The sequence below is a fragment of the Leptolyngbya iicbica LK genome (assembly GCF_004212215.1).
GTDB lineage: Bacteria > Cyanobacteriota > Cyanobacteriia > Phormidesmidales > Phormidesmidaceae > Halomicronema > Halomicronema iicbica.
In genome coordinates this window covers 1-55,401 of record NZ_QVFV01000009.1, presented here as the reverse complement: position 1 = coordinate 55,401, position 55,401 = coordinate 1, and the positions used below count along the sequence as shown (strand labels likewise).

General features: G+C 54.2%; 59 protein-coding genes (1 of these 59 only partly in view). 28 read left to right on the top strand and 31 right to left on the bottom strand.

The window, feature by feature from the left end; translation table 11 throughout:
• On the top strand, positions 1-1,294 hold the 3' portion of the coding sequence (serA, locus tag DYY88_RS21620) for a phosphoglycerate dehydrogenase (protein ID WP_039729164.1). 290 nt of this gene lie to the left of the window's left edge; 1,294 of the gene's 1,584 nt are visible here — the last part of the coding sequence; its start codon lies beyond the left edge, outside the window; its stop codon occupies positions 1,292-1,294.
• Between the two features lie 32 nt (positions 1,295-1,326).
• Entirely contained in the window at positions 1,327-2,223 is an 897-nt protein-coding gene (gene prmA / locus DYY88_RS21615) for a 50S ribosomal protein L11 methyltransferase (RefSeq protein WP_242517655.1), read from the top strand.
• A gap of 380 nt (positions 2,224-2,603) precedes the next feature.
• Here prmA and rsgA read toward each other — a convergent pair whose 3' ends face one another.
• The gene (rsgA, locus tag DYY88_RS21610; RefSeq protein ID WP_039729165.1) at positions 2,604-3,677 is read right to left on the bottom strand and encodes a ribosome small subunit-dependent GTPase A; all 1,074 of its coding nucleotides are present in this window, start codon (positions 3,675-3,677) and stop codon (positions 2,604-2,606) included.
• A 282-nt stretch (positions 3,678-3,959) separates the two neighbouring features.
• Here rsgA and DYY88_RS21605 point away from each other — a divergent pair, with 282 nt between their 5' ends.
• A complete protein-coding gene (locus DYY88_RS21605) occupies positions 3,960-4,085 on the top strand; it encodes a 50S ribosomal protein L11 methyltransferase (RefSeq protein ID WP_367889318.1) in 126 nt (41 codons plus the stop codon).
• Positions 4,086-4,149: 64 nt separating this feature from the next.
• Here the strand turns inward: DYY88_RS21605 and DYY88_RS21600 are convergent, their stop codons facing one another.
• The 3 genes from DYY88_RS21600 to DYY88_RS21590 form a co-directional block, all read right to left on the bottom strand.
• A complete protein-coding gene (locus DYY88_RS21600; RefSeq protein ID WP_052288669.1) occupies positions 4,150-5,661 on the bottom strand; it encodes a tetratricopeptide repeat protein in 1,512 nt (503 codons plus the stop codon).
• Positions 5,651-7,000 (bottom strand): AAA family ATPase, encoded by a 1,350-nt coding sequence (locus DYY88_RS21595; protein ID WP_044148836.1) that lies wholly within the window; start codon positions 6,998-7,000, stop codon positions 5,651-5,653. The genes DYY88_RS21600 and DYY88_RS21595 overlap by 11 nt, the downstream gene beginning before the upstream one ends.
• 247 nt (positions 7,001-7,247) lie before the next feature.
• A complete protein-coding gene (locus DYY88_RS21590; RefSeq protein ID WP_044148837.1) occupies positions 7,248-7,904 on the bottom strand; it encodes a TetR/AcrR family transcriptional regulator in 657 nt (218 codons plus the stop codon).
• A gap of 533 nt (positions 7,905-8,437) precedes the next feature.
• Between DYY88_RS21590 and DYY88_RS21585 the strand changes: the two genes are divergently transcribed.
• Positions 8,438-8,881, top strand: coding sequence for an Hsp20/alpha crystallin family protein (locus DYY88_RS21585; protein WP_039729167.1), 444 nt, complete (start codon positions 8,438-8,440; stop codon positions 8,879-8,881).
• 299 nt (positions 8,882-9,180) lie between these two features.
• On the opposite strand, the gene DYY88_RS21580 is transcribed toward DYY88_RS21585, so the two are convergent.
• Positions 9,181-10,053, bottom strand: a complete 873-nt coding sequence (locus DYY88_RS21580; protein ID WP_084607183.1) for a helix-turn-helix domain-containing protein — start codon at positions 10,051-10,053, stop codon at positions 9,181-9,183.
• Between the two features lie 222 nt (positions 10,054-10,275).
• Here DYY88_RS21580 and DYY88_RS21575 point away from each other — a divergent pair, with 222 nt between their 5' ends.
• The 3 genes from DYY88_RS21575 (at position 10,276) to DYY88_RS21565 (ending at position 12,188) form a co-directional block, all read left to right on the top strand.
• On the top strand, positions 10,276-10,905 hold the full coding sequence (locus tag DYY88_RS21575; RefSeq protein ID WP_039729168.1) for an NAD(P)-dependent oxidoreductase: 630 nt from the start codon (positions 10,276-10,278) through the stop codon (positions 10,903-10,905).
• Positions 10,906-11,025: 120 nt separating this feature from the next.
• Entirely contained in the window at positions 11,026-11,529 is a 504-nt protein-coding gene (locus DYY88_RS21570; protein WP_039729169.1) for an anthrone oxygenase family protein, read from the top strand.
• A gap of 164 nt (positions 11,530-11,693) precedes the next feature.
• Positions 11,694-12,188, top strand: a complete 495-nt coding sequence (locus DYY88_RS21565) for an anthrone oxygenase family protein (protein WP_039729170.1) — start codon at positions 11,694-11,696, stop codon at positions 12,186-12,188.
• Positions 12,189-12,240: 52 nt separating this feature from the next.
• On the opposite strand, the gene DYY88_RS21560 is transcribed toward DYY88_RS21565, so the two are convergent.
• Together DYY88_RS21560 and DYY88_RS21555 are read right to left on the bottom strand one after the other, a co-directional pair.
• Positions 12,241-12,657, bottom strand: a complete 417-nt coding sequence (locus DYY88_RS21560) for a PIN domain-containing protein (protein ID WP_039729171.1) — start codon at positions 12,655-12,657, stop codon at positions 12,241-12,243.
• Complete coding sequence (locus tag DYY88_RS21555) at positions 12,654-12,920, bottom strand: hypothetical protein (protein ID WP_052288670.1); 267 nt, start codon at positions 12,918-12,920, stop codon at positions 12,654-12,656. Before DYY88_RS21555 ends, DYY88_RS21560 begins: the two co-directional genes overlap by 4 nt.
• A 468-nt stretch (positions 12,921-13,388) precedes the next feature.
• Here DYY88_RS21555 and gnd point away from each other — a divergent pair, with 468 nt between their 5' ends.
• The 3 genes from gnd (at position 13,389) to DYY88_RS21540 (ending at position 15,459) form a co-directional block, all read left to right on the top strand.
• Positions 13,389-14,870, top strand: a complete 1,482-nt coding sequence (gene gnd, locus DYY88_RS21550) for an NADP-dependent phosphogluconate dehydrogenase (protein WP_039729172.1) — start codon at positions 13,389-13,391, stop codon at positions 14,868-14,870.
• Between the two features lie 93 nt (positions 14,871-14,963).
• On the top strand, positions 14,964-15,248 hold the full coding sequence (locus tag DYY88_RS21545; protein ID WP_039729173.1) for a DUF3288 family protein: 285 nt from the start codon (positions 14,964-14,966) through the stop codon (positions 15,246-15,248).
• Between the two features lie 28 nt (positions 15,249-15,276).
• Positions 15,277-15,459, top strand: coding sequence for a DUF8622 domain-containing protein (locus DYY88_RS21540; RefSeq protein ID WP_072041365.1), 183 nt, complete (start codon positions 15,277-15,279; stop codon positions 15,457-15,459).
• A 68-nt stretch (positions 15,460-15,527) separates the two neighbouring features.
• Here DYY88_RS21540 and DYY88_RS21535 read toward each other — a convergent pair whose 3' ends face one another.
• The 12 genes from DYY88_RS21535 to psb27 form a co-directional block, all read right to left on the bottom strand.
• On the bottom strand, positions 15,528-16,784 hold the full coding sequence (locus DYY88_RS21535) for a metallophosphoesterase family protein (protein WP_039729174.1): 1,257 nt from the start codon (positions 16,782-16,784) through the stop codon (positions 15,528-15,530).
• A gap of 96 nt (positions 16,785-16,880) precedes the next feature.
• Positions 16,881-17,981 carry a peptide chain release factor 1 gene (gene prfA / locus DYY88_RS21530; protein WP_039729176.1) on the bottom strand — a complete coding sequence of 367 codons (1,101 nt, stop codon included), beginning with the start codon at positions 17,979-17,981 and terminating at the stop codon, positions 16,881-16,883.
• A gap of 64 nt (positions 17,982-18,045) precedes the next feature.
• Positions 18,046-18,294, bottom strand: coding sequence for a 50S ribosomal protein L31 (gene rpmE, locus DYY88_RS21525; RefSeq protein ID WP_039729177.1), 249 nt, complete (start codon positions 18,292-18,294; stop codon positions 18,046-18,048).
• Between the two features lie 65 nt (positions 18,295-18,359).
• Complete coding sequence (gene rpsI, locus DYY88_RS21520) at positions 18,360-18,773, bottom strand: 30S ribosomal protein S9 (RefSeq protein WP_039729178.1); 414 nt, start codon at positions 18,771-18,773, stop codon at positions 18,360-18,362.
• Positions 18,773-19,228 carry a 50S ribosomal protein L13 gene (gene rplM, locus DYY88_RS21515; RefSeq protein ID WP_039729179.1) on the bottom strand — a complete coding sequence of 152 codons (456 nt, stop codon included), beginning with the start codon at positions 19,226-19,228 and terminating at the stop codon, positions 18,773-18,775. Before rplM ends, rpsI begins: the two co-directional genes overlap by 1 nt.
• Before the next feature lie 55 nt (positions 19,229-19,283).
• Positions 19,284-20,168: a tRNA pseudouridine(38-40) synthase TruA gene (gene truA, locus DYY88_RS21510; protein WP_044148838.1), complete on the bottom strand. Its 885-nt coding sequence runs from the start codon at positions 20,166-20,168 to the stop codon at positions 19,284-19,286.
• Between the two features lie 19 nt (positions 20,169-20,187).
• Positions 20,188-20,562, bottom strand: coding sequence for a 50S ribosomal protein L17 (rplQ, locus tag DYY88_RS21505; RefSeq protein WP_437438594.1), 375 nt, complete (start codon positions 20,560-20,562; stop codon positions 20,188-20,190).
• Between the two features lie 75 nt (positions 20,563-20,637).
• A complete protein-coding gene (locus tag DYY88_RS21500) occupies positions 20,638-21,585 on the bottom strand; it encodes a DNA-directed RNA polymerase subunit alpha (RefSeq protein WP_039729180.1) in 948 nt (315 codons plus the stop codon).
• Between the two features lie 49 nt (positions 21,586-21,634).
• The gene (gene rpsK, locus DYY88_RS21495) at positions 21,635-22,027 is read right to left on the bottom strand and encodes a 30S ribosomal protein S11 (RefSeq protein ID WP_039729181.1); all 393 of its coding nucleotides are present in this window, start codon (positions 22,025-22,027) and stop codon (positions 21,635-21,637) included.
• Between the two features lie 96 nt (positions 22,028-22,123).
• Positions 22,124-22,504, bottom strand: coding sequence for a 30S ribosomal protein S13 (rpsM, locus tag DYY88_RS21490; RefSeq protein ID WP_039729182.1), 381 nt, complete (start codon positions 22,502-22,504; stop codon positions 22,124-22,126).
• 129 nt (positions 22,505-22,633) lie between these two features.
• On the bottom strand, positions 22,634-22,747 hold the full coding sequence (gene rpmJ / locus DYY88_RS21485; RefSeq protein WP_072041366.1) for a 50S ribosomal protein L36: 114 nt from the start codon (positions 22,745-22,747) through the stop codon (positions 22,634-22,636).
• Between the two features lie 323 nt (positions 22,748-23,070).
• The gene (psb27, locus tag DYY88_RS21480; protein WP_242517654.1) at positions 23,071-23,463 is read right to left on the bottom strand and encodes a photosystem II protein Psb27; all 393 of its coding nucleotides are present in this window, start codon (positions 23,461-23,463) and stop codon (positions 23,071-23,073) included.
• Positions 23,464-23,862: 399 nt separating this feature from the next.
• Between psb27 and DYY88_RS21475 the strand changes: the two genes are divergently transcribed.
• Both DYY88_RS21475 and DYY88_RS21470 read left to right on the top strand, forming a co-directional pair.
• A complete protein-coding gene (locus tag DYY88_RS21475) occupies positions 23,863-24,387 on the top strand; it encodes a hypothetical protein (RefSeq protein WP_039729184.1) in 525 nt (174 codons plus the stop codon).
• Positions 24,388-24,439: 52 nt separating this feature from the next.
• Positions 24,440-24,802, top strand: coding sequence for a Lin0512 family protein (locus tag DYY88_RS21470; protein ID WP_039729185.1), 363 nt, complete (start codon positions 24,440-24,442; stop codon positions 24,800-24,802).
• Between the two features lie 52 nt (positions 24,803-24,854).
• Here the strand turns inward: DYY88_RS21470 and DYY88_RS21465 are convergent, their stop codons facing one another.
• Positions 24,855-26,444: a glucose-6-phosphate isomerase gene (locus DYY88_RS21465; protein ID WP_039729186.1), complete on the bottom strand. Its 1,590-nt coding sequence runs from the start codon at positions 26,442-26,444 to the stop codon at positions 24,855-24,857.
• A 343-nt stretch (positions 26,445-26,787) separates the two neighbouring features.
• On the opposite strand from DYY88_RS21465, the gene fbp reads away from it, so the two are divergent.
• From fbp to opcA, 3 genes are all read left to right on the top strand, one after another.
• On the top strand, positions 26,788-27,843 hold the full coding sequence (gene fbp, locus DYY88_RS21460) for a class 1 fructose-bisphosphatase (RefSeq protein WP_039729187.1): 1,056 nt from the start codon (positions 26,788-26,790) through the stop codon (positions 27,841-27,843).
• Between the two features lie 126 nt (positions 27,844-27,969).
• Entirely contained in the window at positions 27,970-29,499 is a 1,530-nt protein-coding gene (gene zwf, locus DYY88_RS21455; protein WP_039729188.1) for a glucose-6-phosphate dehydrogenase, read from the top strand.
• Positions 29,500-29,642: 143 nt separating this feature from the next.
• The gene (opcA, locus tag DYY88_RS21450) at positions 29,643-30,983 is read left to right on the top strand and encodes a glucose-6-phosphate dehydrogenase assembly protein OpcA (protein WP_039729190.1); all 1,341 of its coding nucleotides are present in this window, start codon (positions 29,643-29,645) and stop codon (positions 30,981-30,983) included.
• A gap of 67 nt (positions 30,984-31,050) precedes the next feature.
• Here opcA and DYY88_RS21445 read toward each other — a convergent pair whose 3' ends face one another.
• Positions 31,051-32,661 carry an ATP-dependent DNA ligase gene (locus DYY88_RS21445; RefSeq protein WP_039729191.1) on the bottom strand — a complete coding sequence of 537 codons (1,611 nt, stop codon included), beginning with the start codon at positions 32,659-32,661 and terminating at the stop codon, positions 31,051-31,053.
• A gap of 197 nt (positions 32,662-32,858) precedes the next feature.
• On the opposite strand from DYY88_RS21445, the gene DYY88_RS21440 reads away from it, so the two are divergent.
• Complete coding sequence (locus DYY88_RS21440; RefSeq protein WP_039729192.1) at positions 32,859-34,298, top strand: carotenoid oxygenase family protein; 1,440 nt, start codon at positions 32,859-32,861, stop codon at positions 34,296-34,298.
• Here the strand turns inward: DYY88_RS21440 and DYY88_RS24570 are convergent.
• Both DYY88_RS24570 and DYY88_RS21430 read right to left on the bottom strand, forming a co-directional pair.
• Entirely contained in the window at positions 34,295-34,708 is a 414-nt protein-coding gene (locus tag DYY88_RS24570) for a hypothetical protein (RefSeq protein WP_039729193.1), read from the bottom strand. The genes DYY88_RS21440 and DYY88_RS24570 overlap by 4 nt on opposite strands.
• A gap of 572 nt (positions 34,709-35,280) precedes the next feature.
• Positions 35,281-35,988 (bottom strand): E3 ubiquitin ligase family protein, encoded by a 708-nt coding sequence (locus DYY88_RS21430; RefSeq protein ID WP_039729195.1) that lies wholly within the window; start codon positions 35,986-35,988, stop codon positions 35,281-35,283.
• A 56-nt stretch (positions 35,989-36,044) separates the two neighbouring features.
• Here DYY88_RS21430 and DYY88_RS24360 point away from each other — a divergent pair, with 56 nt between their 5' ends.
• Entirely contained in the window at positions 36,045-36,194 is a 150-nt protein-coding gene (locus tag DYY88_RS24360) for a hypothetical protein (protein WP_160299615.1), read from the top strand.
• Positions 36,195-36,207: 13 nt separating this feature from the next.
• Here DYY88_RS24360 and DYY88_RS21425 read toward each other — a convergent pair whose 3' ends face one another.
• The 3 genes from DYY88_RS21425 to DYY88_RS21415 form a co-directional block, all read right to left on the bottom strand.
• Entirely contained in the window at positions 36,208-37,059 is an 852-nt protein-coding gene (locus DYY88_RS21425) for a PEP-CTERM sorting domain-containing protein (protein ID WP_052288671.1), read from the bottom strand.
• A 242-nt stretch (positions 37,060-37,301) separates the two neighbouring features.
• A complete protein-coding gene (locus DYY88_RS21420; protein WP_052288672.1) occupies positions 37,302-37,880 on the bottom strand; it encodes a PEP-CTERM sorting domain-containing protein in 579 nt (192 codons plus the stop codon).
• A gap of 442 nt (positions 37,881-38,322) precedes the next feature.
• Positions 38,323-38,880, bottom strand: coding sequence for a PadR family transcriptional regulator (locus DYY88_RS21415; RefSeq protein ID WP_039729196.1), 558 nt, complete (start codon positions 38,878-38,880; stop codon positions 38,323-38,325).
• A gap of 424 nt (positions 38,881-39,304) precedes the next feature.
• Here DYY88_RS21415 and DYY88_RS24355 point away from each other — a divergent pair, with 424 nt between their 5' ends.
• A complete protein-coding gene (locus tag DYY88_RS24355; protein ID WP_165390137.1) occupies positions 39,305-39,556 on the top strand; it encodes a hypothetical protein in 252 nt (83 codons plus the stop codon).
• Complete coding sequence (locus DYY88_RS21410; RefSeq protein ID WP_039729197.1) at positions 39,553-41,004, top strand: cache domain-containing protein; 1,452 nt, start codon at positions 39,553-39,555, stop codon at positions 41,002-41,004. Before DYY88_RS24355 ends, DYY88_RS21410 begins: the two co-directional genes overlap by 4 nt.
• A gap of 146 nt (positions 41,005-41,150) precedes the next feature.
• Here the strand turns inward: DYY88_RS21410 and DYY88_RS21405 are convergent, their stop codons facing one another.
• The 3 genes from DYY88_RS21405 to arsS form a co-directional block, all read right to left on the bottom strand.
• The gene (locus DYY88_RS21405) at positions 41,151-41,807 is read right to left on the bottom strand and encodes a TVP38/TMEM64 family protein (protein ID WP_039729198.1); all 657 of its coding nucleotides are present in this window, start codon (positions 41,805-41,807) and stop codon (positions 41,151-41,153) included.
• Positions 41,808-41,922: 115 nt separating this feature from the next.
• Complete coding sequence (locus tag DYY88_RS21400) at positions 41,923-42,654, bottom strand: TVP38/TMEM64 family protein (protein WP_130199553.1); 732 nt, start codon at positions 42,652-42,654, stop codon at positions 41,923-41,925.
• Between the two features lie 172 nt (positions 42,655-42,826).
• A complete protein-coding gene (gene arsS / locus DYY88_RS21395; protein WP_039729200.1) occupies positions 42,827-43,840 on the bottom strand; it encodes an arsenosugar biosynthesis radical SAM (seleno)protein ArsS in 1,014 nt (337 codons plus the stop codon).
• A gap of 449 nt (positions 43,841-44,289) precedes the next feature.
• Between arsS and DYY88_RS21390 the strand changes: the two genes are divergently transcribed.
• From DYY88_RS21390 to DYY88_RS21370, 5 genes are all read left to right on the top strand, one after another.
• Positions 44,290-45,735 (top strand): sensor histidine kinase, encoded by a 1,446-nt coding sequence (locus tag DYY88_RS21390; RefSeq protein ID WP_044148839.1) that lies wholly within the window; start codon positions 44,290-44,292, stop codon positions 45,733-45,735.
• A gap of 4 nt (positions 45,736-45,739) precedes the next feature.
• Positions 45,740-46,414: a response regulator transcription factor gene (locus tag DYY88_RS21385; protein WP_039729201.1), complete on the top strand. Its 675-nt coding sequence runs from the start codon at positions 45,740-45,742 to the stop codon at positions 46,412-46,414.
• Positions 46,415-46,551: 137 nt separating this feature from the next.
• The gene (locus DYY88_RS21380) at positions 46,552-47,106 is read left to right on the top strand and encodes a Uma2 family endonuclease (protein WP_039730499.1); all 555 of its coding nucleotides are present in this window, start codon (positions 46,552-46,554) and stop codon (positions 47,104-47,106) included.
• Positions 47,107-47,237: 131 nt separating this feature from the next.
• Positions 47,238-49,112: a DUF3352 domain-containing protein gene (locus DYY88_RS21375; protein WP_039729202.1), complete on the top strand. Its 1,875-nt coding sequence runs from the start codon at positions 47,238-47,240 to the stop codon at positions 49,110-49,112.
• A 134-nt stretch (positions 49,113-49,246) separates the two neighbouring features.
• On the top strand, positions 49,247-50,356 hold the full coding sequence (locus DYY88_RS21370; protein WP_039729203.1) for an S-(hydroxymethyl)glutathione dehydrogenase/class III alcohol dehydrogenase: 1,110 nt from the start codon (positions 49,247-49,249) through the stop codon (positions 50,354-50,356).
• 313 nt (positions 50,357-50,669) lie between these two features.
• On the opposite strand, the gene DYY88_RS21365 is transcribed toward DYY88_RS21370, so the two are convergent.
• The gene (locus DYY88_RS21365) at positions 50,670-51,311 is read right to left on the bottom strand and encodes a LysE/ArgO family amino acid transporter (RefSeq protein ID WP_039729204.1); all 642 of its coding nucleotides are present in this window, start codon (positions 51,309-51,311) and stop codon (positions 50,670-50,672) included.
• Positions 51,312-51,450: 139 nt separating this feature from the next.
• Positions 51,451-51,921, bottom strand: coding sequence for an Lrp/AsnC family transcriptional regulator (locus DYY88_RS21360; RefSeq protein WP_039730500.1), 471 nt, complete (start codon positions 51,919-51,921; stop codon positions 51,451-51,453).
• Positions 51,922-52,272: 351 nt separating this feature from the next.
• Between DYY88_RS21360 and hemJ the strand changes: the two genes are divergently transcribed.
• The 4 genes from hemJ to DYY88_RS25155 all read left to right on the top strand — a co-directional run bounded on the left by hemJ (position 52,273) and on the right by DYY88_RS25155 (position 55,276).
• Positions 52,273-52,878 (top strand): protoporphyrinogen oxidase HemJ, encoded by a 606-nt coding sequence (gene hemJ / locus DYY88_RS21355; RefSeq protein WP_044148840.1) that lies wholly within the window; start codon positions 52,273-52,275, stop codon positions 52,876-52,878.
• A 130-nt stretch (positions 52,879-53,008) separates the two neighbouring features.
• The gene (locus DYY88_RS21350) at positions 53,009-54,073 is read left to right on the top strand and encodes a ligand-binding sensor domain-containing protein (RefSeq protein WP_084607185.1); all 1,065 of its coding nucleotides are present in this window, start codon (positions 53,009-53,011) and stop codon (positions 54,071-54,073) included.
• A 105-nt stretch (positions 54,074-54,178) separates the two neighbouring features.
• Entirely contained in the window at positions 54,179-54,664 is a 486-nt protein-coding gene (locus DYY88_RS21345; RefSeq protein ID WP_039729205.1) for a rhodanese-like domain-containing protein, read from the top strand.
• A 432-nt stretch (positions 54,665-55,096) separates the two neighbouring features.
• Positions 55,097-55,276: a hypothetical protein gene (locus tag DYY88_RS25155; RefSeq protein ID WP_039729206.1), complete on the top strand. Its 180-nt coding sequence runs from the start codon at positions 55,097-55,099 to the stop codon at positions 55,274-55,276.
• Positions 55,277-55,401: the final 125 nt, after the last annotated feature.

Below are 55,401 nucleotides of genomic sequence, written 5' to 3'. Positions count from 1 at the left end.
CATCGCCGCCGCAGAACATGCCCTGGCGATGATGCTGTCCCTGTCGCGCTACATCCCCGTCGCGGATCAGTCGGTTAAAGCGGGCGAGTGGAATCGCAAAGCTTTTACAGGCGTCGAAGTGTATAAAAAGACCCTGGGCGTCGTGGGTCTGGGCAAAATCGGTTCCCACGTGGCGACCGTGGCGCGGGCGTTGGGCATGAAGCTGCTGGCCTATGACCCGTTTATCTCGGCGGATCGGGCCGAAAAACTGGGCTGTCGGCTGGTCGAACTGGATTTGCTGTTCCGCGAGGCTGACTACATCACCCTGCACCTGCCCAAAACCCCCGAAACAGCGAACCTGATCAACGCCAAGACCCTGGCCACCATGAAGCCCACCACCCGCATTATCAACTGTGCGCGGGGCGGCATTATCGACGAGGTAGCGTTGGCCGATGCCCTGAGCAAAGACGTGATTGCCGGAGCCGCCTTGGACGTGTACGCGGAAGAACCCCTGGGGCCGGATTCGCCGTTGCGATCGCTCGACCGCAAAGCCATCTTGACTCCGCACCTCGGCGCTTCGACCGAAGAAGCCCAGATCAACGTCGCCACCGATGTCGCCGAACAAATTCGCGATGTGCTGCTGGGCTTGCCTGCTAAATCAGCGGTGAACATCCCCGGTCTACGAGCCGACGTGATGGAGCAAATGCGCCCCTATCTGCAACTGGCAGAAACCCTGGGCAACCTGGTGGGCCAACTGGCGGGCGGTCGCATCGAGTCGCTGAATGTGCAAATGCAGGGCGAACTGGCACAAAAAGATAGCCAGCCCGTCGTCATTGCGGCGCTGAAAGGCTTACTCTCCCACGCCTTGCAAGAGCGAGTGAACTACGTCAACGCCAACATTGAGGCCAAAGAGCGGGGCATTCACGTCATCGAAACCCGCGACACCGACGTAAAAGGCTACACCAGCTCCCTGCGCCTGACCGCTGTCGGCTCCCTGGGCGAGCATTCCGTCAGTGGCGTCTTGTTGGGGGGCAGCGAGATTCGCGTTACTGATATCGACGAATTCCCCATCAACGTGCCGCCGACCAAGCACATGCTGTTTACCCTGCACCGCGACATGCCGGGCATCATCGGCAAAATTGGCTCGCTGTTGGGCAGTTTCAACGTCAACATTGCCAGTATGCAGGTGGGCCGCAAAATTGTGCGGGGCGATGCGGTGATGGTGCTGAGTATCGATGATCCCCTGCCAGAGGGTATCTTAGATGAGATTACAAAGGTGCCCGGCATTCGGGATGCTTATACCGTGAGCCTTTAGATCGCATCTGCTCTGCACGCGAGAGAGAATCCATGACCTTGGTCAATAGCTGGTGGGAAGTTCAGGTTTTGTGCGACCCCGCGTTGGAAGATACCGTCTTTTGGCGGTTTGAAACCTTTGGGGGGCACGGCACTGCCAGCCAGCGGCGGACTCACTTTCGGCAGATTCAGGCGTATTTTCCGCAGGATGAGTTTGAGCTGCTGGACTTGGCGGCCCTGGCGTTGCGCATCAAGCAAGACGCGATTTGTTCACAGCTGGCCATTCCCCAAACGACCTGGCGGCTGATTGACGAAGAAGACTGGTCGAAAAGCTGGAAAGATCACTGGTCGCCCCAGGAGATCGGCGATCGCCTGATCATCAATCCCGCCTGGATGGATAAGCCCGAGGGCAGCGATCGCCTGATCCTGCAACTCGATCCGGGGGCGGCGTTCGGCACAGGCACCCACCCCACCACCCAACTCTGCCTGGAATCGTTGGAAATGCGCGTCGACTCCGACACCCCCGACGTGACGGTAGCGGATATTGGCTGCGGCTCTGGCATTCTCTCTATTGCGGCGCTGCTGCTGGGCGCCAAGCACGCCTACGCCGTCGATCTGGATGCCCTGGCGGTGCGCGCCACCCAAGAAAATGCGGCCCTCAATGGATTCACCGCTCCTCAAATCGAGGTTCAACAGGGCAGTCTCGATACCCTGATGAAGACCCTGGAAAAACCCGTCGACGGCATTCTCTGCAATATTCTGGCAGAGGTGATTGTCGATCTGATCCCGCAGCTCAGCGAAATCGCCCATCCCCAGAGCTGGGGCATTCTCAGCGGCATTTTGCTGGAGCAGTCGAAGCTGGTGGCCGACACGCTGGAGCAGCATGGCTGGGTCGTCGCCACCCTGTGGCGGCGCAAAGAGTGGTGCTGTTTAAATATTCGCCGCTCATAGGGGCAAACGGCGTATCTATTTAGCATCAGGCTGCTACTGATCCCCCTAAATTCCCCTTAACAAGATATTCTGAGCCCCCTTGGCAAGGGGGCAGCGACAGCGGAGGATCTCAATCCCCACTAAGGAATGGGAACTTAATTAAGTGTGAACAGCCGTCTCGGCTGTTCAAGTGCAGGCAAAAGGCTACCGAAAAAACTTAGGTTTTATAAAATCCTGATTCCTAAACAGATACCGAACGGCCTTCGCCCCTACATGTGGGGGTATTGTAAACAGGCGTTGGGATGAAAGGCGATCGCGACTGTAAGCGCGCAATTTGACGATGGTATTGACCCCTTAATCATCATTGCCGATCGCCTTGCTCCGACCGATATTGCTCGCCCCTACGACAGAGGCTGCTGTCGTTGCCGCATGGTTTTCGTGATCTGTTTCCAGCGGCGCTTGGTGTTTTGGTGAGCATGTCCCTCACGACGCTGTTCGATCCATTGCTGCTCACGCTGAAGCTTTTGATAGCTTTGTAGGCGCTGAGCGGTCAGTTGCCCCGCCGCGATCGCCGCTTGCACAGCACAACCGGGTTCTTGGTCATGCTGACAATCGCGGAACTTGCAATCAGCGGCCAGTGCCTCAATGTCGGCAAAGGTTTCTGACAAGCCGGCACCCACCTGCCAAAGCTGCAGCTCTCGCATGCCCGGTGTGTCAATCAATAAAGCCCCGGACGGTAGGCGGATGAGTTGCCGATGGGTGGTGGTATGACGGCCACGGCTATCGTCAGCCCTGACAGCTTGAGTGCTTTGTTGGGCATCACCCAGCAGATAGTTGGTCAAGGTCGATTTGCCCACCCCCGATGAACCAATGAGGGCAACGGTTTTGCCCGGTTGCAAATAGGGATCGAGCTGTGACAGCCCCCGCCCGAGTTCGGCACTAACGGCATGAATGGGCACCCCAATCGCGATCGCCGCCACCTGGGCGATCGTTGCGGCCACATCCGTGCAGACATCGACCTTATTCAACACAATGACGGGACTCGCCCCACTATCCCAAGCGGTGACCAAATACCGCTCAATGCGCCGCAGGTTAAAGTCGCCGTCCAATCCCGACATCAGGAAAACCGTATCCACATTGGCAGCCACAACCTGACCCGCCGTTGTCGTACCCGCGACCTTGCGGACAAACTGACTCGTCCGGGGCAACACTTGGTGAATGGTGGCGGTATTTTGTGTGGCATGGGGTTCTACAACCACCCAGTCACCCACCGCAGGCAACATTAATGGGTCAACCGTACGGTGCTGCAACTGCCCCGTTATTTGCGCCGGGTATGCGACGGTGCCGGTGTGAACCCGATAGGCGCCCCGTTGCTCCGCAATGACGCGAGCGGCCACCCAAGCAGCTTGCTCAAAACTTGCAAACGCAAGCGCACTGGTGCTGTTGGCGCACCAGCCAAACTGTTCTAAATTCAATGCTTTGTCCTCTAAGAAACCAATTGCTAGGCAAGGTCCTTAAGGAACTCGAAACTATCGAGAGTGAAGCAGCAGCTTCTGACCTTGCCGATTAAATCAAGAGTTGCGTAGCGTTGATTACCGACTCAGCCATAAAACACCTTCCCGACTAAATTCAAGGATTATTTGTAGTATAACGAGTTCACACGGTGGCAATCTGGCGGATGTGTGATTGCACCAAAATCTTAATGGTTGGTTGGAAAGCTTACCGCGTACTACTCATCCTGCAACTGGATCTAGGGTATTCTTAGCAGTATTTTGCTAAAGCAGTCGGAGCTAGTAACGGACACGCTAGAGCAGCATGGTTGGGTGGTGGCGACGCTGTGGCGACGGCAGGAGTGGTGCTGCCTCAACATCCGCCGCTCTTAGGTCTCATCTAGCTTCAGCCAGGGAAATCCGACCTCACCGCTCCAGTTCTGGACTTCGACGTGGTTTAGCTCACTGCCTGGTTACCAAACCAACCTTGAAACCAAGACGTTAGCCTCCTTAAAGGCGATCTCAGCTTTTTAAGAGCAATCTGACGGTTGTCCTGAGCAAGTTCATAATCCGGCCTAATTTCTAGCGCTTTATCATAGCTAGCGATCGCGTCCTCATAGCGCCCTAAGTCATCGAGGGCAATGCCGCGGTTGTACCACGCTTCGTGGTAGTCAGGTTTAATCTCGACGGCGCGCTCATAGCTGGCAACGGCCTCTTCGTAGCGCCTTAAGTTATAGAGGGCAAGACCGCGGCCGTACCACGAGTGGTAATTATCTGGTTCGATGTCGACGGTGCGCTCATAGCTGGCAATGGCCTCTTCATAGCGCCTTAAGTTATAGAGAGCAAGACCGCGGCCGTACCACGCATAGTGATTATCTGGTTCGATGTCAACGGCGCGCTCATAGCTGGCAATGGCCTCTTCGTAGCGCCTTAAGTTGTAGAGGGCAAGGCTGCGGCCGTACCACGCGTAATGATTATCTGGTTCGATGTCGGCGGTGCGCTCATAGCTGGCAATGGCCTCCTCGTAGCGCCCTAAATTATGGAGGGCAAGACCGCAGTTATACCAAGTTTCGTGATAGTCGGGTTTTATCTTGACGGCGCACTCATAGCTGGCAATGGCCTCCTCATAGCGCCTGAGTTTGTAAAGAACGTTGCCTTGTAGATATAAGCTTTCGGCTTCGCAGACAGGAACATGACTCGCCTTGTCCCAGCTTACCCAGCCGCTGCGGCTATCCTGATTCTCAAACTGAATGAGGCCTAAGTCATACAACAACCGAAACTGCTGGTCGCTCTGGATAGTGGGATTATCCAGCAAATCTTTAATTTCCAAAGCCCGCTGAATCCGTTCGCCCGCTGAGAGATTCTTAATTTGGCTCGGGTCTTCGAGACGACAGTCTTCCACCTGCTGCTTCAGGGTGGCGTCGTCATCTTGCAGCTCAAACACGCCCGATCGCCAATCAAAAAAGTCCGGTGCCCGGCGCTTCAGGTACTTCACCAAAAACAGCGGCACTAGAAACACAAAACATACAGGCAGCTCATTGCGAAAGCGATCTCGCTGCTGGTTCAGATTCCGCAAAATGGGCGGTACGTCTTTCCAGCTATAGTTCTGAATCTCCGCTTTCGTCCAGCCGCTTTGTCGCTTGGTTTCCTCATAATCCAGCAGCGAGTGCTCCATGCCCTGCACAAACACCACATCCGCCGGATGCTCCGCCACAAATGCAGCCGCAAACCCAAAAAAGTCCCCATCTTTTAGCGGCTCCCTCAGCGTCAACTCTGCACAGCGCTTCTGTGGTAAATCTTGTTTCAATTCGTCAATCAGCTGGCGGCCCTGACTCGGCGAGCAGCGCACAAACAAAATGCCAAAGCCCTCTTGCCGCCGCAACGCCCGCAGCAGCGCCCCATACTCCGCGTCAGCGTCGTAGTCCGGCAGTTCCGACAGGTCGAGTTGGTCTAGCGGGTCAATCGCCATGGGACTCATCCTCCTGCGCGGCTTGATGTTGCTCCACCGCGTTCACAAACGGTTCCAGTTTTTGAATCAGCGGATGCACGTCGTGCCAGCGCACGATCCGCAAATCATCATCAGCCTCTTCCACCAGGCGATATTCCAACACGCAGCGGTTAAACAGCAGTTCGCGATAGTCGTCATCATTGGGAATGCGCTTCGTCTGAGCCACCTCCGCCAGCTTCGCCCAGTCCACCTCATCCACCGCATTGCGATAGTCTTCGCGCCCCTTGGCAACAGCCCGCAACATCGCCTGCCGCCGGATGGGCAACTCATCCGTCCAGTTCAGCGCGGTTTGCACCAACTGCATCAGCTCTCGCATGTGCCCCCCACTGATCAAGCACAAGCTGTCGAGTACGGTCTCCGTTTCAAAGACCTCTGGCACCAGCGCCCGGTCGGTAAAATGCCCTACTCGCTTCGCCACCAGCTCCTTCATTTTGGCCAATCCCGGCTCATGAATCGTGCCGTCGCGCCGCCGTACCATCACCATTGGCAACACATGAATATCGCCATAGTTGTCCCGCAGTTGCGACGATCGGTTCGAGTACACCAGCGAAATCGGCACCGTGTAGATCACATTGCAGGCCAGCCGACACATCTGACTGCTGTAGTCAATAAAGATTTCATCGTGGTTGGTCTTGCCATCGTCCTGCCGAATCAGGCCAATCCGGTCAAGGTTGTCGGCAATCACCACCAGTTCTTGCGCTGCCAGGTTGCGTTGGGCCTCAGCAATAAATTCGTTCAGCGCGTCAATCAGCGAAATCGAGTGAATATCCACCTGTTCTCGAATCGTTTTTCGCGTCGTCGGCACCTGGCGCAGCGTTGCCGTTAACGTGGTGAACTGCCCAATCTGCTGCTGTAGCGTTAAATCATCAAACTCGATTTCGGTCAGGGCCAGATCTTTCAACGATTGCCAGCGCGACCTAAGCCAGCCCACCAACGGCCCCGGATTCGCCTGTCGCTGGAGGTCATCGAGCAGGTGCCGCGTGCAGGCCAGCAAAATATCCGTGTACTTGGCGTCGGTGTCGTCCAGATCATCCGTCGCTTCAAAGTAGACAACTTTGCGCTGCTGCGACTCCAGATACCGCCGCAGTCGCCGCAGTTCTGTGGATTTGCCGACGCCCCGATGCCCGGTGTAAAGCTGATACGTCGGCTGATTCGAGCGAATGATGTTGCGCCCCACTTCGTTGATGATGTTCTCATCACCCCGCACCTCATGGCATTGCACATAAAACGGGTCGTCCGGCTCTAACGGGCGCTTGGGGTCAAAGGCGTTGTAAATCTGGGTCAGCAGTTTTTCGCTCACAGTCGCACTATCTCACCACAGTTCAGAAACGTGCATTTCAGGGGTACTGCAATTTTAGGAGATGTGTCAGCAGATGGACCGTCAGTGCAGTTTCACCGCTTTGATAGCAAGCCAACTTTAGCAGCGCACGGTTGGGACGAGATCGCACTCCTCCGAGCGATCCTGCAAATTGCCAGCGGCATCATGCTGCGACCACATCACCACCCTCCAGGCCATGTGACCGACGAGTAACTTGCCGAGCAGTGCCCTATCGATCGAGCACCGGCTGTGTCTCAGTCGCACAGTCACGCTCAGTCAAGACACCATTCAGAAAGACATCGGACAGTCCTTGAGCAAAGGCTTGCACCTGCTCCGACGTGTTGGCTTGGTCGCCCAGCGCTGAGTGGGTAAAGCCCGCGATCGCAAACATCCCCAAGAAGATTTGGGCTAACACCCGAGGATTGAGGGGACGATAGATGCCGCGATCAATCGCGGTTTGAAAAAAGGCTTCCGTCACATCGACCATTTTGGCTAGCATTTCGCCCTGCACCGGCCCCTGCAACTCTGGATGCAGTTGGGCTTCCATAAAGCACACCCGCATCAAATCAGCATTGCGGGGAATGTCGTCAATGCGATGCTGCATGACCTGATCGATCGCCTTGTAGTTCGCCATCTCGCTCAGCTCAGTCAGCAGGTCGGTGAGCAACTCGGTCCACCCATCCGCCGCCACCTTCAGCAAAATGGCCTTCTTGCTTTCAAAATGTCGAAACAGCGTCCCCTCGGCGACGCCTGCCGCCTGCGCGAGATCGCGGGTCGTGGTGCCGCCATATCCCTGGCGGGCAAACAGTTGCTGAGCCGCCTGCAAAATTTTGGTTTCTGTGTCGTTTTCCAGGCCGGTTGCAGCGGGGGAGTAATAAGCAACCATAATAGAGAACCACTAATGACATTCATAGAGCACTCGTGTGCTAAGGCTATTTTGCAGCGGGTGAGAACGCGATCGCTGCTCAGATTCACATAACCTCACACTCAGCGACAAAAGTCAGTCAATCACGGCTGAATACAAAATAATCGGTCAATCCCGATAGAAAAATTTATCTTTCACGAATTAATTTGGGGCCTGCCGTGGCTGCTTCTGCCGACAATTTTGGCGCATTCCCAGCCTAAAGGACTAGCTACGTTCTGAAGATTATCAGACAAAAAATTGTGGCCAGAATTTTAAGAAACGCATAAAAATTGGACAACCGAATTAAATGTTCTGGAAAACCGATCTACTTCCAAACAGTAAGGAAAACCCTAATTAAACAGGTGCTCTAAACCGAAATCAGCAATCTCAGCAAGTTGATAAGATTTAATTGTGAAAGTTAGTTGACCAGAGTTATTGGCCGTTGCCAACTTTCCGCTAGCCGGAGTCCTATTCCCAATAGGAGCCGTTAATCGAGAGCTCAGGAGGTTGTTTTTATGACACTTGCACTTCGTCAAACACCCTTTGGTGAATTTGGCTCGCTGCAAAGAGAAATGAACCGTTTATTTGACTCTATCAGCCCCTTCAGAGATGACGATGTTACCTTCAAAGGCTTCATGCCAGCGGCTGAATTGACCGAAACCGATGACGCGATCGCCCTGAAAGTCGAATTGCCGGGTTTGAAACCAGAAGACGTTGACATTCAAGTCACAGAAGACTCGGTCGTCATTAGTGGCGAACGCAAATCGGAAGAAACGACCGAAGAAAATGGCATGACTCGCAGTGAATTTCACTATGGTTCATTCCGTCGCGTCATCCCACTGTCGACTCGCATTGACAACAGCAGCGCCACTGCTGACTACAACGATGGAATTCTGAAGTTGCACTTGCCCAAAGCAGCAGAAGAGCGCAATAAAGTTGTCAAAATTTCGCTTAGCTAGTGGCTCTACAGCACTAAGCGATCAATCGATAGCTAGAATCTTTAGGCATCTCTTTGATGTAAAGAGATGCCTCTTTTTTATGCAAAATCTCTCGGCTATAAATTCTTCCTTTTCTCAAGCAAATGGAGGAGAGACAAAAGCCGACTTACCGTATTTTCGGGGAGAAGGGTTGAGATGATGGGCGTGCGTTAATAGAGGTTGAAGGGGCAATTCAGCCGCTTCTCTGGCGTGAGAGAAGAGGGACGGGGAAGGAGGCTTGAGAGAACGGGGACGATGGATGCATCGGATGGCCGCGATCGCTACCCCTTTCGAAAAGCAGTGGGCGTCACCCCAGTGAGTTGCCGAAACTGCTTGGTCAGGTGACTATGGCTGCTAAAGCCGCAATCGAAGGCGATATCGATAATGGGGCGATCGCCCTGTTTTAACAAACGCTTGGCCCGCTCGACCCGCTGCTGAATCACATATTGATGGGGCGACACCCCAATCGATTGTTTGAACATGCGGCCAAAGTGAAACGGGCTCATGGTCAAGAGCTGGGCCAAATCAGCCAATTTGATGTCGTGGGTGAGATGGTTGTCCACGTAGTCCAAAACCTGGCGCAGTTGATAAGGCGGCAAGCCCCCCTCGTATTGAGGCAGTTGCGCCTGAGTGCTGCCATGTTGTCGCAGCAGTTGCACCGTCAGAGCTTGAGCTAAGGAATCTAAGTACAGTGCCCCACCGGGGTGTTGATGCTGCAACTCAGTTAGCATCAGCGTGGCGATCGCGGCAATTTGTCCACTGCGACTCTGAAAGGTGGGCACCAGTGTCAGGCGATCGCCCACACCAGCCAGCGTTTCCTGGGCCACCGAGCGCAGCCAGCGATCGCTGACCTGCAACTGCAAACAATTTTCGGTATCTTGCCAGCGCGCAAAAAATGACAAATCAGCAGGCGTCACGGTGAAATCGCCATGGCGATAGAGCGCATCATGGCACTTCCCGTCTTGCGCCTGATGATACCGAATCGGACGCGGAGTCAGACTGACAAACAATGTGTGGCGATCGGGGCTGTGAACGATGCCTTCCCCCGGTGGATATTGCAAATGCTCGAGCTGAATGTCGGGTGTTTGGGGCGAGCTGGCGATCGCAGGCGGCGACTCTGGCGGCAAATCTGATTGCGGTTGCGAAGCGGCCATCAGTTCCACAGGTTCCTACTGGCGATGTATGCAAGCGGCTCGATATCTCTAAGCAATTGCCGCCACCCAAACCCGTGAACGGCGAAAAAGGTTGCGTTTATTTTAGGTTGTCCCCCCGGACGAGGCAACTCACCGCAAGAAAGTGACAGTCTCGCAAAAACGTGAAAGCGCCACCCCGCCCCTCTCCGTAGGCTAAGGATGTCTTCATTGAGGAATCAATCCATGCAACTCGTAATCTTTGGTGCGACTGGAACTGTCGGTGCGCAGGTCGTTCAGCAGGCTCTGGAACAGGGACATACCGTCACCGCCTTTGCCCGCAATTTGTCCAAGCTCGATATTCAACATCCACAACTCAACCTCACTCAAGGGGATGTGATGGATGCCTCGGCAGTCGAACAGGCCATTCGGGGAAAAGACGCTGTCGTGTGTGTGCTGGGGGCGGGCAAAAACTTAAAGAGCACCATTCGCTCAGAGGGCACCCGACAAATCATCCAGGCGATGGAAAAGGTGGGGCTACGCCGACTGATTTGCCTTTCAACCCTGGGCACGGGAGATAGCTGGGGCAATCTGGACTTCTACTGGAAATACGTCATGTTTGGCTTCATTTTGCGCCAGGTGTTTGCCGACCACGAACGACAGGAAGCCCTGGTGCGCAACAGCAACCTGGATTGGACCATCGTGCGTCCAGGAGCCCTAACCGATGGCCCACTGACCGGAGAATATCGCCACAACTTTCCCAGCAGCGATCGCAACATCACCCTCCAAATTTCTCGGGCCGACGTGGCGGATTTCATCCTCAAGCAACTCTCGGATCAATCCTCTCTGTATCAAGCCGCCAGCTTGTCTTACTAAATGGCGACTGGCATCTATCGCCCCTGGGGAAATCGGCGAAGCCGTCCGCGCGATCGCGGTTTCCCTGGGAGGACGACCTCTTCTGCGACAACTGACATTTCAAATCAAGGACCTTGCACCATGTCCACTGCATTCACATTTCAACTTGTGCTGATTTTGGCCACTTTACTGTGTTCCCTAGTAGCAGGTTTTCTGTTTGCCTTTGCCACCGTCGTCATGCCCGGCATCAAAACGCTGGGTGATCGCGAATTCATCCGAGCCTTTCAGGTCATTGACGGGGTCATCCAAAACAATCAGCCCATCATGGTGGCCGTCTGGATGGGCTCCATCGTAGCGGCGGTGACCGCAGCAGGACTGGGCTTCGGACAGTTAGCGGGAATGCAGCGCCTGCTATTGATCGCGGCTCCTCTCATTTACATCCTGGGCGTCCAACTTTCGACTTTCACCATTAACGTACCGCTCAACAATCGCCTCCAAGCGCTCAACGTCGATGCCATGGATGCCCCAGCCCTGAAGGCGGCGCGGCGCAATTTTGAACCCGGTTGGAATCGCTGGAACTTAGTCAGAACCCCGTTTGCGAGCCTGGCATCGGTGCTGTTTATGATTCTGCTCTTTAGCCTTTGAAGCGCCGCGATGTCCAGTTCGACTAGCAGTCGGTGGTTGGCCTCGCAAACCCAATTCCGCTGTGTTGACCCCAGTGGAGTCAGGTGACCAAACCGCAGCCATCAGTCCACAGCCGTCGATTGCCCGCCCCATCCCTCAACACACACTTCTCCCTAAGAGGCGACATGACCGTTACTCAAACCATTCGTTCACCCATCAGCCTATTCGTCGCGATCGCGAGTGCCCTCACCGCCGGGATTTTCTTTGCTTTTTCCACCTTTGTCATGCAGGCTCTCGGCCAGCAAACCGCCGCCGCTGGCATTGCCGCCATGCAAGCCATCAATATTACTGTGATCAATCCCTGGTTCATGGTGGTCTTCTTCGGGCCGGGGCTAATCGGGTTACTCTTGGCCTTGACCACCTTCCGCCCGTTTAACCAACCAGGGGCGCTGTTTTGGCTAGCGGGGACGGTGCTCTATCTTGTCGGCACCATTGGCGTCACCATCGCGGGCAACGTCCCCCTCAACGACGCCCTTGCTGTGGTCAATCCGGACAGTGCCGCCGGAGCCACCCTCTGGGCTCAATATCTGAACGATTGGACAGTTTGGAACCACGTGCGGACCGTCGCCGCCGCGATCGCTGCCGTCCTCTTTACCCTTGCACGGTCAACCGCGTCGTGAGGAACAGTACCCCGTTCATCCCCGGCGGCGATCGCGGCTCCCAGGTTACGGATTATTCGGCTAACTGCTCCAGTAAGCCTTCAGGCGGCAATACCAGAATCGAAGCCGCGGCAAAATCTGGGAGATTGCGCGTCACAGTTGAATCTATACCCGCCGCTTTGGCAGCCTCAACAGTAACGGCATCTTCAAAATCACTCATCGGACTTTGCAAGGCCGCTTTAACAACCTCATCAGTGATGCTCGCCACTCGCAGGCGTTCCAGCAATTTTCGGAGGGCTTGATGAGTCGCATCTCGCCCCAGTTGACGACGCAAAATGTAGTAGATATTCGTGACTGCGTGACCAGCCAAACACCCTTCCACTTTTGCAGTAGCAGCAGCATCCAATACTTGAGCCGAGTTGAGCACAAAGGGCTGACGTGTGAGAAATACATCCAAAATCACATCACAATCCAGTAAGACTCGCCTCAAGCGTATTTCTCCTCTAAGTAATCGACATAGGTTGCCTGCAGATCTTCTGAAGTCGCTGGCAGGAGACCGACAAAACTCTGAGTCCAGGGATGCAAGTGGGCGATCGCGATGCCGATTTCGGTTGGTGATTGAGTTGACTCATCAGCCTCATTGGTAGCGGTCTGCGTCTCTTGCTGAATGGAAGACAGCAACATTTGCACAAGTTGCCAACGCTCAGTAATCGGCAACTGCATAGCTTGTTCTCGCAGCTCTTGGGGGATCATCGCAGGTGAATCAGAAGGGTATGAAGCAATTCTAACGGCCAACACAATTCGATTTCGAGTCCGCTCTTCTCAGAGCAATCTGAGCGATCGACAATTTTTGAGCATCGGCCAACCTCACTAGAGAAGATGCAATCCTTTGATTCGAGCATCATGTAATGGCGCATCCTAGCTCAGCAGCGCAACCTCCGAGCATTTGGACACCGCCCTGCCCCTTACGCCTGCTCAATTCAACCAAAAATCACGGTTCCCTAACACTATCGGTCTTGGGATAGAGATTTCTCAGGCCTATTCCAAAGAAAACCTTTGGGATGCCCAGTCTTCCAAAAAAGTTGACTAACCTGTACACATCTCGCTGTGACGCACTGCCCTGGGATGTGCATGGGCACAACACCCAAAGCGTCGTTTGAGGGCACCCCTGCTATCAGCACTCATATTGTTCGCTTAGGCAAGTTCAGAGAGACTTTTTTTATGGCACAGAAGTTTGGCGTAATCGGCCTGGCGGTCATGGGTGAAAACCTGGCCCTAAATGTCGAAAGCAAGGGCTTTCCCGTCGCGGTCTACAACCGTTCGCCCGAAAAGACGGACAACTTTGTCAAACGGGCACAAACCGAGTTCAACCTCGAAGTCGCCAAAGACAGCGATGCAGACCCCAACAAGCCCGTATTTGCGGCCTACAGCTTAGAATCCTTTGTGCAAGCGTTGGAACGTCCTCGCCGCATTTTGGTGATGGTCAAAGCGGGTCGCGCCGTTGACGCCGTGATTGAGCAACTCAAGCCCCTACTTGAAAAAGGGGACATGATCATCGACGGTGGCAACTCCCTCTACACCGACACCCAGCGGCGGACGGAAGAACTCGAACCCACTGGCCTCGGCTTCATTGGCATGGGCGTCAGCGGCGGTGAAGAAGGTGCATTGCTCGGCCCCAGTCTAATGCCGGGGGGCACCGAAGCGGCCTATCGAGAAATTGAGGCGATCGTCACCAAGATTGCCGCCCAGGTGGATGATGGCCCCTGCGTCACCTACATCGGTCCGGGTGGGGCCGGACACTTCGTCAAGATGGTGCACAACGGCATCGAGTACGGCGACATGCAAATCATCGCCGAAGCCTACGACCTGATGAAGAGCGTTTTAGGCTTAAACCACGAAGAACTCTACGAAGTGTTTAACGAGTGGTACGACACGCCAGAACTGGACTCTTACCTCGTCGAAATTACCAAAGACATTTTCACCAACATGGATGAAAAGACGGGTAAGCCCCTGGTCGAGCTGATTGTGGATGCAGCGGGCCAAAAAGGGACTGGTCTGTGGACGGCGACCAACGCCTTGGAAATGGGCATTGCCATTCCCACCATCGGCGCCGCAGTAGATGCCCGCATCATGTCTTCGCTGAAGGATCAGCGAGTGGCCGCGTCAAAAGAGTTGAGCGGCCCAGCTTTCACCTTTACCGGTGACAAGAAGGCCATGATCGACAAGATTCGCGATGCGATGTACTGCTCCAAAATCTGTTCCTATGCCCAGGGCATGGACCTGATTTCCAAGGGCAACCAAGAGCTGTTTGACGGCAAGATCAACTTGGGCGAGACAGCCCGCATCTGGAAAGGTGGCTGCATCATTCGGGCGCGGTTCTTGAACAAGATTAAGCACGCTTATGACGAGAATGGTCAGCTGGCAAACCTGCTGCTGGCTCCTGAGTTCAAGCAGACTATTCTCGATCGCCAAGCGGCTTGGCGAGAGGTGATCGTGTTAGCCGCGCAGGCGGGTATTCCGGTGCCAGCCTTTAGTGCATCGCTAGATTACTTTGATAGTTATCGCCGCGATCGCTTGCCGCAAAACCTGACCCAGGCGCAGCGCGACTACTTTGGGGCGCACACCTTCGAGCGGGTTGACGAGCCTCGGGGCAACTTCGTTCACCATGAGTGGACGGCAGCACCGAGCAAAGCCGCAGTGTAGGCCATTTCTGACCAGAAAAATAGTCAGTAGCCGGGGCAGAGAATGTTAGGGTGATTATCCAGTTCTCTGCCCTTGTCGTTGGGTTCGCGAAATATGACTGAAAGTACCGATCAGGAACATCCGCAATATAAAGGCGATCGCGCGATCGTCAATCAACTTTTGCAAGGCGAAGTGACCGACTACAACCTGTCGGAACTGGCTCGCCTCATCATTCGCTACAAAGGCTTTCAGGGCGCGCGCGATATTCAGCGCGATTTAGACAAAGCCCTTAAAAAGATCGGCCTGACCGAAGAAGAGCTGTACACCAAGACCCGTGAGCTCCATGCCCAAGGTGGCATTTATCAAAATCTGGGACGCAACCGCGAAGATTGGAGCTGAAGTTACGGCTAGGAGTTGAACAAGATTAATGGCACGGGTCCGCGAAAAGCAGTGCGATCGCTGTCAGACGATGGCTACCGTACTGTACCGAGTGCAAATAGACGAGTCGGGACGTTGGCAGTTTGTCTGTCCTCACTGCTGGCCTACCGTTCAGCAAAATAATCCTCACTACACCTACGGTGGCACCTGGAAAGCCCGTAAACGCCACTAGATGGAGGAAGTTAAGGCACTACGAATATTCGCTTTAGCCATCCTTCGTTAGAAAACCAATACCAAGTTTTACTGGGCTAATAGTTGATCAAGATACTGATAAAGGGCTTCATCTGCTTGTCCCAACAAGCGCTTTGCTTTGAGATCAATCAGCCCTTCGGATAACCTGTCAGCTCGTTTTTTGTAATCGCGATGCGCTGTCAATAGATCTTTAAACGCGCTCCGTTCAATCAGGTCACGACTCGCCTCATTCGCAATGGGTTCGGCAAGCTCTTTTTCCTCGACGTCATACTTCAGCAGAAACACTAAAGCCTGGGCCAAGGCTTGCAAATCTTTTTGGAGCTGCTTAGTATCCAGTTCTAAGCGCTCAAACCCCACTTGTCCTTCAATGCGGAGTTCGACAATCGGTTGTTGCTCTGGCACGAGTTGGCCCGCTGCGATCGCCACTTCCACCGTCTGAGTTGCTTTAGCCACTACATCGGTTTCGCTATCACTGTCTTGAGTTTTGGCCACTAGCCGAACGATTGGCCGCTGCCGATAGTCTTGCTTCAGTTCAGCCTGAATACCGTCCGCATTCACTTCGACCAGATATGCTCCCCGGGCAAAGCCAGCTTCTTCGACATTGTTAGCCTCCAGCGACCCCGGGTTAAAGACCCACCCCCCTTCGCTGTAGTTTTTATGAATATGGCCTAGCGCTAGATAGTCCACCCCTGCCTCTTGCAGCGGCAAGAGTTCTGAATATCGCAGCGCTCCGTTATACCGAGCAATCTGCCCTTCGAGACCGTGATGAAACAACAGGACTGTGGTGTCTGGCCCCGGTGGCAACGCCTGAATGGCAGCAGCAATTTGTTCGATCGCCCGAGCCGCTGCCGCCCCATACCAGGCCGAACCAATGACTCTGACACCACAGGGTAAGTCAATGTAACCGCCCTTCTTATGCGATTCATTCCAAGGCGAATAAAGCGGCTCACCAGCAGCCAAGTTACCTGGCTCCAGCAGCTTCAACATGCCCCACTGCGACAGATACTTGAGCCAACTGGTCGAGGTGCCATAGGGCGTATTGTCGTGGTTGCCTTCGATCGCCAAGACAGGAATATTAGCCGCTTGAAGCTGTTGAAAACACAACTGAGCTTGATTGAGCACCGCTGGCTGAATCACACGATGCTCGAATAAGTCGCCAGCAATAATGACAAAATCCACTGCGGCAGCGATGGCATACTTCTGGATCGCATCTGACAACGCAAAGAAGAAATCTTTAGTCCGCTCGGGGCTGTTGTAGCGGTCAAAACCCAAATGGATATCCGCGAGATGGAGAAACCGTGCCATATAGAACCGAGAATTCGGCAGCTTCCAGTCTAATAAAACCTAGACGTCATGACACGAAAGGTACAGGCTTTCTGTTGCCAAAATCCGCGGTTGAGTCTACGCAGCAGGCTCTGAAGTCGCCAAAGCTTCAAGCTGTCTTTGTTGGTCTTGAGTAATGCAAGACTGGATCATGTCTTCAATATTGCCTTCCAATGCCGGCGATAGCGAAAAGTTCTGATTGAGACGGTGATCGGTAATGCGATTGTCTTTGTAGTTATAGGTGCGAATTTTTTCAGAGCGCGACCCAGTCCCCACCTGCGAGCGGCGCATTGAAGTGACTTCCGCTTGCTGCTCTTGTAACTTCATTTCATAAAGCTTGGCCCGCAAAATCTGCATCGCCCGCTCTCGGTTTTGCAGCTGCGATCGCTCCTCAGTACAAAAAATGCGAATGCCAGTAGGCTTGTGAAACAGATCGACAGCTGTTTCCACCTTGTTGACGTTCTGACCACCTGCACCACCAGAACGAGCGGTGGAAATTTCTACCTCAGTGGGGTCGATATGAATCTCGACATCGTCTACCTCCGGCATAATGGCCACTGTTGCCGTCGAAGTATGCACACGACCACCCGCTTCGGTGACGGGTACTCGTTGCACTCGATGCACACCAGACTCATACTTGAGCTTGCTGTAAACGCTGTCTCCCTGAATTTCGAGAATGGCTTCTTTAAAGCCACCCATATCCGCCGTAGACTCGCTCAAGAGCTTGATACGCCAGCTCTGCGACTCAGCGTATCGAGAATACATTCTGACGAGATCGCCCGCCCAGATACTTGCCTCATCGCCCCCTGCTCCAGCTCTGACCTCTAGCATGATGTTTTTCTCATCATTGGGATCCTTAGGCAGCAGCAAGATCTTTAACCGCTCTTCCAACGTCCCTAACTGCTCTTGCAGGTCAGCGACCTCTTGAGCGGCCATCTCTCTTAAGTCGGGATCGCCACTCGCTTCCCGCACAATCTCCTGGGCACCAGCCAACTCTTCCTGCAAACCTTTCCAAGTGTCGTAGGTCATCACCGTCTCTTCTAAGGAAGAACGGGCCTTAGCAATCCGCTGAAATTCATCCGGATCGCTCGCGACATCTGGATCAGCCAAACGTCGTGTCAACTCATGGAAGGTTTGATGGACTGAATTGAGCTTGTCAATAAGGTAGGCTTCGGCCATAGCGGGACAAAGTGACTCCGATCACAACAACTAGATGCGCAAAGTAGCGCTAAGGCTGCGATCGCTAAGCATCTGACTTCGCATCACCTTCGGTATTGGCAGGTGTATCAGACATGCCGTACTTACGCATAAAGCGCTCGACTCGACCTTCGGTATCAATAATCTTTTGAGTGCCGGTGTAGAAAGGATGATTGCCAGACCACACATCAACATGCAGTTCAGGCTTTGTTGAGCCAACGGTCATAACTAACTGACCATCACAAAAAACTTTAGCTTCGGGATACCACTCTGGATGAATTTCAGGCTTAGGCATGGATACTTCCTAAATGTTTGGTCAAAAACTGATGCAGTTCACCTTAAAAGGCGAACCAACAACGATTAACGTTTGGAGAATTGAGGAGCTTTACGAGCCTTCTTCAAGCCGTACTTCTTCCGTTCTTTACAACGAGGATCACGAGTCAGATAACCTTCTACTTTGAGCGGTTTACGATTTTCGGGATCCAGTTCGCATAATGCCCGTGCAACGCCCATTTTGATGGCATCAGCATGTCCAGTCAGGCCACCGCCGCGGACATTCACCAACACGTCGTACTCATTTTCTAACCCTAAGGTTTCTAAGGGCGCTTTTACCGTAGCCAGGTAAGCAGGGTTCCCTTGCAAATGCTCGGTTCCGGGGCGATTGTTGATTTTGATATCGCCGCTGCCAGGCACTAGACGAACTCGGGCGATCGCTGATTTCCGTCGACCAGTGCCCCAATAAACCACGCGGTCAGTATTATCAGTCGCTTGCATTAGGCTTCTCCTCCAGGAATGGTGTTGATAACAAGGGTCTCAGGCTGCTGAGCCGCATGGGGATGCTCTGGCCCAGCATAGACTTTTAGCTTAGTAAACAGCTTGCGCCCCAGGGCATTCTTGGGCAACATGCCTTTCACGGCTTTTTCAATAATGCGCTCAGGAATCCGGTCTTGCAGCTGATTGAACGTCTCAACCTTCATGCCACCGGGCCGACCGGAGTGGCGACGATAAAGCTTTTGACTCGCCTTGTTGCCAGTCACCACCACCTTATCGGCATTCACGACAACGACAAAGTCTCCCGTATCCATGTTCGGCGTGAAGGTGGGTTTATTCTTACCGCGTAGAACAGTAGCAATTTCAGTAGCGAGTCGGCCTAGCCGCTGATCCGCCGCATCAACGACGTACCATTTACGCTCAATCGTATCGATAGGTGGGGTGTAGGTCTTAGTCATGGTTTTTCAGAACATTCAACGAAGGTGATCAAGATTGCGAGCAAAAGTAGTTTTGCTAAACTGCGATGGGGGCAGAAACTAAGGGCAAAGCAAAGTGTGGCTGGGTGTCGTACCAAACATCGGGGGCAAAGGGGAAGTATTCATACCCGACCCGTAATAGACAAAGTCCACCAGCCGGCGCGGCATATTTAACCCGCTCACGTTGCTGACAGCGCCAGAGCTGAGTAAACTCCTCAACACTTAGGAGCCCGCGCCCGACCTGCACCAAAATCCCCATCAACAGACGCACCATGCCGTACAAGAAACCGTTGGCTTGCAGTTCCACCGTGACAAAGGAATCGCGTCGCTGGCACTCAGCGCTTTGCAACTCAACCCAAGCATGGGATCGTTTTGAACCAGCCCGCTGAAATGCTGTCAGATCGTGATAGCCCACTAAGAGATCGAGGGCTGCCTGCATCCGCACTGTACTCAAGGACTCGTAATAGTAGTGCCAAGAAAACGGCCGGACAAACAGGTTAGGAATCGGGTGGGTATACAGCGTGTATCGATAACGTCGCCACTGGGCTGAAAACTGAGCGTGCCAATCATCAGGAACAGCCGCCGAAGCACGAATGATAATGTCTTCGGGTAAACGGCCATTCAAAATGCTAGCCCAACGATGAGCCGGAATCAGCTGCGGAGCAGAGAAATGAGCAACTTGAGCCGCTGCATGCACGCCTGTATCGGTTCTTCCCGCTCCACATAGGGTAACGGGCTGCCCCAAAACAGTTGCGATAGCAGCTTCGATATCGCCCTGTACGGTACGTTCACGAGGCTGTCGCTGCCATCCATGGAAGTGAGTCCCCACGTACTGCACAACAAGTGCGACCCGGTGATACTCAGTATCGGGAGCCGCTGAAGCGACAGCTGACGTTTCTAACAAAGGACTCTTGGAAGACATAGCCAGAATGGTACAGAGGTTAAGTCAGCTCGATGATCGCCATTTCAGCGTTGTCACCCCGTCGCCGCACAGTGCGGAGCACGCGGGTGTAGCCACCTTGGCGATCGCTATAACGCTCAGGAGCTTGCTCAAATAAAGCATGCACCAATTTAGAATCATAGATGTACCCTAGCGCCTGACGGCGAGCCGCTAGTGAACCGTCCTTAGCCAACGTAATCATCCGATCAGCTTCAGAACGTACCGCCTTAGCTCGGGCCTTAGTGGTAGTGATTTGACCGTTACGGATCAACTCAGTGGTGAGCGATCGCAACAATGCCCGACGTTGGTCCGCCGGTTTACCCAACTGTGGAACACGACACCCATGTCGCATATCGATTTCCCCCTTTGCGTTCACACAAATCAACAATAAAAAACCGAAGCAGAGAGCCTCGGACATAGCAGCTCAGTTCACCTGAGCTAGCGCACTTCACTAAGAAGTTTTCGCAGACTTTTCAGCTGGCAGCGTAATTCCCAAACGCTGCTGCAGCGCCTCAATCACTTCATCAGCCGACTTCTGACCAAAGTTCTTGATTTCCAAAAGGTCTTCCTGAGTGAAATCCAAAAGATCGGCAACCGAATTAACCTGGGCCCGCTTCAGACAGTTATAAGCTCTGACTGAAAGTTGCAGCTCTTCAATCGGGATATGGTTGGCGGGATCTTCCTCTTTAGGCTCTTCTTCAGATTTAGGCTCTAAAGTGACGTCCTTAAGTGGATTGAACAAGGAAACCAAAATTGCTGCTGCCTCGCTCATTGCCTGTTGGGGAGTCAGACTACCATTCGTCGTCACTTCCATGATCAGACGGTCTTTTTCTAATGCGCCGCCTTCCATGACGTCTTCAACGGTGTAATTCACCTTTCTGACAGGCATAAAAATGGCATCAATTTGCATGAAATCAAGCGCTGCAGCTTCGTCATGACTCCGCTCAATCGCTCGATAGCCAGTGCCCCGTTCAATGCGGAACTCCATTTCTAGAGTGTGGCCTTCAGCAACAGTGGCAACATACTGTTCAGGGTCAATCACCTCCACTTCTGACGGCAAATCAAAGTGACCCGCTGTCACCTTGGTTGGTCCCTGCACCAGCAATCGACCAATTTGCGGTTGCGCGGAATAGCTCTTGAGCACAATTTCCTTCATGTTCAAGAGCACATCCAAAACGTCTTCGCGCACACCTGGCACAGTCGAAAACTCGTGGGTTGCTCCCGCAATCCGCACTGCAGTAATCGCAGTGCCTTCTAAGTTGGATAGCAAGACCCGTCGCAGCGCATTCCCGACAGTGATGCCCTGGCTGCGCTCTAAAGGTTCAATAACAAAACGACTGAAATGACTTTGATCGTCACCAATCGATGATTCTACGCATTCGACCTGAAATTGTGCCACTGATGTGCCCTCGCTCTACTTTGACCAATACTCGTAAAGATGTCTCCCACTAAACGCGACGACGCTTAGGTGGACGACAGCCGTTGTGGGGAATTGGAGTAACGTCGCGAATCAAGGTAATTTCCAGTCCAGCAGCTTGCAGGGCTCGAATCGCCGTTTCGCGGCCAGCCCCAGGGCCACTGACCATGACCTCAATCTGTCGCATGCCTTGATCCATGGCTCGACGAGCCGCACTATCAGCGGCAGTTTGAGCCGCAAAAGGAGTCCCCTTTTTAGCGCCCTTGAAACCGCTCGCGCCAGCTGAGGACCAAGAAACAGCGCCACCATTGGTATCAGTAATGGTCACAATGGTGTTATTGAACGTGGACTGAATGTGGGCAACCCCGTTAGGAATATTCTTTTTTACTTTACGCCCGCCTGATTTTTTTGTCGGTTTAGCCATCTGCTGCCTGCTACTACTTCTTATCAGCAAAACAGGCGCATCTTGAGAAACCGCCTACAGGAGCAGACGTGACTCAAGATACACCTAATGTTTACGTTACTTTTTAGGCGCTTTCTTCTTGCCTGCGACAGTGCGCTTGCCGCTACGCCGGGTACGAGAGTTAGTGCGAGTTCGCTGACCTCGAACAGGTAGACCTGCCCGATGCCGCCGCCCACGATAACAACCAATATCCATCAATCGCTTGATGTTCAGTCCTTCCAAACGACGCAAGTCACCTTCGACTTGGTAGTCGTTCTCAACAGAATCACGCAAGCTCGCAACGTCAGAGTCAGTCAGGTCACGCACTCGAGTATCGGGATTGACCCCTGTTTTCTCGATAATTGCTTTCGACCGACTCAAGCCAATGCCGTAAATATATGTCAGACCAATTTCAACCCGCTTGTCTCTTGGCAGGTCTACGCCAGCAATCCGTGCCACTGACTATCTTCTCCCCATGAATCTCATCTGATCTAGTTGCAGCTTAGCCGTGAGATTCTAAACTGCTAGGTGCACAGAACACCCTAGTTTATGTTGAAAACCCGTTTAAGCAGCTAAAATAACAAGAATTTATCCTTGTCGTTGCTTATGCTTAGGGTTTGAACAAATCACCATCACTCGGCCTTTTCGGCGAATGACGCGACATTTATCACACATTCTTCGGACGGATGCGCGGACTTTCATGTCCCAGTTCTCAGCACTCCACTACAGAATTGCGATTCTAGCAAAGCCGAGTTGCCTTAGTCAAATATTATTTATTTCGATGCATTGCCAGAGTCACAAGTCATTAATTTGGATCGAATGGTGCCGAAAGCCAAACTACCTGCAAGCCAATGGTTGAGGGAGGGCGATTTTCAAGACGCCTAAAGGTTGCCGTCAGAATCGTGGCTCAGGGCGATTGCCTAACCTTGGCAATATCGGTGCGATCGCTGAATTGTTTCTGCATATAGTGAAGGCGCTGTCCAGCAACTGAACAACGCCTTCATCGCGAGTTGAGGTTTAGTCCATTAGGCTCCGCGTTTGAGAGCTGCCTCAACTTGTTTGAACTCTTGTTCTAGGCGCTTCTTGAGTTTCTCTGGAATGGGGCGATTGGGATATGAACTGTAATGCCCAGCCAAACCGTTGAGAGCGGTGCGGAGAGTTGCAAAGGAACTCAATCCATCAATCGCATTATCGCGACGGTAATAGGAAAAGTAGTCATTGATGATGTTACGGGCATTGACTTCAGCGGTCCCTTTCTCGGGATCGTCTGGAGCCACGTTGATGGCAGTTCTCAATTCTTCGACGACGGTCAGGGTGTCTTGCTTATAATCACCCGTCATCTTGCCGCTCACACCGGCATTGCTACAGCCAGCTAAACCAACGACTGCAACTAAAACGATTGCTAACAAGCGCGTCATGAACTGTCTCATAATTTCCTAAAAGGTGAGCAACAACGATGCCACAGATACAACTGCATATCTAGCCATATTACCCTGTTGGCAGTGCCCCCTCGCATGTCTTTTTGCTGGTTGGCAGCGGAACAAAGCTATACAGCTCACGGTTTTGGGTGTCAGCTGTCCGGAAGTGAGCAGTGCGAAAAGGGGCGACAGCGTGGATGGCGGAAATGCCGGAAGGGCTGGCTGAGGGATAAACATTGGCCGTTCGCCCCGTTAACGGATTATCTACGGCACGTAATAATTGAAAGGCTGTATGGATGGGAACTGCACATTTCTGCTTATCTTGAGATGACGGGTAGTAGCGTGTCATGCCTCACCCCACAGTTGGTTTGGGAATGTCGTGAGTAGTTTGAGTGAGCGATGAATTATCTAATCGCGGTTTTGAGCGATCGCATGAAAGCAGAGGGCGCGTACTCGGCACTAGAGGAAGCCAAGTTTGGGATGGACGAGGTGACGATTTTGGGCAAGGGGTATAAAAGTGCCGACGAGTTTGGCCTGATTGATCCCGCGAACCAAGCTTGGAAGCAAGTGCGATTGATGATGTTTTGGCTGGTGCCGTTTGGCTTTATTGCGGGGTTTGGGTTTAACGCGATTACGGGGCTAGATACGTTTCCTTGGGCTGGCACGACTGGCAACCAAATCATCGGCGGCCTTCTGGGGGCCGGATCGGGGGCGATGGGGGCCTTTTTTGTCGGCGGTGGGACTGCGGCGGCTTTTGGCAGTGGCGATGCCCTGTCTTATCGCAATCGCTTAAATGCGGGTAAATATTTGGTGGTGGTGCGGGGCTCCGATGCCGAAATTCGGATAGCTACGCCGATTATTCGCCGCTTCCGTCCAGAAAACATTCAGGGCTATCGATCGCCCATGGCCAATTCGGCATCATGATCCGCTGCGGTATATTGGCAAATCGTCAATACGGATAAAAACAAGGAGCAGCATGGCCCCGAAACGGTTGGTAATTGAAATGGGGATGGGCGTTGACCAACATGGTCAGGATCCGACGGTGGCGGCAGCGCGGGCGGTGCGGAATGCGATCGCGCACAATGCCCTGCCCGGGGTGTGGGAAGTGGCGGGGCTAGGACATCCCAACGAAATGCTGGTGGATGTGCAGGTAGCGGTACCGTTTCCCGATGCCGTCCGTCAGGATGAAGTGCTCGCGGTATTACCGTTTGGACAAAAAACGTTAACGCTAGAGGATGGCGGTATGGTGGTGGTCGGCAAGGCGATCGCCGAACTGGATGACAAAAACGACGATATGTATGTCGCGATCGCCGCAGTCACGGTTTCCATTCCTGAATAATCTGTGGCCAGTCGCCCAACAGCAATCAGCCTGCGCTGTTGGGCGAGCAGTTTTAGGGCTGGCTCATGACCTGAAGTTGGTCTAACTGAGTGAGGGAGCCTGAGAGCTGAATATGGCGCTGATTGGCATCTAAATGCCGCAGGATTTGGTACAGCGTTTCGATATCTTTTTCGGCGCCAATTCTGGCGGCCAGTTCTTTAATCGTGATCGGATGCGAAGTATTTTGAACGGCCGCGATCGCCTTTGATTGCAAATCCAAAATGCCGGCAGCGGCTTTCTTCCCGGCTTCCACACCGGGTTGGTGATAGGCATTGATATTCACCAGCGAGGCATAGAGACCCACGGCGCGCTCATACAGGGCAATCAGAGCCCCGACGATAGCGGGCGTGACGTTGGGCACAGTGATGGTGATGGAATCGCGCTGATTTTCAAACAGGGCTTGGCGAGTGCCGAGGAGGAAGCCATTGAGAAAATCACCGGCTGTGGCGCCCTGGTCAATCGGGATGGAATCACCCTGGCGGTCTTGCAACACCTCGATGAAGGTCACAAAGAAGTTATTAACCCCTTCCCGCAGTTGCTGCACGTAGGCGTGTTGGTCGGTTGACCCCTTGTTGCCGTACACGGCAATGCCCTGATTGACCACATTGCCGTCTAAATCACGCTCCTTGCCGAGGGATTCCATCACCAACTGCTGCAGGTAGCGGCTAAAGAGGGCCAGGCTGTCTTTGTAGGGCAGCAGCACCATGTCTTTGAGGCCGTGCCCTTCGCCCACGTAGTACCAACTCAGGGCCAGCATCGCGGCGGGATTTTGGTGCAAGTCGGCAACCCGTGTCGCCGCATCCATCACTTTGGCCCCTTGCAAAATGGCGATGATATCGATGCCTTCGAGGGCGGCAGGAAGTAGGCCCACGGCGGATAGCTCGGAGGTGCGGCCACCGACCCAACCGTGCATCGGAAAGGTCCCTAACCACCCCTGGGACTTGGCGACTTTTTCTAAATTGCTGTCGATGCCGGTCACGGCGACAGCCTGCTTGGCAAAATGCAGGCCCATGGTGTCAAATCGGTGCTGCACTTCCACCATGGCGTTGCGGGTTTCGGGGGTGCCGCCAGATTTGGAGGTGACAATGACCAGGGTGGTGGCGAGGCGATCGCCTAAGCGATTGAGCACCCGGTCAATGCCAGCGGGATCAGTATTGTCAATAAAGTGCGCGGTGAGCGGGGGCTGATCGGTCGTTAACGCTTGGGAAACGAATTGTGGCCCCAAGGCCGAACCGCCAATGCCGATGCACAGTAAGTCGGTGAACTTTTCTTGACCGGGGGGATAGAGCGCCCCGGTATGAACCTGCTGGGTGAAGGTTTTGATGTCTTGCAGGGTGGAAAGGATGTCTTGCTTTAGCGCCGCAGAGGGGGCGCGATCGGGATCGCGGAGCCAGTAGTGACCAACCATGCGATTTTCGTCAGGGTTGGCGATCGCGCCATTTTCCAGCGCTGCCATATCGTCAAACGCTTTGGCAAATTTGGGCAGCATCTGATTCACAAAGGCGTCATCAAACCGGATGCGGCTGATATCGAGATAGAGACCTAAATCTTCATGCCGATAGAGCCAGTCTTGATAACGTTGCCAGAGTGCAAGTTCATCCATATCAGTCTTCCTGTGCAATGCAGCGCATGTATGAGATTAACCTCAAATCAGTGTAGGGAAACACGGTCTCAGGAATCGGTAATGGCGATGCACTTTTATTGAAAGTTGTTGTTTTGTGTCAGGACAGGATTGCCGCCAGCCGATAAGCCCCGCTGACCCGCGCAAAAATCAATCTTCTGCATAGGCTAATCTTTAGCTGACATAAAGACTTCTGGGCTTTCGCGGCAGGCTTTTTACTATGAAGGCTAGAGTTTGACTGGTCGCAGGTGCGATCGCTTTTTCACTTAGCTCTGTGCTTTGCCTGTCCAGTCCCTCGTGATTGCCGTCCTCACAGGAGTCCTGCATGGTTGAAAGTTATCAACCGTCTTCCGAACATACCCTTGACCGTGACTGCACAACGCTGTCGCGCCACGTGCTGCAACAGCTCCAGAGCTTTGGTCCTGAAGCTCAGGATTTAAGCGCCCTAATGAACCGGATTGCTCTAGCGGGCAAGCTGATTGCGCGACACTTGTCCCGGGCGGGTCTGGTGGCAGACACCCTCGGCTTTACCGGCAAAACCAATGTGCAGGGTGAAGACGTCAAGAAAATGGATGTTTTCGCCAACGATGTCTTTATCTCGGTATTTAAGCAGAGTGGCTTGGTCTGTCGGCTGGCGTCGGAGGAAATGGACAAGCCCTACTACATTCCCGAGAACTGTCCCATTGGCCGCTATACCCTGCTATACGACCCGATTGATGGCTCTTCTAACGTTGACATTAATTTGAATGTCGGCTCAATCTTTGCCATTCGTCGCCAAACCGATGACGACTTAGACCAATCAGCGTCTGATCTGCTCACCCACGGTCGCGATCAGTTGGCTGCGGGCTACATTCTCTACGGTCCAACCACGGTGCTGGTGTATTCCATTGGCAATGGTGTGCATTCTTTCACCCTCGACCCCAGCCTGGGCGAATTCATTCTGACCGCTGAGAACATTCAGGTGCCCCAGCACGGGCCAACCTACAGCGTGAACGAGGGCAACTTTTGGCAGTGGGAAGAGTCGATTCGCGACTTCACGCGCTATGTGCATCGCCATGAGGGTTACTCATCACGGTACAGCGGTGCCCTGGTAGGAGATTTTCACCGAATTTTGATGCAGGGGGGCGTCTTCTTGTATCCCGGCACCAAGAAAAAGCCCGAGGGTAAGTTGCGCCTGCTCTATGAAACTGCGCCTTTGGCCTTTTTGATTGAACAAGCGGGTGGCAGTGCGAGTACTGGCACAGAACGGCTGCTCGATGTGGTGCCGACAGAATTACACCAGCGCACGCCGTTAGTGATTGGCAGCACCGAAGATGTGTCCCTGGTGGAATCGTTTATTCAAGAGCGCCTGCGGGAACAAGCCGCGATCGCGGCTCCCTAGTTTTTCTCGTTAATGGAAGAGCGATCGCCCTTGTCGGTTGCTGTGATTCATTTTGCTAAACGCCCGGATCGATTTTTTAGTCCATCGTTCGACTGGTATCTGTTCCTTTAGCCCCCAGCAATATTTATGGTTAGTCTGCTCGAAAATCCTTTGCGCGTTGGCCTGCAACAAGATCGCATTCCTGACCCGCAAATTTTGGTCATCTTCGGTGCTTCTGGTGACCTTACCCAGCGCAAGCTCGTGCCCGCGCTGTACCAGATGAAGCTCGATCGCCGCTTGCCGCCGGAACTCACGATCGTGGGGGTGGCGCGGCGCGAGTGGAGCCACGACTTTTTTCGTGAGCACATGCGCGAAGGGGTGGAAGAGTTTGGCAGCGGCCTCGGCAACGAAGCAATTTGGAACAACTTTGCTGAGGGGCTGTACTATTGCCCCGCCAATATCGACAAGCCCGAAAGCTATCAAAAGCTCAAAGCCTTTTTGTCTGAGTTGGATGAGAAACGCGGCACACGCGGTAATCGCGTGTTTTACCTCTCGGTTGCGCCCCGTTTCTTCGGTGAGGCAGCGCGACAGCTGGGTGGGGCGGGCATGTTGAGCGATCCCACTAAGCAACGGTTAGTGATTGAAAAGCCCTTTGGCAAAGATATCGGCTCCGCGCGGGTACTGAACCGGGTCGTGCAAGACGTCTGCAAAGAAGAACAGGTCTACCGCATTGACCATTACCTGGGCAAAGAAACGGTCCAAAACCTGATGGTCTTTCGGTTTGCGAATGCCATCTTTGAGCCCTTGTGGAATCGGCAGTTTGTCGATCACGTACAAATCACCGTGGCCGAAACGGTGGGCTTGGAAGGGCGCGCGGGCTATTACGAAACCTCAGGCGCGCTGCGGGACATGGTGCAAAACCACCTGATGCAGCTCTTTTGTCTGACCGCCATGGAAGCACCGAATTCCCTTGATGCCGACAGCATTCGCAGTGAAAAGGTAAAGGTGCTGCAAGCTACCCACTTGGCAGACTTAGAAGACCTCTCGAAATGTGCCGTGCGGGGTCAGTATGCGCCGGGTTGGATGAACAACAAACAGGTGCCCAGCTATCGCTCAGAAGAGGGGGCCAGCGACACCTCGACGACGCCGACCTATGCCGCATTGAAGCTGATGGTCGACAACTGGCGTTGGAAAGGGGTGCCTTTTTACATGCGCACGGGCAAGCGGATGCCGAAAAAGGTGTCGGAAATTTCCATTCACTTTAAAGAAGTGCCGTACATGATGTTTCAGTCGGCGGCGAAGCAGTTGAACCACAACGTGTTGGCGCTGCGGATTCAGCCGGACGAGGGCATCTCGATGCGGTTTGAGGTGAAGACGCCAGGGAACTCACTGCGGACGCGATCGGTGGAAATGGATTTCCGCTATGACGCCGCCTTTGGCAAGCCCAGCACAGAAGCCTACGGTCGCCTGCTGGTCGATTGCATGTTGGGTGACCAAACGCTGTTTACGCGCGGTGATGAAGTGGAAGCCTCTTGGCGGATGCTAACGCCGCTGTTGGAAGTTTGGGATGCGCCAGCAGATCCCGATGCCATCCCGATGTATGAAGCGGGCACCTGGGGGCCGGTGGAGTCAGAGTTGCTGCTGAATTGCGATGGCCGCCGCTGGCGCCGACTCTAACCGTATCCTGGGTTTCTCCAGCAATCTGGGGAAATTCGGTACCATAAGCTCGCACCCGCCCCCCGACTGGCGACCTGATTTGCCCGATTTGCTCGACGACTTTGACGACGGTATCGACTCTGTCCCTCATCTCTGAAGCTGATATGACCACTACCCCCCTTGTTGCGCTACAAAAACCGAAAGGCATTTCGATCGAAGAAATTGAGAGCGAACTGCGGAATATTTGGCGGAGTCAAAACGATGGCGCTACGGCTCCGGTCGCGACTCGCGCTAGCACCTTTAGCATCGTGGTGTACGAACCCGAAGAGTTTCAGCAATTGCTGGCCGCGTTGACGTTTTACAAAGACGTGATTGATGGGCTGCACGGCCCCAAAACGCGAGAAGCGATTCGCCAAGCGCAGATGGCCTATGGTCTGCGGGTCACGGGGCGAGTCGATGAGGTGACGCTGGCCCGCCTGCGGCAAGAGTATGCCAACTTATCTGACAGCCAAAAAGCCTTTTCAAATGCCGATTTGCGGGGCTTTAATCTGAATGAGGCGATCGCGGCCCAAAACCCCTGCCGGGTCATTACCCTTTGCCCCACGCTGGATGGCGACGACGAGAGCGTCACCGCTCAAGTGTCAGCCTATTGCCCCGTACAAAAGCGCAACGTCAGCAATCTGATCTGCTGCGAGTACATTACCCTGCGCGGCTCTAAAAAGGCCCTGGAACAGGTCGCTGGCGTTGTCTCTTCACTGATGATTGGCGATTTGCCCAAATTCGTTTGGTGGAAGGCGACCCCAAACCCCGAACAGTCTCTATTCAGCCAGCTTTCCGAGACTAGCAACTGCCTGATTGTCGATTCCAGTTACTTCAGCGATGCCGAGTCAGAACTCAATAAAATTCAAGAAATTACTGAGACAGGCAAATATATCGCCGATCTCAACTGGCACCGTCTCTTCCCCTGGCAAGAGCTGACAGCGGAGGCCTTTGATCCCCCGGAGCGGCGGGATGCCCTGGCGGAAATCGATCACATCAGCATCGACCACGAACCGGGTAACGCGGCCCAGGCTTTGATGTTTCTCGGGTGGATTGCTAGTCGCCTGGGGTGGACGCCGACCCGCTATGTGGAAGAAGGGGGCGATTATGGCATTCGGAAGGTCTACTTCAAGAGCAGCCTGGGCGGCCAGCGTGAGGTTGAGGCAGAACTGGCGGCGATTCCTGTAGCGGATGTCGGCGAAGTGATCGGCGATTTGGTCGGTATCCGACTGACCTCCGACAATCAAGAAGCCGACTGCTGCACCATCCTCTGTTCGGAGACGACAGGCTGTATGCGGATGGAAGCGGGGGGCGGAGCCCAGGCTTGTCGCGTCGAAGAGGTGAGCGCCATTTCTGACCAGCGGGCCGATTTAATTTTGAGTCAGCAGCTCCAGCGCTGGGGCGAAGATGTGCTGTATCAAGAGAGTCTGGCTACGGCGGATCAGATTTTGCGCCTGTGTCCTTGACGCGTTAGGGGACGCACCCTCTAAAAGCTAGGGGACGCACCCTTTAGAAGGGTGCGTCCCCTTTGGTTCAAGATTGATATTGCTGGAGCAGAACTTTGGCATTGTCGAGAGTGTCGGCTTCGGCGACGGGCTTATCGTCGCGCCAGCGCAGAATACGGGGAAAGCGCACCGAAATGCCGGATTTATGGCGCTTCGATTCAGCAATGCCCTCGAAACCAATTTCGAAAACATGGGTGGGTTCCACCGATCGCACCGGGCCAAAGCGCTCAATCGTGTGGCGGCGAATCCATTTGTCCAGCTTGTCGATTTCGGCGTTGTCCAGTCCCGAATAAGCTTTGGCAAAGGGCACCAGTTCTTCCCCCTGCCACAGCGCAAAGGTGTAATCGGTGAACAGGTTCGCCCGTTTGCCGCTGCCCGCCTGGGCGTAGATCAACACCGCATCCAGGGTCATCGGGTCAACTTTGTACTTCCACCAGTAGCCCCGCTTGCGGCCCACCAAATAGGGACTGTCCCAGGCTTTGATCACCAGCCCTTCGGCACCTTCGTCCCGCGATTTCGATCGCCTCGCCTCCAAATCAGCAAAGGACTGAAACTCCAGCGGCATAGATCGATCCACTCGCTCGTCGGGGTGGGCCTGGAGCAGCTCGGACAGCAGGTGCTTGCGATCGCGCAACGTCTTTTCGCGAATATCGTGACCCGCATGTTCCAACAGGTCGTAGGCAATGAAGCGCACGGGACTTTCGGCCATGACTTTTTTCGTGACCCGCTTGCGGCCCAGGCGCTTTTGCAAATGGTTGAAAGTGAGGGGGCGATCGCCCTCCCAACAGAGAATTTCGCCATCCAGCACATGACCATTGGGAAGGGCCTGAAACGCCTCGACAATTTCGGGAAACTGCTCAGTGACTAAATCTTCGCCCCGTGACCAGATGAACACCTCATCCGCTCGCTTGATCACCTGGGCGCGAATGCCGTCCCACTTCCACTCCGCCAGCCAGTTGCCCATCTCTTCCTCGCGGAACTTTGCCTCATCAATCTGCGACGCCAGAAAAAAGGGATAGGGCTGACTGGGAGCGGTTTCAACCGCCTCTTCACTCAGCAAATTCTCGTAAAACTCGACCGTCGGTTCAAAGTCCCCCATCAGGCGGTGGGCCAGCACCGCCTCAGGAATGCCCGACGCCTTCGACAATCCCTTAATCACCAGCTTGCTCGACGCCCCCACCCGAAAGGCTCCGGTCAAGACTTTGTTCAGGACAAAAATTTCATAATCGTCCAGCGATCGCCACCACGACACAATCAGCTCGTGCCGCTCCTCGTCGGTTTCCGCTGCTTTTACCAGGGGAATGATATCTTCCATCCACTGGTGCAGGGGAATGTCTGCCGCCGACTTGCCCTGAAGCGGGGTATCGCGCAGCAGCAGCGCGATCACCTCGGCAGAGTCGCCCACGTGGGAGTAGCAGTCTTTGAACAGCCATTCCGGAATGTTGGAAATGCTGAGATACACATCGCGCAGCACGCGAGAGGTCACCAACCGGCGACGGGTCTTGCTCAGCAGCAAATACAGCGCCCACACGGCGTTGACGGGGGCTTCTTCCACAAAATATTGACGGAGGGCCTCAACTTTGGCGTTGGTTGAGGTGGTGGCATCCACTGCCTGAAAAAGTTCCGTAAACCGCTTCATGCTGCTCGGCAAAGACGACAGGAGCGCGATCGCTACTTCATTATGACGCTACCCCGACGTTGCTTGCAGCGCGGACATAAGGGGAGATGGTCATGGGAGAGAGCCCAATACCTGATGAGGCGTACGGCCGTACGCCCCTACTAGCGGCCACTTTCTTGCACAATAAAGGGACGCCAAATAATTTCCTGAACGAATCTATGACGACTGCGGCTCCGTCCCTCCCGACACAGCAAAAAGCCTGGGCACAAGCGATCGCCCAACCCGCCCAAGAATTTCCTCTCACGCCCCTCACCGTAATCTCTGGAGCCATTCCCGCCGATCTGCGGGGCAGTCTCTATCGCAATGGGCCAGGGCGGCTCGAACGGCAGGGCCAGCGGGTGAGCCACTGGTTTGATGGGGATGGCGCGGTGCTGGCAGTGCATTTTGCCGATGGACAGGCCCAGGGCATCTATCGCTACGTGCGTTCCGCTGGATTCACCGAAGAAGAACAGGCCGAGCAGTTTCTTTACAGCGGCTATGGCAGCTTGGCGCCTGGCCCCATTTGGCAGCGGTGGAAGGCTCAGCTCAAAAATGCGGGCAACACCTCGGTGCTTGCCCTGCCCGACAAGCTACTGGCCCTGTGGGAAGGCGGCTGGCCCCACCAACTGGATTTGCATACTTTGGAAACTAAAGGCGTGCATCCGCTGGGGCAACTGACCGATAATGAGCCTTATTCGGCCCATCCCAAACGCCATCCCCAAACCGGGCACATCTTTAATTTTGGGATTGTCGCCGGGGCCAATGCGACACTGAACCTTTACCGCAGTGACGCTCAGGGCCACATCGAGAAAAAGGAGTCGGTGCCGCTGAACGGCATTCCCCTCATCCACGATTTTGTGTTGGCCGATCGCTACCTCGTTTTTTGTGTACCGCCCGTCCGGCTGAATCCGCTCCCGGCAGTGCTGGGCTTTCAAAGCTTTAGCGATGCGCTAATGTGGCAGCCCAAGCATGGCACCCAACTGGTGGTCGTGGATGCGGAAACCCTGGAGGTGGTTAGTTCCGAAGCGGTGGATCCCTGGTATCAGTGGCACTTTGGCAAAGGCTTCGTCAACAAAGACGGCGATATCGTGCTGGAGGTGGTGCGCTACCCCGACTTTGCCACCAATCAACAGTTGAAAGAAATCGCTGCCGGGCAGATCAAAACCAAAGCGGACGGCGAATTTTGGCGCATTTGTGTGGAACCGCAAACGGCGCGAGTGCGATCGCAAACCTGCTTGATTGCCAACCACTGCGAATTTCCCCACATTGCGGAAGATCAACCCACCGTGACGGCCCCGACCTACCTGTCTATGCAGCCCTCAGAGCCAGACACCGAGGGCGAACTGTTTCGGGCGATCGCCCGCTTTGACCCCGACACCGAAAAGCTCACCATTGCCGAGGCTGGCTCCGACCGTTACCCATCAGAGCCGATTTATGTGCCGAAAGCAGGCAATGATACGCCGTCTGGTTGGGTGCTATCGGTCGTGTATGACGGTGGGGCGCATCAAAGCGAACTGTGGATTTATGACATCGATCGCCTGACCGATGCTCCGGTCTGTCGGTTGCTCTTGCCGCAAGTGGTGCCCCACAGCTTCCACGGCACCTGGCGTCCGGCTTAGTAGACCTGGAAGTGGGGATGCTGCCTTAGCTTATCGGGGTTTAAGGCCGCAATCAGGTTCAACAGGCGCTCTTCATCAGCGGGATTCTGCAGCGCCAGTTTGCCCTTAAACTGCAGCGCAATGTAATCCTTTTTGCGGCGCACAACCATCGCGGTGGTGGCTTCCAAATTGATCGTGATCTGGTGAAAGCCTTCGAGCTCTAGGGAGGATGTGAGGAGCGATCGCAACCCCAACGCTTGAAAGACAATTTGCACCCAGCCCGTCGTCGGATTTTCCTCAGTAACAAAATACTCCCGGGGTAGACCGCTGAGATCAAACAGCGCTATCCCCAGGATGTCGGTGATTTTCAGTGAGGTTTTAACAGGGGAAGTCAAATCAGTTGGGACGGTGGAAGCAGTGGCGTTTGCCATGGTGGCGCAAGAAGACGACAGAACGTGAACGGTGATGCCCCTGGCTCAGGGTGACGAAGGCCACATGTATCCGAGGGCGTTGCCTGACCCAGTCGCCTGGGTTAAATGGCTGCCTCGGTGAGTGAATGGTGGGTGTCAAAACGAACCCAGCGAAGAAACGTGTTACGTAGACAGTACTAGTTTGCCCACTTAAGACCGTCTCTCGCGATCGCCCGTCATCAACCAGAAAGCTAGGGCCACAGCTTTAACAGCAGCAAAATTCAACCGTTGACGGCATAACTTTCACCCCACCTCATCAAAAAAACATTAGCCCTCAATGCTCGTTCGTCACTTCTTTAATTTCCTGTTAAATATACTGGTTCTGTTTAGCGATCGCACAAATTTTTCGCAAAAAGACAGCACTGCTGGATTTTTCCAGCCTATAAAAGTCGGCATTTGCAGACTGATTGCGTAATCAAACGGACTCGTTTTGAGTATTTGGGACCAGCGACTTCAGTGATTTTACTTGATGCTTCACGGCGATCGCTGACGGCAGACTCTGGTGACGCCGCCAGCAGCGGCCCCAGCTATCTTTAAAACACCAGCCCCCAAATGAGTAAAACGGCCCCCAACCCCAACATGACAAACATCGCAATGCCCATATTTTGGGCACTGCGGGAAGTGGCGATCGCCAAGTGCTCCTCATCTTTGAGGGAAATCAGATACTTGTGATCGGTTTGGGTCGGTTGCCCAATCACCACCTTGCCGGTCGCATCACTGACCGCACCCAACACCAAGACCTCTTTGCCCACAGGCAATACAGACTCTTGGTAACGGTAGCCCAGGGTAGCCCCCGATCGCTCCTCTCGCAACTCATTCATAATTTCGACGGTGTCGATCGCCGCTCCATCTGGATTCACCACAATGCTCCCCGTGTCGTCCTTGAGCCAAAATTTAGTGAACTGGCGATGGCGCGACACCTGCTCGGTTTTGCGCACCAGCTTGCCCTCTTCGTTTTTCTCTTCATATTCGCGGGTCACGGTGGAAACGTAATACACGCAAGGAGCTTGCTGATGCTCTGACTGTAGTGGTTCGTCAGTCGTGATCTGGCCCCATAACTTGACGTAATCTCGCCAGTTGCCGCCCCCAATTTCATCCGCGATCGCCCCGGCCATATCGGTCAACTCTGCTGCCGTCACCGATCGCGCCCGCTTGATGCTAAAGAGCTTTTGCTGTTGGTTGCGCCGCGTGAAAAACATAATGGCGCTGATCACTAACAAAATAATGCCAATAATTTCCATTGCGGCCTCGCTAACAATGACTCAAACTGTTTACCAGATTTTACTCTGGGCCTTTGATGGGTCAGGCGAAGTCGGCGATCGCCACACAAAACCTCACAGACCGTCCCCCCCCCCGTAGCGGTCCCCAATCTGCCAACAATGACAAAACCGCTGCCAGCAATCAAGCGATCGCCAGCAGCGGTATGCAGTTGATCCAATTAATTTAGAAGGTGCGATCGCTTAAGCGTTGCTAGCCTTCCGCTTGCGCGCCCAGGCGACACCACCGACGACGGCCAACGCCAGCGCCGAAGTCGGCTCCGGCACCGAGGCAATTTCCCCTTCAAAGGCCGTGCCTTCGTTAAAGCACTCAGCCCACAGGTGCGCGATAAAGCGGCCCCCCGGCAATTTAGAAATGTCGAACTTGAAGCCGTAAGTCTGGCTCCCAGTCTGATCGAGGTTGCTATCGAAATCAAATCCGTAGCTAGTCAACGCTGCGGCATCTAAAACTTCGACATCGCCTAAAGTGCCGCCGCTCGTGCTGCTGATCATATTGTTGCTCTCAGTTTGCGGTAGATAGTCGAAGGCATCATCGAGTAAGTACACATCGCCTAAAGTCGGATTCACGGTACCGGCATTATTGCGATAAGCGCTGAGGCTGTTAAAGCCGCTATTGACTCCCGTAACGCTGGACACTGCATCCACTTGATAAACACCCAGCGCCACAGACGAATCATTGGCCTCAGCAAAGCGGACCCCATACACCTGGCCACTGGTCAAAGCTGACGTAAAATCTTGCTCGGGGGCAAAGTTAAAAAACATATCGCCCCAAGAGATCGTGCCGTTGAGCCCCCCCTGAGCACTGGCCCCGCCAAACGGCAGGTTGCTGCTAATGCCCACAACGAGCTGACTGCCCACCTGCCGATAACCCGTGCCGTATAACTCGTAAGCTGAGTTAGCACCATTGACACTGCCCGCCACCCCATCAGTAAAGCTGTCTTGGGCATAGTCAACCTGGGCTACTCCTGCCCCGGCACTGACCATCGCCCAGGCTAAACTGCCCGCCACCGCAACTGTCATCTTGTGCAACATCATAGATTTCCTCAGTTGAGTTCTACCGACAGCCAAGCGGCTGTGCCCTGACCAGCAGTTTCAACATGCCCAGGTGGTATCCGACGACTCGAAGGTGCGTACCATTACGCAATAAGGGTTGAGTAACTGTTACAAATGAGCAGCAAACAACAAAAAGCTCCCTGCCAGCCAAATGACTCACAGGGAGGTGTAAAAGTTGTACTCAAATGTGCAAAACAGAACCAAACAGATATGTAGGTTCGAGATTACTGAGACTTCTTACGGCGGTTGATCACGATACCAGCACCGACGGCCATCAGACCAGCCATTGCAGCGGGCTCAGGAATCTTCTCGCCGCCACCGTTGTCATCGATTCGGTTTTTCCACACTACGAAGTTGGACAAGTCAGGGCCAGGATTATTAACGTTGTTTCCCTTGTAGATGCCATCTGTATTCCAGATTTCGTTCGTAAATGAAGTAACACCCTGCTCCAACAAGTACGCACTGAAACTATTCCCGCCCTTTAGGGTAATCATGTAATGATGATTGGCATCTAGACCCGTCAGACTATAAGTACCGGAGGTGCCAGTTCCATCCACTGTTAAGCCACCATCTACAGTGTTTGTTCCGATATCGACTTTGAGCGCCTGCATCCAATCGTCTTTACCGAAGAAAAAGTCAGTTGAATCAATGTCGTTAGAAGGGTTTCCCTCTACAGGACCCTCACAATCTACGGCCCCCCCCAAGTTATCAGTCGAACATTGAACTTGAGCCTCGGCAGCGCCGACAAAACTAGTACCGATGATAGCTGCACCTGCTAGCGCATATAAACTTTGCTTGAGCATAATTTTGATTCCTTTTCAAGTGAACGAAATGTGTGAGATGCAAAGGCAGAAACAGGCAGACACACTCAGTGGTTATCCACAACTTCTGAGTTCAGCCAATTGCCAGTAATTACACATAAGTGTTTGTGGACAAATTAAATCTATCGGGACGGTCTAGGTATAACAACGGTGTAACGCAACACTTCGCGACCTCTTCACAAAAGCGACCGAAATGTAAAATCCCATCGCATCAAACTGAATCAGGCTGTCTGGGAACTGAAACCTTGACGGTTATTCATGGCTATCCCGCCAATATCCCGTGGTTAAAAGATTTCAGCAGGCTGATGCCGACAAATGCCGCCGTAAAGTATCCCTGGTTCTTATTTCAAAACAAGTTTCGCGGATCAGGACGTTTTTACGGGTTTTTACGGAGTGAGGGTAATTTGGGCAATCGCGCCATCACTTACTCCTCAGCATTCGACGTAGCTAAAGGCTGCAACGTCGATAGGGCTTCTTCGCACCATTTCAGCCAGCCTTGTTCGTACTGAATGCCGTTGCGCAGGGTGAGGTACTGGTACAGTGCTTTGGGCGATAGCGCCTCAACATCAGGAAAGAAGCGCTCTTCGATCGCCTGATATTCCACCAATCGGGTCTGATGCTGCTTGCGGTGTTGGCGCAGTTCTTGCAAGAGAACGGTGGGCTCGACCAGGTGGCCCCCAAAGAGCTTGACCAGCAGATCGTCTTTAATGGGGCTGAGGTCGCTGGGGGTGTGCAGCCACTCGGTCAGCATGGCGGTGCCGCGATCGGTGATGGCATACAGTTTTTTATTGGGGCGAGTCTCTTGCAGCACTGTTTCTGAGGTGATGATGCCGCTGGCTTCGAGCTTAGCCAGTTCGCGATAGATTTGCTGATGGCTGGCCTGCCAAAAAAAGCCCACCGCCCCGTCAAATTGTCTGGCCAGGTCGTATCCGCTACTGGGGCTATCGAGCAAGGTCACTAGAATGGCATGGGCTAGAGCCATCGTATTCACTAATACTCACTAATACATAGTAGTCAGTGGGGGCATCGGCGATCGCGTGCAGGCAATGGGTCTCTATGGACAGCGATGGTAAGGGACTAAGCAGCTATTTAAGCTACCCAATTGGGGGGCTGCTGTCGTGAACCATGCAGCCACCAGCGACCGTATCACGGCACTCTTAACCTATTTCTTTCTTAATTTCCCATAAAGCCTATCGGAAATTGCACATAGACTATATTCTCAAGCGCTAGTCTCACGATGGAGTCTCGATAAAATTCGGGAAAGCTAGAACTACGTGGCGTATCTGTTTAGCGTTCCGCAAGATCCCCTCCACTGGAGGGGTGCCCGCAGGGCAGGGTGGGTTTAACCCCTTGAGTACAGGGCCGACCCACCCCTTCGCCCCTCCCAGGAGGGGATTCAGTTCTGAATGAGCGTGTTGACGCTAAATAGTGACTACGTGGCTAGCCAGACTTGCCAGGGGCGATCGCTGGCCACCAGCGTAGCCCGTTTACCCCGTTGGCGACTGCCGTTCTACAGTGCGGCCCAGACTGCCCGATGGGTAACTGCATCAGCCACCCAGCTAGCTCACCCTGGCCCCATCGGTTGGTTGGGGCAAGCCCGGCATTCATCTCCGGCGTACTCACCACCGTTCAAACCCCATCATTGCTCTGCACCATGACTCGCATTGCGGCTTTGTTTTCCAAACGACGGCCTTCATTGGGCCTCAAAGCAACTCTCGTTAGCGCAATGTTGCTGACGGTGACGGCTACGGCGGCCATGGTTTACCTGCCGTGGGCTTGGATTTCGCGCCGCAACATCGAGACCATCATTGACCAAACGAATAAAGAAATTGCCGTTGGCACCTCAAAAGAAGTGGAACGGCTATTTAGCAATGCTGCCTCAGCACAACAGTTTATCGAAGCGGGCCTCAACCGTAATCTGCTCGACTTATCGGACGCAGAAAACCGCGAGTTCTTTTTCTTAAATGTGCTGGCTGCGAGCCCGACCTTTACCTGGGTGCAGTATGGCGACGCGAATGGCGACTTTTTTGGGGCGCAACGCACTGCCAACGGCGAATTACACTTCCACGATCGCGATTGGGATCCTGACACTGAGACGACGTTTACCAACATCAATAGTTATTCGATTCAAGATGCGGTCTTAACACCGCTGGAAAGCAAAAGTTTTGAAATGAATCCGTCTTACTATGCCCCCGCTCGTCCGTGGTTTCAGGCCACGGCGGCGGCTCCTGATCAGCGATCGTGGACGGTGTATGTATACCGCTCCTCGGGGACGCCGGGGGTCGATCTGACCAAGGCAGTCAAAACGGATGGGGAATTGCAAGGGGTCATCGGGGTCGGCATCGAACTCAATCAACTGTCAGATTATTTAGAACAGCTCCAGGGCGATCGCCCTGGTGAGACCTTCATCGTCAATTCTCAAGGCGAGTTGATTGCTTCCACCGACAAGGCCGAAGTCACTCCCGACCAAACGGCGGGCGAGACAGACGCCCAGCTGACTCAGCTCACAGACGTGCAAAATCCGCTGCTGCAATATGCCAGCGAAACGCTCCAAGCCCAGGAATTTGACGTCGAAAATCTAGAGGCTTGGCAGCGGTTCGTGTACCAAGAGTCTGAAACGGGCGACATTTATCACATCGCCCTGACTCCAGTCGGGCAGCTCGATTGGCTAGTCGGCACGGTCATTCCCGAAGCGACTTACACCGTCGAGATCAACCGCAATAAGCGGCGTTTACTCGCTGGGGTCGTGGTGTTTACCGGGGGCATTGCGATCGTTGCGGTGGTATTGGCTGAGCGGCTCATTGCCCGGCCGATTTTGGGCATCGCCCAAGCGGCAGCAGACATCGAAGCCGATAACTTCAACCCTGATCAACTGGGCGAAACCAGCGATCGCCAGGATGAAATCGGTCAACTGGCTCGCATCTTTCGCAAGATGGCGATTCAAGTACACCAGCGGGAGCAACAGCTGCGCCTACAAGTCCAAAACCTGCGGGTCGAAATTGATGAAACCAAGCGCAGCCAGCAGGTGAAAGAAATTGTCGATACGGATTTCTTTAGAGATCTGGCGATCAAGGCCAAAGCGCTGCGCAATCGCGATCGTGATTAATCCCGCCGCATGCCATTCACCTGTTGTGCAACGCATCTTGCCTGCCCCAGAACAGCCGAGACGGCTGTCCACACTTAGATGCAATTCCCATGCTTTCAGCTTTTGGGCTCTCGGCACCTGTCTGCGGATTGCCAAAGCAGCAACAGCTAACTGAGTCGCCGCCGCCGCAACAAAATCGGCACAATCGAGAGCACTCCCAAGAAACTCATGGCCAACGTTAGCGGCCACAATCCTTTGCCCTGAATCGCCTCTAACCCGGCCAGCCCAATCCACGTATACGCTACCGTGCCGGGAGCGATGCCGATTAACGTGCCCCAAAAAAACGCACTCACCGGAGCCGACGTAAGGCCAAACAAAAAGTTAACCAGACAAAATGGCGACAACGGCGCAAAGCGCACTGCTAACACGCAGTTAAAGGAATGGGTATCCATCAGCTTGTCGATATTGCGATAGATCTTGCGCTCGGCAAACCGCTGACGAAACCAATCTTGCAGTAAATATCGAGCCACCCAAAACGCCGCCGTCGCCCCCACTGTTGCCCCAATCAGCGACCACAGCGAGCCCCACCAGAGACCAAATTTAGCGCCACCCAGCAGCACCAACAGCGTCGCAGGGACGCCCACCATCGTGGCGAGTACATGCGCCGCCACAAACGCCGGTGCCGCCCACGGTCCCAAACCCGTAAACGCCGCTAGCAAAGCTTCGGGATCAAACAGCAGGGATAAATTTCGCAAACATAGCGCCAGGATCAAGCCCAACGACACCAAAACCCAGAAAACCTTTTTGCGAAACACGGTACTCATGAGCGGAGAGCGGAGAATCTACGGACAGCGTTTCAGTCAAGACGGTGGGCGGTGCCCACCCTACGGTATATCAAGGCGATCTGTTTGATCGCTGTCGGGGGTTTCCGGATCGGCTCTAAGCCGACATCGCTTCGCCATTGTCATCGGTCACGTCGGGCACTGATGCTTGCAGGGCTTGGCGAGCAATGCGAGTCACGTAAACCGTGACCGCAACGGTGGCAATAAACGCCACAATCCGAATTGTCCAGGTGATCGTCGGGTTGCTGGGGGTTTCGCCTGTACCCAGGGTGGCCAAATTGCCCGCCAGCGAGCCTAAGTAGACGTACATGATGGTGCCGGGAATGATGCCCGTGGTGCCCAGCACATAGTCTTTCAAAGATACCTTGGTGAGTCCCAGGGCATAGTTCAGCAGGTTAAACGGAAAAGCTGGGGATAAGCGGATGAGGAAAATAATTTTGCGACCTTCGCGAGCGATCGCTTCATCAATCACCTTAAATTTCTCATTGCTAGCGACCTTTTTGCTCACCCAGTCGCGGGCCACATAGCGCCCCACTAAAAATGCCGCTGTCGCCCCCAGCATGGCCCCAATAAAGACATATAGCGAGCCTTTGACGACGCCGAAGACGACCCCGGCCCCCAGCGTCACCACCGAAGCGGGAATAAACGCTACGGTCACGATGACGTATAGCCCAATAAAGGCAATGGGGGCGATCAATCCCAAACTATCGACCCAGGCCAACGCATTAACCAACGCCCCTTGAATCTGAGCCACTAACCCCGGCCCGGATTCGGCTGCTGTCGCCTGGGCCAGCGCTGGCAATATGGGCATTAATAGCATCGTGAGCATGGTGAGTCCACTGAATTGCAACCAACGGCGAGGCCGTCGTTTTAAGCTTACGGGAAGTTGATGATTGAGAAAGGTCATGGTTTTGCCTGAGTAGGAGCGATCGCGGTCAAAGGGTCGTGAAACAAACGAGCCATCAAGGTCGAACCACGCCCCACCCCGATCGCTGGCGTAGTTAGTTGGTCAGGGCCCCCCCACAGCTCGACCCACTGCCTGCCGTACAGCCGTAGCAATAGGGGCGCGTTTGGACTGTGGCGATCACATCCAACGACTCGGCAGCCAATAGCCGCTCCAACGTGATCGGCTCACCGTCAGGCGTGCAGGCGGAAACCCCAGCCATCTGGTTAAAGTCGCAGTCGTAAACCCGCCCCTCATAGTCAATCGAAAGTTCATTGCGGCACATGAGCCCCGAGACATTGGCCGGATTGTGGTGGGCCGCCAAAAACTCGGTATAAGGAGCCAGCAGTCCGCGATGTTCGAGCTGAAAGCGGGTGCGACCAATAGGAATATTGGTGATCGTCAGCAATTGATTAAAGGCGATGTCAAAATTTTCCGCCAAATACGCTTTGTAATCGCCCTCTAAAGCCGCTTGACTCGGGGTCAGCCGGAAATTCTCATCTTTGGGAATGGGGGGATTGTAGACCAGATCCAAAATGAGATTAGGGTCAGTGCCATAGCCCAGGGCATTGAGCTGCTGAATGGCGCGGATGGAGCTGTCATAAACGCCCTGGCCCCGCATACTATCCACATTGTCAGGCAAATAGCAGGGTAAGGAAGCCACCACGCGCACCTGATGCTGTGTAAAATAGGCAGGCAGATCCGCAAAGCCGGGCTCAAAAAAGATAGTCAGGTTGGAGCGCACAATGATTTCTTTGCCCAGGGCGTGGGCACGTTCGACCAAAGGCCGAAAGCCATAGTTCATCTCGGGGGCACCGCCGGTCAAATCCACCGTGCGAATTTGTGGGAAGCGATCGAGGATTTCGAGCAGTTGCGCCAGGACGGCAGGCGTTAATTCCTCAGTCCGATGTGGCCCTGCCTCCACATGGCAGTGGGTGCAAGACAAATTACACCGTCGCCCCAAATTAATCTGCAATACCTGAATGTTTTGCTTGGTGAGCGGACTGCCTAGAGCCGTTTCAAAAGCATTAGCCGATGCAGTGGCTTGGAGACTGTTGGAAGATAAGACCATAAAGCGTTAAACACAGTAGAACAAATGCAGTTGGCGTGACTGAATGGCGGTTGGTGACATTCAAAATCACGGATGGAAGTCGGCGGCGAACATCAAGCATCGTTGGCGATCGCGCTCCCGATGGCAGAACTCAGATGTCATTAACCGAGACACCTCAATTAACATGACACTTTCTGCCCATTCATGTTGCTTACTTATCCGACATTAAAACGATTGCGGCTGAATATTCCCTGAGAAGTCAGCCCAGGCTACCTGAGAGTGGACAACGCAATTCCGAGACAATGCTTCAGAGGCGTTCTGGTTGGATGCTCATCAATCATCGTCCTGACTGTGCTGAGTGATTGAGCGTTTAACCCAAACGTTACGGTTCAAAGCATTCTCTGCAGGGAAAATCAGCCATTTCTCAGAAACCCTTGGTAGCGTAATAATCAATGATTCCTGTTTGATGTATGCTCCCGTTGCGTCGCCAACCGTCCCAAGTTTTGCCGTGGCTAGATATCCATTCCCTGCGGTTTCGCCTCACCGCAGGGGTAGTATTGGCGTCGGCCCTGACCATTGGCAGCGTCACCGCGTGGCTCAACTGGCAGCTACAGCAAAGTTTATTAGCGAGTCAACAAATCGCGGTCACCGATCTATCCCAGCAATTTCGTGAAGACGTCACGCTCTACGACACCACGATGCCAACCCAAGCGGCGGTGCAAAAGGCCATTGATCAGCGGGCCATGGGCGACACGGCGATTTGGGTGAGGACGGCGGATGAGGCCATGTGGGCACAGTCTGAAACCCTGCGCATGGGGTCGTGGCAGGCAGCGGGCATAACGGAATTTGTACAGACTCTGCCGCCACAGCCGCGCGTGGAATTAGTCACCGTGGGCGATCGCTCATTGGCTCTGTGTGTCAGCACTTTTGACATGGCAGGCCAAGACCTGGGCGCCCTGTATGTCATTAAGGATGTCACCCAAGCGCGGCAGACCTACTTGGCGATGATGCGGCACTTGGTTGTGATTAGCGGCAGCGCGGTAGTGGTGTTGGCGATCCTGATTGCCGTGTATGTAGGGCGATCGCTCCGCCCCTTAAAATCCCTGAGCCAACAAGTTGCGGGGGTCACCGCCGAGGCGCTGGATGTCACCCAACTCCAGCTCGACCAAGCCCCGACTGAAGTGACTGAGCTGGCCCTAGCCCTCGATCACACGCTGGAATGTTTGGCCCAGTCTTGGACCCAGCAGCGCCGTCTGCTGGGTGATGTCTCTCACGAGTTACGTACGCCCCTAACCCTCGTGCAGGGCTATTTGCAAAGTACCTTGCGCCGCTGCCAAACGCTGACAACCGATCAGCGAGACGGTCTAGAAACCGCCGCTGCCGAAGCCGATCGCACCATTCAAATTTTGAATGATCTGCTGGTGCTGACGCGGGCGCGCATGGGTCATCTACAAATAGGCGCTGCCCCCATTGATGTGAAGCCAGTATTGTTGGCCGCCGTGATGCAGGTAGATCCGGCGGGCGATCGCATTGAGGCCGACATCCAAGCCGCGCCACTATGGGTGCGGGGCGACGCCAACGCCCTGCAGCAAGTCTTCGTCAAACTGCTGGAAAATGCCCTGAACTACTCTCCCCCAGGGACTCCAGTTATCGTGCGAGCTGGTCGGCAAGCCGATCAAGCTGTGGTACAAGTTTGTGACCAGGGGCGGGGCATTCCCCTGGCCGAACAGACCGCGATTTTTCAACCGTTTTATCGGGTGGATGTCGATCGCTCCCGCGCCACGGGCGGCACGGGGCTGGGGCTGGCGATCGTCCACACATTGTTGACGCAAATGCATGGCCGCATCCAAGTACAGTCGGTGCCAGCAGTTGGTAGCACCTTCACCGTTCAATTACCCCTGACCCAAGGAGAATGACCCCATGAATCCCAAAATCTTACTGATTGAAGATGAGGTGAAACTCGCCAAATTTGTGGAACTGGAACTGGGTTATGAGTCTTATGACGTGACGGTGGCCCACGATGGTCTGTCGGGGCTCATGGCCGCTCGCGATACAGAACCCGACCTGGTGCTGCTGGACTGGATGATGCCGGGACTCAGCGGCGTAGAAGTGTGCCGCCGCCTGCGCACAACGGGCTTCAAAGAGCCCATTATTCTCATGACGGCAAAGGATGATGTGGCCGATCGCGTTGCGGGGCTCGATGCCGGGGCCGATGACTACGTGGTCAAGCCCTTTAGCATCGAAGAACTATTGGCGCGAGTGCGGGCTCACCTGCGCCGCAACCAACCCCAAGAGGTCGATGCCCTGCAGTTTCAAGATCTGACCCTCAGCCGCAAAACCCGCGAAGTCAAGCGAGGCGATCGCGCAATCGAACTTACCGCCAAAGAATTTGACCTGCTCGATTATTTGATGACGAATCCGCGCCAGGTTCTGACCCGCGATCGCATTTTGGAAGAAGTCTGGGGCTACGACTTTATGGGCGATTCCAACATCATCGAAGTGTATGTCCGCTACCTGCGCCTCAAGTTAGAGGCCGAGGGCGAAAAGCGCCTGATTCAAACGGTGCGCGGGGTCGGCTACGTCTTAAAAGACTGATCTCCCGCCAGCTTGCCTCGGCCAGGCCAAGGGCATCATCTAATATCAGCTGTCTTTAAGTCATCGCATGACCGCTATGAATACAGGCTTTGGGCGATCGCTACAATAGCGATAGAGACGCTTTCCAGCTAACCCTCATGGTTGCCGTTCCGCACTACATCAGTCCCGATGATTACCTCGACCTTGAGCGCGATAACCCCATCCGCCATGAGTATCGTCGGGGGTTGGTTTACGCCATGGTGGGCGGTACTGACAATCATGCTCGCATCACGATTAATCTTCTAAGCCTTGTTAACACTCACTTGAGTGATTCCCCCTGCCGCCTTTACAACGGCGATGTCAAAGTCAACTACCAAGACGAGTTTTACTACTATCCCGATGCCTTTGTGACCTGCGATGACCGCGATCGCGAAGACCGCTATGTCAAACGCTATCCAAAGCTGATTGTAGAAGTGCTCTCCAGCAGCACCAAAGTATTTGATACTGGCGAAAAATTTGACGACTACCAACAATTGGAGTCACTAGAGGAATACGTGCTGATTTCTCAAGACAGCCAGCGAGTCGAGTGCCGTCGGCAGACGGCGGCCCACACCTGGGAAACAGCCATCTATGAGGTGGGCGATCAGGTGACGTTGACGAGCATTGACCTGCAATTTGCGATCGCTGAACTGTATCGCGGTCTCGATGGCTAAATCTCAACCCGTTGATCAGGTTTTCATTTGGCCGGGCGATCGCTCTCGGATCGTGTAGGGCGATCGCTGGCAATTGCTGTAGACCAAGCGGGAACACTGTCGCTGGCCAGCATTTTTTATCGAGAGCAACCATGGCAGAAATACAGAAATCCGGTTGGCGATCGCTCGCGGTGACCTCTATCGCATTGACCCTACCCGCGATCGCCGCCCTGCCCAGTCTTGCCAATCCCGAACCGGCGGAGTTGCTGCCGCCCAACACGGCCTACACCATCCTGCTCGATATGCGGCAGGAGACCTGGGACCAACTCAATCAATATGCGCTATTTCAGCAGTTGCAAGCCCAGGGAGTCGGTGCGCCAAGTCCGGGGACGCTACCGCTGATTCCCGAGTTGGCTTATGAAGCAACCGTCGCGCCCTGGGTGGGCGACCACGTGGCAATGGCCCTGTTGCCGCTAGACAACCCGACTGAAGCTGGGTTTGAAGACCATGAGGTGATGATTGCGCCGATCGCCGATCCAGCCGCCTATGCCAGGGTCTTTGAGGATGACTTGCCAGGGGCGATCGCAGCATTAAAGGAGCGTGAACCCGAGTTGCAGACCGTGGGGGACGTCGAGATTTACTACTGGCCGCCGCTGTATGCCGAGCCCGATGCCATGACACCCGAGGCACTCCCAGAGGAGGCCCCCGCCGATGGCTCGCCCAGTTCCCAAAAGGAGCTCGAAGGAAATTCATCGACGTTTCCAGAAGCGGTCGACAATGGTGAGCTAGAAGACTTTTGGGCATCTCTGCCCATCGAGCCGGGGCTCGCGATCGCGCAATTTCCCGAATTTCTGATCGCCGCCCGCTCTCCAGCCGCCATTCAGACTTGGCTCGCGCAGCGTCCCGATGAGGTGACTAACTCGCTGGCGCAAACCGAGGAGTTTTTGCGCACCCTCAATCATCCTCAATCTGACGCAGCCTTAGCGATCCTGCATGGCGATTTGGCGGAGTTGGTCAACTTCTCGGCAGTCGATCTGGCGCTACCAGACTTGCCGTTTAACTTGCCCTTGCCGCAAGATTTATTGTCAGCCGATTTTCCTGAGTTAGCAGCCCAGCAATTTGCGGGCACGGTTGAAGCCTTAGTCTATCCCCAAGGGCGGGGGCTACGAGTGCAAGCACGGGGCTATTACAATGACCCGCTACTCTCAGCCACGGCGGCAACCATTCAACCCACCCCAACAGAGGTGCTGGCCTACATTCCAGACAATAGCTATGGCATGGTCAGCGGTCAAAACCTGGCCGGGTTTTGGCAAGAGATCGCCACAACCTTGGCCGCCAGCGAAGAAACTCGCCCCTTTTTGGAACAAGCCAGAGGCTTCGTCACCGCCCTAACCGGATTAGATCTGGATCAAGATGTGTTTGGGTGGATGGATCGCGGGTTTACGGTGTTTCTCTACCCCACCAGCAAAACGCCCCTGACCAACATTACGCCAGAGTTGAAAATCGGCTTGGGGATCGCCCTGCAAACCAGCGATCGCCCCACTGCCGAGGCCACCTTTGCCAGTCTCGATGACTTAATAGCAAACTTTGACATCGCCGTCGAATCCACCACTGTGAGCGGGCAAGCGGCCACCAGTTGGGGCGATCGCCTGTCCGCCGCTGACGAACCGGTTAGCTTTTTGGGTCGCACCTGGGTTGAGGACGACACGCTATTGCTCACCACCAGCATTGAGGCCCTCGCCGATTTGGCACAACTCGAACCCGCCCAAGCCCTGCCCAATGCGTTTCGGTTTAGCGAGTCGACTCGCGACTTTCCCGTAGCCAATCAGGGCTACCTCTTTATCAATGCGGCCCCCATTCGGGCGCTCGTATCCAGCTTCTTTCCCCCAGATCCCGAGGCAACAGACTCGCTGGACTTTCGGCAGTTAATGGCGACCGTGCAAGCCCTCAGCGGTAACGTCTCTTTTCAAGCTGATTATGCGCAAGTCGATGGCCTGCTCATGCTGGCACCAGCCGAGTCGCCGTAATCTGTGCAGCGGTGCATGACATCACCATCAACGCCGCCATTCACAAACCGTAAGATTTCCCCCGCCCAAAGGGCCACCCTAATCAAGCATTAGGGTTACGCTGACAGAGACCAAACCTTTGGGGCAAACAAGATATGAAAACACGGGCAGCGATCGCTTGGGAAGCTGGCAAACCACTCGCCATTGAAGAAATCGATCTGGCTGGCCCTAAGGCGGGCGAGGTGTTGGTGCGCATCGTCGCGACCGGGGTGTGTCATACCGATGCCTATACCCTTTCCGGCAAAGATCCAGAAGGCATCTTTCCGGCGATTTTGGGTCACGAGGGCGGCGGCGTTGTCGAAGAAGTGGGCGCGGGCGTCACGACTGTGCAACCCGGCGATCATGTCATCCCGCTCTATGTGCCGGAATGTGGTGAGTGCAAGTTTTGCAAATCAGGTAAAACTAACCTGTGCCAAGCCGTGCGGAGCACCCAAGGCAAAGGCTTAATGCCCGACAGCAGCACCCGCTTTAGCAAAGACGGCAATTCGATTTATCACTACATGGGCACGAGTACCTTTAGCGAATACACCGTCGTCCCCGAAATTGCCTTAGCCAAAATCAATCCAGCCGCGCCGTTAGAAAAAGTTTGCTTGCTGGGCTGCGGCATCACCACAGGCATCGGGGCCGTGCTCAACACCGCAAAAGTTGAGGCGGGCGCAACGGTTGTTGTCTTTGGCTTAGGCGGCGTGGGGCTCAGCGTGGTGCAGGGCGCAGTCATGGCCCAGGCGGGCCGCATTGTGGTCGTCGATATTAACCCCGACAAATTTGAACTCGCTACGCAACTGGGCGCAACTGACTGCATCAATCCCAAAGATTACGATGACCCAATTCAGCAGGTGATTATTGATTTGACCGATGGCGGTGCAGACTACAGCTTTGAGTGCGTTGGCAATGTGGAACTCATGCGGGCGGCGCTGGAATGTTGCCACAAAGGCTGGGGCGAGTCGACCATTATTGGCGTGGCCGAAGGCGGCAAAGAAATTAGTACGCGCCCTTTTCAACTCGTGACAGGGCGCGTTTGGCGCGGTTCAGCCTTTGGTGGCGTCAAAGGTCGTAGCCAACTGCCTGACTTTGTCGATCGCTTTCTAGCTGGGGATATCCAGATCGATCCCATGATTACTCAGACCATGGCCCTCGACGAAATCAACACCGCCTTTGACCTGATGCACGCGGGCCAGAGCATTCGCTCAGTGGTCCTTTACTAGGGCGTTCATAGACTTCGTGCACCAAGTCCCCCTCATCCCCCTGCCCCTTCTCCCAGTTTTGGGAGAAGGGGGGCCGGAAAAGTCCCTCGCCCATTCTGGGAGAGGGATTTCGGGTGAGGGTACACAGCGGGGTATATCAAGTATGTAAATGCTTTACTAGCGACTTAAATTTGAGGCCAACCGTCGCGGACACCGACGCACAGTCAAAACAACGAAACCAGGCAATTTGCTAGTGATTAGGGACGAATGGCCCTCTCCTGACGGCAACCGGCGCTTGGGCTCAGGTGAGCAGCATCGCTGTAATTTATTTATTTCACAGGGTGAGGGCGACCATCCCAAACGCCAGCAAAATAACGCCCGATAGGCGATTGAGCCAGCGCAGTCCTGCCGGGGTAAATCGGTTTCGCAATAAGCTCACCAACCCACTTAAGAAAAACCACCACAGCGCAGAACCGATAAACACCCCCAAAACTAAAATCCCTGAGTCGGTAAAGCTCTGCGCTGAATCGACAATGCCGAGTCCGGCAAAGATCGCGGCAAAGGACAAGATCGTTGCCGGATTCGTCAGCGTTAACGCCAGAGTAGACCCGTAAGCGCTGACGAGCGATCGCGGCAGCGATGCGGTTTCTCCAGCCGACAACTCAGTTTCAGATAAGGCAGCGGGCTCTGTCGGTGGTTTAGACAGAAATGTGGTGATGCCCAAATAACAGAGAAACAGTCCCCCCACGATGCGGAGCCACATGGATTGATGGGTGAGGAAATCGGCGATCGCCGTCAGCCCAAACCCCGCAATGCAGCCATATAGACCGTCAGCAGTAGCCGCCCCCAAACCAGAGACCAACCCGACCCATTGCCCCATCACCAGCGTCCGCCGAATGCAAAGAATGCCGATCGGCCCAACGGGAGCGGCGATCGATAGCCCGAGAATGAGACCAGTGGAAAAGGTGGAGAGCATGGGGGTGGATGGGGTGAGGGGCGCAGGATGGATGAGTCGTCGGGGCGAGGCATGCTCGCAGTCCACTGTCTTAAGTCTCTAAGGTTGAAAGTCGAGCATGCCTTGCCTGGAACCGTTTTAGGAACCACCGCAGATCGCCTTAGAGCGCGGAGGCATCGGTGATGGGGACGGCGATCGCTTCTTTGACCGTAGAGAGCACGATGGTGGTGCGGGTTTGGGTGACGCCAGGAAGTTCTTTGAGCTGAGCGGTGATGAGGTGTTCGAGTCCGCTCGTGCCGCGACACCGCACTTTCAGCAGATAATCGCCATCGCCAGCAATGTGATGACATTCCAAAATTTCGGGTGTGCTCTGCACGGCGGCCAAAAAGCCATCGCGATCGCGGGGATGTTCCAGCGTGACGGCGATAAAGGCCGCCAGGTCATACCCCAACCTGGGTGCATCGATTTGCGTCACGTAGCCCCGAATGATGCCAGCTTCCTCTAGTTTGCGAACGCGATCGGCCGCAGCGGGAGGCGAGATGCCGAGTTGACCAGCTAACTCGGCCCAGGTCATCCGTGCCTTATTGGCCAACTCCGACAAAATTTTGCAATCCAATGCATCAGGCTTCATTAACTTTGTTTTGTAAATTAAAATACCCTTGAATAACATTATACAAATGTAAGTTGCTTTTTTGCTTTATTTTCCAGGGCAAACATCTTTGTCAGCTTTCGGTTCGATCTATTTAGCTTGAGAGACGTTTCTGATCGCCAAGCATTTGCCTGGAATCGAAGGGCTTCGTCGCACCAGACATCAACGATCCCCAGCGCCACGATCGCACTTTTTCTCAAAACGTTAAGATGCAGCGGTTACCGTGCCAAAATCGCGATCGCCTGTCCCACAATAAATTTCGGTGCCTTAACCTTTTGCAAGATTCCGTTGCACTAGTGCGGCATTGTTCAAACAGCGATTTGATAACTCCCCATGCCTTATTACTGGTTCAAAGCGTTTCACATCATTGGCGTTGTCGTTTGGTTCGCGGGCCTGTTTTACCTCGTGCGCCTGTTTATCTACCATGTCGAGGCCGAGGCCGAACCCGAGCCCGCCGCCACTATCCTCAAAAACCAGTACACCCTGATGGAAAAGCGGTTATATCGCATCATCACTACACCTGGAATGGTAGTGACGGTGGCGATGGCAGTTGGCCTGCTGTGGACTAACCCAGAATGGTTGAAGGAAGGCTGGATGCACGCCAAGCTCGGCTTTGTCGCAGCGCTGCTGTTTTATCACCACTATTGCGGACGAGTGATGAAGCAGCTCTGGCGCGGCGAGTGTAAGTGGGGCAGTAAGCAACTACGGGCGTTGAATGAGGCTCCTACGTTGCTGCTCGTCGTCATCGTCATGTTGGTCATTTTTAAAAATCAGTTGCCCACTGATGCGACTACCTGGCTCATTGCCGGACTGGTGCTCTTCATGGCGGTGACGATTCAACTCTATGCTCGCAAGCGCCGCCTCGACAAAGAGCGCGAACTGGCTGAGGCCACAGCGATCGAATCTGCCGACCAGACTCCCGAGCCTGCCCAAGGCTAATTCCCGTTACTGTTTCCCAAATCGGCAGTGCCGTTTCTCAAAAACTACTGTACCCTTTAGCCGAATAGGCTATCCGCGAGCTGACGGGATGGGTGCTTAAGAGTCAGGTGGTTCAGCAGAGGTGACGGACATGAAATGGGTGAATACTAGCCTACTGGTAAGTGGCCTGGTTGCAATAACGATACCAGTGAGCGCGATCGCGACATCGCCAAATTGGGCGATCGCAGCGGTGTCGTCAGCCGCCTCAGCCGATACCGTCCACGCCGCCACTGACGCCACTTTAGAACCCACTGTCATCAGTCAGGGTAGCGTTGCTGTTGACTATCGCATCCCCGCCCTCCAAAAAGACTTCACCGGCAGTTTGTGGCTCAGCACTTGGCGCGGCCAAATTGCTCGCATCAATCCCGAAACTGGCGTGGTGCAAGCGCAAATCACTATGCCCGATCGCACCATCAGCGCCCTGGCTCAAGATCGAGTCGGTCGCATTTGGGCGGGCACCTATTCTGGCTTAGTGCGGGTTGATCCGCGCAGCAATCAAGTCACCGCTAGCAACTTTACCCTCCCCTCCAATCGGGTTTTGTCGCTGCTGATCGACACTCGCGGTTTTTTATGGGTGGGCACTGATCAGGGCTTAGCCATGGTGAGTCCTGACCAAGGCTTGCTAATGACGACCCTGCGCGGCCTATCGGGCGTCAGCGCCAACGTCATGGAGCTCGACAATAATGGGCACCTGTGGGTGGGCACATTAAACGGTCTCACCCAGGTGAATACTGCCAGTGGTGCCGAAATGCGAGTGGTGCGAAACATTCCTGGCAACATTGTGCAAGCGTTGACCCGTGACGCCCAGGGGAATCTCTGGGTGGGGACACCCGCCGGCTTGTTTGTCGTGACGCCGGATAATGGCCAGCTCGTGCGTCGAGTCGGCACTATGGTGGGACAAAACGTGCTGTCCCTCGCCATGGACGCCAATCAAGCCATGTGGGTCGGCACCGAGTCAGGACTAGTCACCCTCAACCCTTACAACGGCGAAATTTTTGGCGAGGTCTTGGGCCTACCTGGTCGGCAAACGTTGGCAATCTCCCCCGAAACCGGTAACAAAGTGTGGGTAGGTACCCGCGAAGGGTTAGGTTGGGTCAGCACAAGCACAGGCCGAGGCGTGCCGCATATTGGCTTTTCCAATCCTGGTGCTCTGTAGACCAGCCGTTCAGCCAGTGGGACTGTTGCAACAGTCATGTGCCATGAGAATCCTGGGACAGATCTGAGCGAAGTACCTAAGGTAAGTAAAAGCAGGAGCATAATAATGAAATCTTGTTGGCTCAAACCCCTTTTATTGATCACGCTGGTGATGGGGATTTGGGGAATTCAGAATCATTTCTCCGGAGCGATCGCCGCCCCCACGCCCCCCGTTTGTGATGCCACCATGGCCGCATCAGACAGCTGTGAGCACCTGATTGAGCAAACTTTGAAAGAGATTCCTCCCGGTTTTTACGGCATTCTCAAAACCGACCAACTGAAAGCCAAGCTAAAGACTGAAAATCCGCTACTGGTGGATGTGCGAGAGCCAACGGAGTTTTTGCGAGGGCATCTACCCAATGCAGTCAATATTCCTCTGAGATCGCTCGGCGACCATCTCGATGATATTCCCCGCGATCGCTCAGTCATCCTCTATTGCTCCACTGGCTACCGCACCGGACTCGGCGTCATGGCCCTGCATCTCTGGGGGTACGACAACGTTCAAGGATATCTCCCCAGTTATCAAGGCTGGCTCCGTGATAACCAGCCATAAAGCATCACCGCAAAAGCAAATACTTTACTTGCCACCCTGATCCTTACGTAAACAGTGTGGCCCCATCATGATCACCCGTTGGCGGTCTACCTTTTCTTGTCGTGAGCACCTGACCGATAAGTGATGACCTACCCAGTGCCCTCCGCCAAATCTGACACCCAACCAATGCCCGCAAAAACACTCATATTTTATTCGTGGCAAAATTAAAATACACGTAAGTAAGTTTTCTCAGGGCAAATTCCGCCAATCTTAATACGATTTAACTAAAGGAAATCTTTTGAAACGATGGATGATGCAATAGGTATTCAGCCTCGTGCTTATTCTGCATTACTCGGCTAGACGACTAAACTCTGTCGTTCACTCCTACACTCACTAATCATGCTAGAAACAACTCGTCCAAATGCCGCACCTCAGCCCCAGCTAAAACCTCGTATGAGCATTTTAGGCTTGATTTTCTTTATGCTGGGTGCTCCCAACATTTACGCCGCCCTGCAGCGTCGTACCGATAACGTGGCCTATGGTGGCGGGCATGCTCCTCGCTATGCCTTAGTTGCGTTGGTTGCTGTTGCGATCGCTAGCTTGGTAGAAATTTCGCTCATTGGCGCGGCTTAGGCGTTCATAATCTATAGAGCTTTTAGATTAGGTGAGTCTTTCATTTTAAAGTAAACCGTCCTCTGCTGCGGGAACAACAGAGGACGGTTATTAGGGACCTGGCACCGAGCTAATTTCCCATGGGG

Coding starts and splice junctions, on each gene's coding strand:
- prmA (WP_242517655.1), top strand. CDS start 1,327: ATGACCTTGGTCAATAGCTGGTGGGAAGTTCAGGTTTTGTGCGACCCC.
- DYY88_RS21600 (WP_052288669.1), bottom strand. CDS start 5,661: ATGGCGATTGACCCGCTAGACCAACTCGACCTGTCGGAACTGCCGGAC.
- DYY88_RS21590 (WP_044148837.1), bottom strand. CDS start 7,904: ATGGTTGCTTATTACTCCCCCGCTGCAACCGGCCTGGAAAACGACACA.
- DYY88_RS21585 (WP_039729167.1), top strand. CDS start 8,438: ATGACACTTGCACTTCGTCAAACACCCTTTGGTGAATTTGGCTCGCTG.
- DYY88_RS21580 (WP_084607183.1), bottom strand. CDS start 10,053: ATGGCCGCTTCGCAACCGCAATCAGATTTGCCGCCAGAGTCGCCGCCT.
- DYY88_RS21575 (WP_039729168.1), top strand. CDS start 10,276: ATGCAACTCGTAATCTTTGGTGCGACTGGAACTGTCGGTGCGCAGGTC.
- DYY88_RS21570 (WP_039729169.1), top strand. CDS start 11,026: ATGTCCACTGCATTCACATTTCAACTTGTGCTGATTTTGGCCACTTTA.
- DYY88_RS21565 (WP_039729170.1), top strand. CDS start 11,694: ATGACCGTTACTCAAACCATTCGTTCACCCATCAGCCTATTCGTCGCG.
- DYY88_RS21555 (WP_052288670.1), bottom strand. CDS start 12,920: ATGATCCCCCAAGAGCTGCGAGAACAAGCTATGCAGTTGCCGATTACT.
- gnd (WP_039729172.1), top strand. CDS start 13,389: ATGGCACAGAAGTTTGGCGTAATCGGCCTGGCGGTCATGGGTGAAAAC.
- DYY88_RS21545 (WP_039729173.1), top strand. CDS start 14,964: ATGACTGAAAGTACCGATCAGGAACATCCGCAATATAAAGGCGATCGC.
- DYY88_RS21540 (WP_072041365.1), top strand. CDS start 15,277: ATGGCACGGGTCCGCGAAAAGCAGTGCGATCGCTGTCAGACGATGGCT.
- DYY88_RS21535 (WP_039729174.1), bottom strand. CDS start 16,784: ATGGCACGGTTTCTCCATCTCGCGGATATCCATTTGGGTTTTGACCGC.
- prfA (WP_039729176.1), bottom strand. CDS start 17,981: ATGGCCGAAGCCTACCTTATTGACAAGCTCAATTCAGTCCATCAAACC.
- rpmE (WP_039729177.1), bottom strand. CDS start 18,294: ATGCCTAAGCCTGAAATTCATCCAGAGTGGTATCCCGAAGCTAAAGTT.
- rpsI (WP_039729178.1), bottom strand. CDS start 18,773: ATGCAAGCGACTGATAATACTGACCGCGTGGTTTATTGGGGCACTGGT.
- rplM (WP_039729179.1), bottom strand. CDS start 19,228: ATGACTAAGACCTACACCCCACCTATCGATACGATTGAGCGTAAATGG.
- truA (WP_044148838.1), bottom strand. CDS start 20,168: ATGTCTTCCAAGAGTCCTTTGTTAGAAACGTCAGCTGTCGCTTCAGCG.
- rpsK (WP_039729181.1), bottom strand. CDS start 22,027: ATGGCTAAACCGACAAAAAAATCAGGCGGGCGTAAAGTAAAAAAGAAT.
- rpmJ (WP_072041366.1), bottom strand. CDS start 22,747: ATGAAAGTCCGCGCATCCGTCCGAAGAATGTGTGATAAATGTCGCGTC.
- psb27 (WP_242517654.1), bottom strand. CDS start 23,463: ATGACGCGCTTGTTAGCAATCGTTTTAGTTGCAGTCGTTGGTTTAGCT.
- DYY88_RS21475 (WP_039729184.1), top strand. CDS start 23,863: ATGAATTATCTAATCGCGGTTTTGAGCGATCGCATGAAAGCAGAGGGC.
- DYY88_RS21470 (WP_039729185.1), top strand. CDS start 24,440: ATGGCCCCGAAACGGTTGGTAATTGAAATGGGGATGGGCGTTGACCAA.
- DYY88_RS21465 (WP_039729186.1), bottom strand. CDS start 26,444: ATGGATGAACTTGCACTCTGGCAACGTTATCAAGACTGGCTCTATCGG.
- fbp (WP_039729187.1), top strand. CDS start 26,788: ATGGTTGAAAGTTATCAACCGTCTTCCGAACATACCCTTGACCGTGAC.
- zwf (WP_039729188.1), top strand. CDS start 27,970: ATGGTTAGTCTGCTCGAAAATCCTTTGCGCGTTGGCCTGCAACAAGAT.
- opcA (WP_039729190.1), top strand. CDS start 29,643: ATGACCACTACCCCCCTTGTTGCGCTACAAAAACCGAAAGGCATTTCG.
- DYY88_RS21445 (WP_039729191.1), bottom strand. CDS start 32,661: ATGAAGCGGTTTACGGAACTTTTTCAGGCAGTGGATGCCACCACCTCA.
- DYY88_RS21440 (WP_039729192.1), top strand. CDS start 32,859: ATGACGACTGCGGCTCCGTCCCTCCCGACACAGCAAAAAGCCTGGGCA.
- DYY88_RS24570 (WP_039729193.1), bottom strand. CDS start 34,708: ATGGCAAACGCCACTGCTTCCACCGTCCCAACTGATTTGACTTCCCCT.
- DYY88_RS21430 (WP_039729195.1), bottom strand. CDS start 35,988: ATGGAAATTATTGGCATTATTTTGTTAGTGATCAGCGCCATTATGTTT.
- DYY88_RS24360 (WP_160299615.1), top strand. CDS start 36,045: ATGGGTCAGGCGAAGTCGGCGATCGCCACACAAAACCTCACAGACCGT.
- DYY88_RS21425 (WP_052288671.1), bottom strand. CDS start 37,059: ATGATGTTGCACAAGATGACAGTTGCGGTGGCGGGCAGTTTAGCCTGG.
- DYY88_RS21420 (WP_052288672.1), bottom strand. CDS start 37,880: ATGCTCAAGCAAAGTTTATATGCGCTAGCAGGTGCAGCTATCATCGGT.
- DYY88_RS21415 (WP_039729196.1), bottom strand. CDS start 38,880: ATGGCTCTAGCCCATGCCATTCTAGTGACCTTGCTCGATAGCCCCAGT.
- DYY88_RS24355 (WP_165390137.1), top strand. CDS start 39,305: ATGAGCGTGTTGACGCTAAATAGTGACTACGTGGCTAGCCAGACTTGC.
- DYY88_RS21410 (WP_039729197.1), top strand. CDS start 39,553: ATGACTCGCATTGCGGCTTTGTTTTCCAAACGACGGCCTTCATTGGGC.
- DYY88_RS21405 (WP_039729198.1), bottom strand. CDS start 41,807: ATGAGTACCGTGTTTCGCAAAAAGGTTTTCTGGGTTTTGGTGTCGTTG.
- DYY88_RS21400 (WP_130199553.1), bottom strand. CDS start 42,654: ATGCTCACGATGCTATTAATGCCCATATTGCCAGCGCTGGCCCAGGCG.
- arsS (WP_039729200.1), bottom strand. CDS start 43,840: ATGGTCTTATCTTCCAACAGTCTCCAAGCCACTGCATCGGCTAATGCT.
- DYY88_RS21390 (WP_044148839.1), top strand. CDS start 44,290: ATGCTCCCGTTGCGTCGCCAACCGTCCCAAGTTTTGCCGTGGCTAGAT.
- DYY88_RS21385 (WP_039729201.1), top strand. CDS start 45,740: ATGAATCCCAAAATCTTACTGATTGAAGATGAGGTGAAACTCGCCAAA.
- DYY88_RS21380 (WP_039730499.1), top strand. CDS start 46,552: ATGGTTGCCGTTCCGCACTACATCAGTCCCGATGATTACCTCGACCTT.
- DYY88_RS21375 (WP_039729202.1), top strand. CDS start 47,238: ATGGCAGAAATACAGAAATCCGGTTGGCGATCGCTCGCGGTGACCTCT.
- DYY88_RS21370 (WP_039729203.1), top strand. CDS start 49,247: ATGAAAACACGGGCAGCGATCGCTTGGGAAGCTGGCAAACCACTCGCC.
- DYY88_RS21365 (WP_039729204.1), bottom strand. CDS start 51,311: ATGCTCTCCACCTTTTCCACTGGTCTCATTCTCGGGCTATCGATCGCC.
- DYY88_RS21360 (WP_039730500.1), bottom strand. CDS start 51,921: ATGAAGCCTGATGCATTGGATTGCAAAATTTTGTCGGAGTTGGCCAAT.
- hemJ (WP_044148840.1), top strand. CDS start 52,273: ATGCCTTATTACTGGTTCAAAGCGTTTCACATCATTGGCGTTGTCGTT.
- DYY88_RS21350 (WP_084607185.1), top strand. CDS start 53,009: ATGAAATGGGTGAATACTAGCCTACTGGTAAGTGGCCTGGTTGCAATA.
- DYY88_RS21345 (WP_039729205.1), top strand. CDS start 54,179: ATGAAATCTTGTTGGCTCAAACCCCTTTTATTGATCACGCTGGTGATG.
- DYY88_RS25155 (WP_039729206.1), top strand. CDS start 55,097: ATGAGCATTTTAGGCTTGATTTTCTTTATGCTGGGTGCTCCCAACATT.